The organism is Actinomyces sp. SKVG-SVH-4(1) (genome assembly GCF_048514265.1).
In the GTDB taxonomy this organism is placed as follows: domain Bacteria; phylum Actinomycetota; class Actinomycetes; order Actinomycetales; family Actinomycetaceae; genus Actinomyces; species Actinomyces oris.
This window is the reverse complement of sequence record NZ_JBGEVE010000006.1, coordinates 1-57,671: the sequence shown is the minus strand read 5'-3', so window position 1 is coordinate 57,671 and position 57,671 is coordinate 1. Positions and strand designations below refer to the sequence as shown.

Genomic DNA, 57,671 nt, shown 5'->3' with positions numbered 1-57,671 from the left:
CTGACGCACCCACGCCTCGGGCTCGACCTCGTAGACGGGGATGACGGGCCCGGCCACCGCCTGGCAGCCGGTCGAGGCCCACAGCCCGACGAGGGCGGCGAGCCAGCCGGGCTCGGGCTCCTCGTCGTCGTCGATGAAGACGAGCAGGTCGCGCCCGCCGGTCTCATCCAGGGCACGGTTGCGCACCGCCGCCACACCGGGCTTCTCCTCGACGACGTAGCGCAGGCCCACGGCCTCGGGCTCCTCCGGCGCCTCCGCTGAGGAAAGCACCGGTACCCCGGCGTCGGCCGCTGCGGCGAGGGCGGCCTCACGCCCAGTGCTCTGGGCGTCGTTGTCGATGACGAGGACCTCGACGTCGCTCACGCCCCTCCCGGTTCCCCCGTCCCCGTCGGCCGCACCCGCGGCATCGCCCTCGGGTTCCCAGGCCTCGACGCGCGAGCCACCGACCAGCTCCCCGGCCTGCTCCAGGACCCCACGGACGGCCCGCTTGAGATCCTGGGGACGGCGAAAGGTGGGGATGGCGATCGTCAGCCGGTTCATGCGTTCCTCCTGCCGGGGCGTGCTGTGCTCCTCCGGCGCCGGGGGCGTCCGTACTCGCGCACGTGGACGCCCAGAGCGCCCACGACCATGCCCAGTCCCCCGCGCGAGGAGACCTCGTAGCGGGCCTGGGCGGGCACGTCACCGCGGATGCGGGCCACACCGGCGCGCGCCCCGTCGATTCCGGCCTTGGCCAGTCCCTTGGCGCCATAGCCCAGGCGCAGCCTGAGGCGCGCGAGACTGCCGGAGGCACCGCCGTCGGCGGGCCCGGCCGTGTCGATGCGCACCCGGGCCCAGGACGAGCCCGAACGCAGGGAGCGCTCCAGCACCCAGGTGCGCCGGGCGCGGGCCGCGGGCACGCGCTTGGTGACCACCGCCCCGGCCGCGAAGCGGATGACGCCGCCGGCGCGGGTGAGCTGGCGGGTGAACAGGGAGTCCTCGCCGCCGGTGAGCCCGTAGCGCGGGTCGAAACGCAGCCCCAGGTTTTCGACGACGGCCAGGTCCAGGAGCAGGTTGCCGGTGTCGGCACTGCGGACCTGGGCGCCGTCGGCGGCCTCCCAGGAATCGAAGGCACCTGAAGCGACCACCCACGCTGAGGGGGCGACCTCGAAGGTCGGCGGGGTGGGGCCGGTGACGGCGGCGCAGCCCTGGGCGCGCCAGGTGCTCACGAGGGCCTTGAGCCAGCCCGGTGAGGGGATCTCGTCGTCGTCGATGAAGATGAGGGCGTCAGAGCCGTGGGCCTGGCTCAGGGCCCGGTTGCGGCCGGCCACGATGCCCGGCTCGGGCTCGTGAACGTAGACCAGCCGCGACGCCGCCACCGCGTCCGAGTCAGCTGACCCGGAGGGCCCTGCCTGCCCGGACGATTCCGCCGCCTCCAACTGCCCGCCGGCCAGCGCCGCCCGGGCGGCCTCGACGACGGCCCTCGCCCCGGCCTGCGGGTCGTTGTCCACAATGAGCACGCTCACCGTCGTCTGCGCGTCACAGACGTCGTCGGCCTGCGCCAGCAGCTCGGGGATCACCTGCGCGAGGTAGTCGTTGCGGCAGTAGGTGAGCATCGCGATGGTCAGGTGCACGTCCAGCCCCGTCCTTCCTCCCGCCTGCCGGCGGATCGCGGCGTGATATCAGGGTCTAACGGTACTATCACGAACCGGGTGCGCCCCTCGATGGGAGCACCCGAGCCACGACGTCGCCCCGCACCCGGAAGGCTCCTGCTCCGATGACCTCCACCCCAGACCCCGCCCAGGGCGCCGAGACCGCCGAGACCGCCGATCCGAGCGCCCCCGATGCCGGCGCCCCCGCCCAGGCTGTCGAGATCATCGAGGCCCCCGAGGCTCTCTCCGGCGGCGAGCTGCTCTCGCGCACGGCGGTCATCGTCGTCAGCTACGACTCGGCGGCGCTGCTGGAGCGCACGCTGGCGCGCGTCGCCGAGGACTCCCCAGAGGCCCGCATCATCGTCGTCGACAACTACTCCACGCCCGCCGCCCGCGAGGAGCTGGTGGCGCTGGCCTCCTCACGGGGCTGGGAGACGGTCCTGCCGGAGACGAACACCGGCTTCGGTGGCGGCATGAACCTGGGGGCAGCCAGGGCCCGCGAGCTCGGCGCCGACCTGTTGGTCCTGCTCAATCCCGACGCCGTCATCGCCCGGGCGGACCTCATCCGCCTGGCGGCCAGGGCGCACGCGGACCGGCTCGCCCTGGTGGCGCCGGTGCTCAAGGACTCCAGTGGCCGCATCGTCTCCGACGGGATCGTCGTGTGCCTGGCCGACGGCTCGATGCGCTCGCGCCGCTCACCGCGCCCGATTCCCCCCGGCGGCACCCAGCCGTGGCTCTCGGGGGCCTGCCTGGCGCTGTCGGCGGACCTGTTCAAGGCCGCCGGCGGCCTGGACGCGCGCTACTTCCTGTACTGGGAGGACGTGGACTTCTCGGCCCGGGTGCTGGCGGCCGGGGGCAGCCTGGCCCTGGTGCGCGACGCCGTGGCCGTCCACGATGAGGGCGGCACCCACTCCGAGGACGACCAGTCCGACCGTGCCAAGTCGGACATCTACTACTACTACAACGTGCGCAACCGGCTGCTGTACGCCGGGCTGCACCTGGATCGGGCGACGCAGCGCCGGTGGGTGGCCACGGCGGGCCGGGCCGCTCGCGAGATCGTGCTGCGCGGCGGCAGGCGCCAGCTGCTGAGCACTCGCCGCCCGCTCATCACGGCGGCGCAGGCCACCCGTGACGGGATGAGGCTCCTGCGTGCCGCGCGCCGCGGTGAGCTGCCCGACGTCGACGTCCCCCTCATCCGCGACTGACTCAGCCGGCGCTCCGACATGTCTTGCCTCCCTCACTGTTGAGACGCCGCTCGGGTGGGATGCCAGGGGCGGGCAAGGGAAGCGGTCTGGTGAGGCGCCGGTGTCCATGGCGCTGACATCAAGACTGCGCCGACGCCGCACCCCGCAGAAGAACCGCGGCATTCCAACGATCTTCACTGGGCGCTTCGACGGCGGAATCGTTAATGTCAGCGCTGTGGACACTGGGCTGCCGGCGACAGTCGATTCCGCGGGGTCTTGGCGGCAAGACCGGGCACCCTGACCTCGGGGCCGGCCTCTCCTTCCCCTGCCTTGTCCTGCCGGCTCCCGCGCAGGGGCCCGGAGGCCGTGGCTCGACGTTACCCCTGGCTCACGTCCCAGCCCGAGCCGGTCTACTCCACGAGGGTCGGGAGCCACTGGCCAGGGGTTGTGCGTACTGCACGAAGGCCCCACCTACCCGAAGTTCCCCCAACTCTCCCCCAGTCGCACCCCAGGCTCGTGCAGTGCGCACCAGGCACCTCCCAGGCAACGGGGAATGACCAGGCCCGGCCCGGGCCGTCCGCCCGCCTCACAGGTAGTGGGCGCGCAGCTCCTCAGGGCTCGTGGGAGACAGGTCGGCGAGCGTCACGTCGAAGACGGTGCGCGCACCGGTCTCACCGCGGGCAGCCAGCCTGGCCACCGCTCGCGCCGTGGCGACCAGGACCGAGCCGGTGAACTCCGGGTTGGAGTCGAGCTGGAGCTCGAAGCTCACGGTCTCGGCCACGCCCTCGGAGGTGTGCCCGCGGCGGATGACGGAGCCGCCGTGCGGGATCCCGGCGTGCTCGGCGGCCAGCTCCTCGGCGGTGATGAAGGTGACGGTGGTGTCGTAGTCGGCGAAGTAGTTGGGCATCTCCACGATCTCCCGCTCGATGCGGGCCCGGTCGGCACCCTCCTCGGCCACCACGTAGCAGTCTCGCGTGTGCATGGAACGGGTGGTCAGCTCGACGTCGTCGCCGGCCTTGACGGCGGCGATGGTGGCCTCCACCGGGCGGGTGTACTGCTTGGCGTCGACGACGCCCTCGATGCGGCGCAGGGCATCGGAGTGCCCCTGGGAGACGCCGGGCCCCCAGAAGGTGGTGGTGGCGCCGTCGGGCAGGACGGCCTCGCCCAGGACCCGCAGCATGGAGAACAGGCCCGGGTCCCAGCCGGCGGAGATCAGGGCGACGTGGCCCGAGGCCTTGGCGGCGGCGTCGACAGCGGCGAAGTGCTCGGGGATGCGGGCGTGGGTGTCGAAGGAGTCGACCGTGTTGAACAGGGTGGCGGCGGCCGGGGTCTGCTCGATCAGGTCGGTGGCCGAGCCTCCGCAGTTCAGGCAGACATCGACCTTGTCGGCCCAGGCGGCCATGTCGTCGACGTGGGCGACGGGCGCCCCCTGGGTGGTGACGGTGGCCGGGTCGCGCCGGGTGAAGACGACGGCGACCTCCATGTCCGCGTTCTTGGTGATGGCCTGCTCGACACCGCGGCCGAGGTTGCCGTATCCGTTGATCGCTACCCTGAGCATGGTTCCTCCTAGTGGGTTCTCACTACAAGTGATGATCCTAGGGACGCCCCGTGTTGCCTGCGTGTGACATGTCGGGGAGTGACCGTCTGACCGACAGGGCTACACGTGCCTGTCGGGGTCCATGCGTTGGTGGAGCACACGGATCACGTCAACGCCACCATCACTGATGACGTAGAAGACGACATGGCTTCCGACGGCGCGGCTTCGGTAGCCGGGACGTACCTCGTCTCTGGGATGCCCTCGACGAGGATCGTCTGCGAGTCTTTCCAGACACGTCTGAAGATCACGCAGATAGACCTCGGCCTGCTGCAGCCCCCAGCGCTCTTCGCTGTAGTCCCAGATACGTGACAGATCGCGGCGCGCAGCCGGGGTCAGACGGTAGGTGCTCACGACGTCCTTGCCGCCTTGGCGGCGATGAAGGCGTCGAAGTCGAAGGGCTCCGCCTGTCCGCTCGCCTCACCGGATGCGAGTGCCTCGCGCAGCGCCGACATCTCTGTCTCCTGGTCCTCCAGAAGGCGCAGGCCGGCGCGGATGACCTCGCTCGCGGACCGGTAACGTCCGGACCCGACTTGGCTCGCGATGAATCCGACGAAGTGGTCATCGAGGCTGACGGAGGTGTTCACTGACATGCCCTTAACCTACCAGTTTTTGGTATGACACGAGCGGTATCGCACCTCGGCGACACCCCCTCGCGGCACGCGAGCAGAACGGGGCGGGCCGGGAAGATCAGCTCTTCCCGGCCCGCCCCGTATGCGCGCTGCGCTCGACGGCGTCAGTGCTGCTTGATGGTGACCTTGTCGACTGACAGGGTGACGGTCTCCGGTCCGGCCGAACCGGACATGTAGGTGGTCAGCCCGACGGTTCCGGCCTCGTTGAGGGTCTTGTCGTTGTCGACGGCCTCGATCCCCCACTCGGCGGGCTCGGCGTCTCCGGCCCAGAGCTTGGTCTGGATGTTGGTCGACTCCGCGCCGTCAACCACCATGCGCAGGTGGAGCGGCTGACCGGCCGTGTAGGGCTGCTTCATCACGTAGGAGCCCAGGGAGGTCTCCTTGCCCTTGACCACGCGCGAGACCGTGACCACCGGGTTGCCGGTGCTGCCGATGCGGACCGTGGCCTGGTACTGGCCGGCCTTGGTGGTGCGGGCGGCGTAGGAGATGAAGGCTCCGTTTCCAGTGGGCACCGCGTCCAGGGAGAAGTCCACGACGGCGTCGGTGGAGGTCGACTTGACCGGGTCGGAGATGATGGAGGCCGAGGAGCGCGGACCGGCCATGGCGATCCGGCCGCTGGTGCCGTCGACGGAGAATGCCGCGGCGTTCCAGGTGGTCTTCCACTCACCGCCGGCCTGGGCCTTGCCCCAGCCGCCGTTCACACTGCGCTCGAAGGTGTCGTCCAGCAGGGCCTTGCCCTCGGGCTGCTTGCCCTTGTCCTTACCGTTGTCCTTGTCCTTGCCGGCGTTGTCCTTGTCGGCGTTGTCCTTGCCGTTGTCCTTGCCCTTGTCGTCGCCCTTGTCCGGCTCGACCTGCTTGCCGGTGGCGGCGGTGTAGTGCTCACCGATCTGGCGCGCCGACAGCGGGGTGCTGTAGACGGCGGCCTCGTCGATGTCGGCCTGGATGTTGGTGTTGGAGGGCTGGCCGTTGACACCGCTGAGGGCGTCCCCGCCGATGCGCCAGTAACCGGAGTAGCTCTGCCCCGCAGTCATGGCGCCGTCGAAGGCGGCGAGGTTGCCATCCACGTAGAGCATGGCGCCGGCGGTCGGGCTCAGGGAGGCCACGATGTGGTGCCACTGCCCGTCGTTGTAGCTCTTGGGAGTGGTGATGGTGGTCAGCTTGCCCGGGTAGAGCATGAAGCTGAGCGTGCCGTCATTGCGCATGTACACCATGCGGTCACGGCTCCACGACTGGTTGGCCGCGGAGGAGCCGTAGCCCATGATCTCGCCGCCCGAGGTCGAGGTCGTGCGGACCCAGGCCTCCATGGAGAAGGCGGTGGGGGCCTGGGAGGCGACGCGCGTCGCGGCGTGCGACTTGTTAGCGCTGTCCGAGGTCAGGCCGAGCGAGGCGCCCGAGCCCAGGACGGACCCGGCTCCGCGCTTGTAGGCCTTGCCGCGAATCGTCAGGTTGCGCTGGGCCACGAAGTCCTCGGCCTTGTCTCCGCTGGTCTCGTCGAAGGACCAGTAGTGGGCGGCGCCGTCAGCCAGGACGCGGGCGCCGTACTTGCTCAGGCCCTGGCCCTCAGCGGCCTTGACCGTCACCCAGTCCGAGACCGTGGAGGCCCCCCACTGGTCGGTCACCTGGACCCGGTAGCGGTGCGTGCTTCCAGGCTCGACGACGTCGGTGGCGCTCAGATCGGGGCGCTCCCAGAAGCCGGCGGTCGCGGTCTGACTGGTGACCGGCTGACCGTTCATGGCGTCACGGTAGACGTTGTAGGTCAGGGTCTTGTCGTCCCGGTCCCAGTTGGCCTTGAAGGACAGGGAGACGACCCCGGCGCGCGGCGAGCTGCCGGAGACCTTGAAGGCACCGCCCTTGTCCATGGGCCCCTGCTTGTTCGGAGCGATGTCGCGGCGGGCGAAGCGCACCAGTCCCTGCTGGGCGGTGCCATTGACGGCCAGGAACTCGCCGCCGTAGACGACGTACTTGTCGTTGCCCTCAACGGTCCAGGTCGCCTGGATGGCGCCGGAGATCTTGCCCGGCGTGAAGTCGGGGTAGAAGTTGAGGTTCGTGGTGGCGTTCTGGCCGGCGTAGTTCTTGTAGCCCGCGCCGTGGTTCTCCTCCACCGTTCCGGTGGCGGCGTTCGTATAGGCCACCGCGTTGTGGTAGTGATACGAGACGTCTGGGAAGCCACCGATGTTGGAGCAGTCGTGGGAGTGGCTGGCGGCGTAGACGACGTCGCCGGCGGGCAGGACGTCATAGGAGTCGCCGTGGCAGTCGGCCATGTAGTCGATGTCGCCGGTGACCCAGTTCAGGCGCATGACGCCCTCGAAGGTGCCCAGTCGGGAGTAGCTCGCCGCGTACAGGCCGTGCTCGTCGGCCTTGACGCTCATGACGGAGGCCTCGGCGCCGGCACCGCGAACCACGCTGGAGGCGTTGTTCTTGCGCAGGCTGCCGTCCTTCTCGAAGATGGCGATGCCGTGCCCGGGCTTGTCGCTGCCACCGACGGACTCGAAGGCGCCGCCGATGGCCACGGCCGAGCCGTCCACGGCCTCGACGATGCTGCGCACGTAGTAGTTGTCGATCTTCGGAGCGAAGTTCGTCAGCTGCTGGCTGCCCAGGTTGAGCGCTGCGACGCGCTGACGGGCCGAGGAGTTGATCTGGGTGAAGGCGCCACCGATGTAGAGGGTCTGTCCGTCGGGGGAGACGCTCAGGGCCTTGACGCTGCCGTTGGCCGCGGCGCCCAGCGGGGCGCGCTGACCGTCGGAGGCCCTGACCGCGCCGACGCGCCAGGCGGTCTGGTTGTTCAGCGTGGTGAACTCCCCGCCCAGGTAGAGGGTCTGGCCGTCGGCGGAGGCGGCGATGGAGTTGATGGTGCCGTTGGTGGTGGGCGCCCAGTTGAGGATCTCACCGGTGTTGATGTTGTAGGCCATCGCGTTGCCGCGCGGGGACTCGTTCTGGCCGGCCGGCGATCCTGCCGGCCTGACCGCGGAGAACTTCCCGACGGCGTAGACGATGTCGCCGACCACGACCTGGTCCCAGACGATGCCATTGATCTGGGCGGTGGGCAGGGCATCGGCGGAGACGGTGCTGGGAGTACCGGCGGCGCCGGCTGGGGCAGGGGCCGGGTCCGCGGCGGCTGGGGAGGCCGGAGCGAGCGTGACGGCACCGAGGGGAACGAGAGCCGCGGCCAGCAGGCCGCTCAGGAGTCGGCGGGGGAGCTTCACAGGTATTCCATTCAGAACATACTCAGATCACGGACACGCAACCTTACGAATGGCTGGTATTCCGCGCCCGGCACGGGTCGACGGGCGCGCTCATCGTACACCGTCGACAACTTGCGCGCCCCCGTTTTGGTGCACACCACAGAGCAGAACAAATCCGCCAGACACTGACCCTTCGTTCAAATCCCGCCACACTCCAAGCGTTTCAAGGACTGCGGGGCACTCATAAGTACCCGACATTGGTGCCGCCTTCTATATAGACGCGACTCAGGTTGCCTTCGGCGCCGGCTCGTCTCATGTCACAGCGAAGCAACGACGCCGACCCCCGAGCCGAGCCGCCCGAGCGGATCACCCCGCACGCCAAGGCGCCGTCCGACACTCACTCTCATGAGTACCGGACGGCGCCTGGAACAGACCCGCCGAAGAGGAGTCAAGCCTTGGAAGGCTCGCCCCGGATCAGCCGGCAGACCCCCGGAAGGTGGCGGCCCCACGGCCCGCCCCGAGGTCCACGACGACCTTGACGTTTCCTCGCCCCTCCGCAGGGATGACGAAGGCTCGATTAACAGTCACCGTCTGACCGGCCGCGAGCGTGGCAGGAACCGCGTCCGAGGCCGAGACGATCTCGCTGGCGGGCGTACCAGCACCCTCACCGTAGTTGACAGTGGTGGACAGCACGCTGGCCAGCGGCAGATCCTGGCCGGACTTGTTCGTCACCGTCACCGGAACCAGGACTCCAGCACCCCCCACCTCGCCGGGCCCACTGGCGAAGTCCTTCGCCTGCATCTGGCCCAGGGAGATCACCAGGTCCCCGTCAACGCGGACGGACTTGTCCAGGCCCACCTCGGGGTACTCATCCTTCGACAGATCACCGGTCTCGACGGCCTTGGGGTCGAGCGAGGAGGCGTCCGGAGTGGAGACATCCTCCGAGGGGGACGCAGGCGCAGCCGTCGGCTTCGCGGTCTGGACCGTCGGGGTGGCGACGTTCGAGGGGACGGCCTGAGCGGAGGCCGAGCCACTGGCAGAGGCTGCAGCAGAAGCGGAGGGACTGGCAGTGCTCTGAGACTTTCCGCCTCCACAGGCGGCCAGCCCCAGACCCAGTACCAGGACAGCGGGGAGGATCAGCATTCGAGTTCGTGACACGTGCCGAAGCGTACGACCTCCGTCGCGAGCCGCACCGCCCTCAGCGACCACTGAGTCGGGAAGCACACCACCACTGCCGATAGAACCGGAGGATTCAGGAGATACGCCGCGCAGGTCCGCAGACCGAACGGTTCTCATGGTCATCATCACCACTCGTCGTCCTGGTTGTCCCAGCCGCCCCGGCCCCAGCCATCCTGGCCCCAGCCATCCTGGTTGTCCCAGTCGTCCTGGTTGTCCCAGTCGTCCTGCTTCTTCTTGTTCTTCTTCTTGTTCTTCTTGTCCTTCTTATCCTTGTTCTTCTTGTCCTTGCCGTTGTCGCCGTTGTCCTTGCCGTTGTCGTCATTGTCGTTGCCACCCTCGTCACCGGGCGCAGCGGCGTTGGCGTCGCCCCCGCTAGCGGCGAAGCGCACGAGCCCCTGCTGCTTGGTGCCGTTGACCGCGAGGAACTCACCGCCGTAGACGATGTACTGGCTGTTGCCCTCGACGGTCCACACGGCCTGGCTCAGACCGCTGTACTCGCCGATCTGGAACCCGGGCAGGAAGCCGCTGTACTGCGTGGGGGCGGGCATTCCCGAGTAGTCGCTGTAGCCGCGAGCCGTGTTGGAGCGCACGGTGCCCGTCGCCGTGCTTGAGAAGCCGACGGCGTGATGGTAGGTACCGCTCTGCTCCCCGTCGGAGAAGCCACCGATGTTGCTGCAGTCGTGCGTGTGGCTGGCGATGTAGACGACGTCGTTGGTGGGCAGCACGTCATAGGTGTCGCCGTGGCAGTCGGCCATGAGGTCGATGTCCCCGGTGGTCCAGCTGGCGCGGAACATCCCCTCGAAGGTCCCCTCCTGGGAGTATCCGGTGCCGTAAAGGCCTCGGGAGTCCGACTTGAGGCTCATGATGCCGGAGTTCGTACCCGCGTTGCGGATGACGCTGGAGATGTTGGTGTGCCGCAGCGAACCATCCTTCTCCAGAACGGCGATTCCATAGGCGTCGGACGATCCGTCCACCGAGGTGAAGGACCCGCCGATCGCCACAGCGGAGTTGTCAGCGGCCACCGTGATGGAACGAACCAGGGAGTCGTCGACCTGAGGGGCGAAGCTGGTGACCTTGTTCGTCTTGAGATCCACAGCACCGGCGCGCTGCCTCGCGGAGGAGTTGATCTGGGTGAAGGAACCACCCAGGTACAGGGTGGAGCCGTCCGGAGAGAGCTCCAGATCCATCACCGCGCCGTTGGCCGAGGCCCCCAGCGGCTTGCGCTTGCCTGCGGCGTCCACCGCCGCCACCCGGTAGACGGTCTCATCGTTGACAGAGGTGAAGTTGCCGCCGAGGTAGATGGTGGAGCCGTCGGCCGACGCCTCGACCGCATGGATCTTGCCATTGACCTTGGGGGCCCAGTCCAGCAGCGCACCGGTCGTGATGTCGAAGGCCATGGCGTTGTAACGAGGAGACTCGTTCTCGCCGGCGGCCGCCCCTGCCGGGCGGGCGTTCTTGAACTCCCCGACGACGTAGACGGTATTGCCCACCACCGCCTGGTCCAGAACGATGCCGTCCATCTGAGCAGTGGGCAGAGGCTGTGGGGAGGCGAGAGCGACCTGCCCTGGGGCGGCGGCGGCCGGGGGCGCAACAGTAGGGGCGACGAGCGCACCGAGGGCGAGGGGGAGGGCGGTCAGGACCGCCCCCACACTGGAGGCAGCACGGAAAGGATGCACGAGTGCTCCGTTCTTAAGACGTGAGGGAACGTGGGTAAGTGGCGCGGTATGACGGGACGGCCCTGACTCAGCAAGACCGGCGCCGGTCACGAGAGTATTACAGCGATAACGCTTTGATAACGACCCCAGGGGCCTTTGTTCCAGCTCCCGTTGTGCAATCAATCACTTCTCACGCGACAGGGTGCGCCCCACCCACTTTTCTCACAGATAGACTCTCATTAACCGTCACGCAGTTCCACACCCGATTCTTGGCTGGAATGCTCAGCACTTGCCCAGGTGGTGTGGACCAGTCGAACGCCATCCCTCCACCATAGTTCTGGCACATCACCAGTGCGGCACCCCGAACCCGCGCTCCAGTGCACCGGAGGTATTCACGTGACGCTCCCTTCGGCACATGCCCGCGGTCGACTGCCCCTAGACTGCTGACCGGGTGTACCGGGCAGGCGCGGTACCACGAGCTCGTAGGCGCTCCGAGGGAACCTGCGACCTCAAGGGCAAGAGCCCAAGCCCCCGCCTCCTCGCCCATTGCCTCATCGCCATCGTCACCACCACCATCACCGCTCCCCATCCGCCTCGTCGATGATCCTCCGCCGTCACCGTGACTGGCAGTCGCATCGAAGAGGACCTTTGGTTCCCATCCCTGAGCGGCCCCGCCGCCCTTCGAAAGGACTCCGTTGACTGCTGTGAACCCGGACAGGCTCCGTATCGCCATGATCGGGACGCGAGGCGTCCCCGCCCGCTACGGAGGTTTCGAGACTGCCATCGAGGAGGTCGGCCGGCGCCTGGCCGACCGCGGCCACCAGGTCCTCGTCTACTGCCGCAACCCTGAGCCGGACACCCCGCTGCCCCACACCTACCTGGGGATGCGACTGGTTGAGCTGCCCTCGGTGAAGAACCGCAGCCTGGAGACCCTGTCACACACAGCCCTGTCAGTGGCCCACCTGCTGCGCCGCACCCACCCGGACGCGGCCTTCGTCTTCAACGCCGCCAACTCCCCCTTCCTGCCGGCTCTGCGCGCCGCACGCATTCCGGTGGCCACGCACGTCGACGGCCTGGAGTGGCGTCGCGGAAAGTGGGGTCCCACCGGCAAGCGCTACTACCGCGCCGCCGAGGCCCTGGCCGTGCGCTACTCCGACGCACTCATCGCCGACGCCCAGGGCATCGCCGACTACTACACCGAGGAGTTCAACGCCCCCACCGACCTTCTCGCCTACGGGGCGCCCCGCATCAGCGCCGACACCTCGCGCCTGGCCGAGCTGGACCTGAACCCCAAGGGCTTCCACCTGGTGGTGGCCCGCTTCGAGGTGGAGAACCACGTCGACGTCATCGTGGAGGGCTACGTGCGCTCCGGGGCGACGCTTCCCCTGGTCGTCGTCGGATCGGCACCCTACGCCGACGACTACACCGCCCGCATCGAGTCCCTGGCCGACGGCCGGGTCCGCCTGCTCGGCGGCCTGTGGGACCAGGATCTGCTCGACGCCCTCTACTCCGGCGCCCTGGTCTACTTCCACGGCCACTCCGTGGGCGGTACGAACCCCTCCCTGCTGCGCGCCATCGGTGCCGGGGCGGCGGTGGACGCCTTCGACGTCTCCTTCAACCGGGAGGTCCTGGGCGAGGCCGGCCGCTACTGGACCACGCCCGACGAGGTGGCCGCCCTGGTCGTCTCCGCCGAGTCCGACGTGGAGGCCCAAACCGCGCGCGGCGAGGAGTCCCGCAAGCGTGCGGCCCTCTACGACTGGGACGAGGTGGCCTCCGGCTATGAGGCCCTGGCCCGACGCCTCGCGCTCGAGGGCCCGGTCCGCCGTCGTCCCTCTGGACGGCGCACCGGGAAGGCGGGCTGGTGAGCCGGGGCGGGGCGGCCGGCGCCCGCACCGGTGCCGCCCGAGTCCTCGTGGCCCACCCCTCCCCCGACCTGTACGGCTCGGACTGGCAGCTGGTGGAGACCATTCACGGACTCATCGAGACCGGCCACGAGGTCCTCGTGGCCCTGCCCCAGGACGGCCCCCTGGTGGCGGTGCTGCGCAACGCCGGCGCCCGCGTGGCCGTCATGCCCTTCACGGTCCTGCGTAAGGCCCTGCTCAGCCCCTCCGGCCTGGCGAGGCTCTCCGCTCAGGCCGCCCCGGAGATCGCCCGCCTGCGGTCGGTCATCCGTGCCAGCCGCGCCGACGTGGTTCTCAGCAACACGGTGACCATCCCCTGGTGGCCAGTGGCCGCGAGCGCGGCCGGCATCCCGGTGCTGGCCCACGTGCACGAGGCCGAGGACACCCAGCGCCGGATCATCCGCGCCGGGCTCAACGCCCCACTGCTGGCGGCCTCCCGGATCGTGGCGAACTCCGGGGCCGCCCGCGACGCGCTCCTGGACGCCCAGCCGCGACTGGTCTCACGCACGGAGGTGGTCCACAACGGGGTCGCCGGACCGGACCAGCCCCTGGAGCCCCTGCGCTCCAGGCGGCCCGGGGACTCCTTCCGGATCGCCATGGTGGGGCGACTGTCCCCGCGCAAAGGTGTGGACGTGGCTCTCGACGCCGTCGGGCTGCTGCGCCGCTCAGGGGTGGATGCCTCCTTAAGCGTGTGCGGCTCGGTCTTCCCCGGTTACGAGTGGTACGAGGCCGAGCTGCGTGAGCGCGCAGGTCGAGCGGACCTGGAGGGGCACGTCGAGCTGCTGGGTTACGTGCACCCCACCTGGCCGGTGCTGGAGGCCGCCGACGCCGTCGTCGTGCCCTCCCGGGCCGAGCCCTTCGGGAACACGGCGGTCGAGGCGATGCACGCGGCCCGGCCGCTGGTGGCCTCCCGGGTCCAGGGCCTGGCCGAGGTGGTCACCGATTCGGCCACCGGTCTGCTCGTGCCCGCCGACGACGCACAGGCCCTGGCCGACGCCCTGGGATCCCTGGCGGCCGACCCGGACCTGGCGGCCCGGCTCGCCGCGCAGGGTGAGCGCGAGGCCGCCGAGCGCTTCTCCGTGGCCGGGTATCGCGCCACCATGACCCGCATCATCGACGAGCTCGTTAGGCCCTGAGGCCCCCGCTCCACCGGGTCGGGCGGGAGCACCCCTCCCGCCCGGCCCCGCCGGCAGGCGTCCTGCCGGCTGATCGAGGTGCGGGGCGGCGTCAGCGCTGGGCGGGGCGCAGCGGGTCCTCGGCCAGCCCCAGGGAGAGGCTGAACTCGCCGTCGAGGGGCTGGTCGGGACGTTCGAAGGGGACGACGCCGTCGCACAGGAAGACGGCCATCTCCACGAAGCTGGAGAAGGAGGCCCCGATGAGGTGCTGGGAGCTGGCCAGCAGGTAGAGGTCGACCAGGCCCGAGCGCACACCTTTGACGGTGTTGTAACCACCTTTGTCCGTCAGGAAGACGCAGCCGTCGAACTCCCCGGCCAGCTGCTCCTGGGCCTCGGGGGTGTCGCAGGACAGGAAGAAGGGGACGTCGGGGTGGTCGGCGCGGATCTGGCGCATCCGGTTGGCGAACCACTCCACCGGTGAGGACTCGATGGTCTTGGCGTGGGAGACCGCGTGGGTGCGTACCTGGATGCCGACGTAGGGGCGTCCCCGCAGGTGGGCGTTGTAGAGGGAGCGGACCTCATCGGCGATCTCGTCAACCGGGGTGAGCTCGCGCAGCCGCTCGGTCCAGGGGCGCGGCCCGGCGGGCGCCGTCCCCTCCGCGGCCCTCCCCTTCCAGGCCGGGTCCTCCCAGGTGACGGGCAGGCCGTGGGAGTGGATCTGCCACAGGTGGCGGCGGCGCAGATCGGAGGTGATCCGGACCCCCTTAGGCTGACGGTACCGGGCCACGGGCAGGAGCGCCCGGGAGGTCAGGCGCGATACGGCACTGCCCCCTTCGAATCGCCAGAGCTCATCCATCCGGGGGCCGAAGTACTCGTCGGTGCTCCACACGTAGTAGAGGTCGCGGTCCTCGACCCGAGCGAGTTCCTGGGCGGACAGCAGCGCACGCACACGGTTGCCCAACCCGTCCTTGCGTCCCGTATAGACCAGTAGCGCCTTGCGTCCGGTTAGCAGAGCCATAAGATTCCTTAACAGATATGAGGGGGAATAGAGGGAGATCTCAGCGGGAGTGCCGGTGATCGGTTCGCCGCAGCCCGTCACGGGTCGGCCTCCCCAGGCCCGATGAGGGCCGACGACGAGGGCCTACTGGAGGTCGTTGCGCAGGTCGCGGTACCACTTGGGCAGAGCCAGCGCCACGTAGCCCGCGTAGCCCAGGAGCATGATGCCGTACACCCACAGGAAGACCGTGGGCGCGAAGCGGGTCATGAGCACGAAGCACATGAGCCCGTAGTCCGTGGGAGCCGACAGGACCGACTTGAGGATGCCGGGGCGGGACTCGTCCTTGGCCAAAGGCGTCCCACCGTGATAACGCAGCTGATACGTCAGGATGTAACTGAAGAAGTGAATATTCTGAACCGCTCCGAAAGCCAGCGGAATAAGCAGGACCGGGGACGGTAATTCCGTAAAACGGAACAGCGAGATCGCAATGGCCCCGTGAATTGTCGAGAGCTTGATGACGTCGGCAACGTGATCGAGCCATTCACCGGCTTTGGAACCACCGTTACGCAATCTTGCCAGCTGTCCGTCAGCGGCATCGAGGGCGTAGCCGAACATGAGCAGCAGGGCGGTGGCGACGGCGGACACGACTGTGGGACGCCACAGGGCGATGAGGGCGATGCCGCTGTAGGTGCACAGTGCCGACATGACCGTCACCTGGTCCGGGGTCGCGCCCAGCCGGTGGGCGATCGCGGCCAGGACCCGCCCCGCGGGGCGGTTGATGATGCGGGAGTAGAGGGGGGCGCCGGCCTTGGACTTCTGAGCCCGAGACAGGGCCCTGACGTTCTCGGCGATGGTGGGGGAACCAGCAGGGGAGCTCATGAGGCTTCTCCTTGAGCGGGGCCCGAGGAACCGGGCCGGGTGTTGGACGGATGAGGAACGGCGAGATGAGGGAGTCGGGGGATGTCGGGAAGTGGTCGGGCGTGGGGGCGCGGCGTCGGCTCCCGGGCTGCGCGAGCCGGCTCAGCACCGGCGGCCGACGAGGAGGAGCTCACTGCTGGGCCAGCTCTCGACGACGCCTGGCCACGTCCCGGCGCACCCACCAGGCATACGGGAGGATCTGGCACAGGACCACCGAGATCACCGAGCCCAGGATAGGCCCGGCGGCATCGAAGGGCCCAATGAGGACCCAGGAGATGGCGAGATTCATCGGTACCAGGATGAGCACCGGAATGACCTGGAACTGCAGGCCGCGCGGGTCGGTCATGTACATGCCCAGCGGCTGCTTGCCGGCCTCGACGGCGACATAGGCGGCGAAGGCCCACACGAGCGCGGCCGGCAGGACGATCTTGCCGTGGGACATGACTCGAGCGGCCCAGGGGGTGATGGCCACCAGGGCCAGGGCCAGGAGGAGACCGCCCCCGCTGAAGGCGATGGCCGGCTTGAAGGGGTTCTCGATGCGCTTGTCGGCCCGGGCCCTGGCGAACATGGGCCACATGGCGACGCCGGCCGCCATGACGGTCTGGGTGAGCATGTTGAACAGGTTGTTGGCCAGGTTGTACTCGGCCAGCGCCTGCGACTGCCCCAGGTGGGACAGGAGGAGGCGGTCGGTCTGGAAGGCGATCGGGATGGCCAGGGACTGCAGCAGCTGGGGGCCCGCGGTGTTGACGATGCGCACGCCGCGCACGCTGCGCAGCCGCGGCACGTCCCTCAGGGCGCCCTTGAACAGGGGGCGGGTGGCGCGCCAGGCGACGACGATGCAGATGACCGACACCAGGGCGTTGGCGATGTAGGAGTAGATGGACACGGCGTTGCCGCGCCCCAGCCCGGTGACGATGGCCAGCAGCAGGAAGCAGGACATGGCCGGTGAGACGACCCCCTGACTGATGACCTGGGTGGTCGAGCGCCCCAGCCCGATGATGACCCGCTGCCCCACGGACAGTGGCAGGGCCGCGGCGTAGATGATGAGGCAGACGGTGGCGGTCAGTCCGCCGCCCTCCATGAGCTTGCCCCCCAGCAGCCCGGGCCAGGCGCCCAGCAGCAGGATGACGACGCCGACGGTGCTGATGACCAGGGCGGAGCCGAGCAGCACCCGGACGGCGGTGGTGATCGTGCGCCGCACGGTCGAGTCGTGGGCCGGGTCGTTCGAGCTCGCCACCGTGTTGAGGATGACCGCGCCGATCCCCAGGTCGGTGAAGGGCATGAGGGTGGGGAAGGTGGCCAGCAGGCCGTACTGGGCGAAGGCGTCGGCCCCGAAGTGCCTGATGATGAGGCTGGTGTTGACCAGCCCGAAGACGCCGGACACCCCCATGACCACCACTTTGGCCACGGCTGTGGTTCCCACAGACGACCAGCTGGCGCCTGACGACGACCCCCGCCTGAGGACCCCGCCGAGCCTCCGCAGCGGAGAACGTCGAGAGCCCTGGGACGCGGCCGCTCCATCACTCACCTCAACCGCTGAGAGGCTTGCGGCAACTGAGCTATCGACAGGTCGCCCACACTCAGCGGCACCCGTCGGGGCAGCACCGTCCGCCGACTGCGCCTCGGCCGGCCCGGAAGCCGACCGGGGTGCCGAAGAACTCGACTGGGTCACGTAGCACTCCTGATGTTGTAGGAAGGTCACAATCCGGCATCGGAAAGACACCCGAAGACAGGCACGAGAGTAGACGCATCAAGGCCGGTGACCTGGTATCTTTTGTTTATCGTCTTGTGACATAGACGGTCCCCCACCCACCCCCCTTGGCACAACCCCAGCAAACCGGCTCTGACCTGCAACAACGTCGCCTGCTGGAAGAACCCTGAAAGGTCCCTCAGAGGTGCATTGACACCTCCATATCGTTGCGCACCTGTAACATACAGACATCTCAGAAACCTCTCGACTCCTCATCTTGCCCCTGCGATCTTGGCCACTTCCCACAAATAACGTCCGCAAGACTTAGTAGCATTCTAAAACGCTGCTGTTCACGACGTCCCGTCAGCACTAGCCGACCAGTTATTGCCCACCCACGATCATCCCTGCGGAGTCCACCTTGTCTAGTTCGACCCTGACACTGCCCCAGCGCGAGCAGCACCGGCGTCCCTCGACAGCAGCAGCAGCCGACGCCACCTCCCCCACCGCTCCGCGCAGTCCTTGGGCACGCACGCGCCATGACCTCGTCATCTGGCTCGTCCTGTCCGACCTCTTCGCCGTCGCCGTCCCCTTCTGGCTCGCCCTCCTGGGCGGCCACCTGCCACTGGTCTGGTCCGCGACCACCGTGGGCATCACGATGGTGCTCATCGCCTGGTTCCTGGGAGCGCTCGGTATCGACGCCGTCGAGCAGGCCGGCCCCGGTACGGGCCGCTTCGTCGCCGCGGCCGCCGTGAGCGTCCCGGTGGCCCTGCTGCTGGCCGACCTGTCCGGAGTCGCCCGGACCACCCTGCTCGCCACTCTGGCGGCCCAGCTCCTCCTGGCCGTCACCGGACGCTCCATCGAGGCCGGGTGGCTGCGTCGCCGCCGCCTCGAGGGGCACGCCCTGCGTCGCACCCTCATCGTCATGGGCTCGGGATCCCAGCCCATGCTCACCCAGCTGCGCCGCCATCCCATGGACGGCTTCCTCATCGTGGGCTACCTGTCCTCCGGGCAGGATCGCGCCTTCCACTCGGCTGAGCCCGTGCGCAGCCCCCAGCACATCGCCCAGACCCTGCACGCCGAGCGCATCGACGCCGTCATGACGGTCGGCTCGGTCATCCCCGAGGACCTGGTCACCCTCATGCGCGGCCTGGAGGGCACCCAGGTGCGCCTCGTCGTCGCCCCCGGGCTGCAGGACGTCGTGCCCGGGCGCATGCGGGCCCTGACCGTCACGCACGGCTGGACCGGTCTCATCGCCGTCAAGACCCGCCGCACCCGCGCCGCGGGCAAGGCCCTGTTCGACCGGCTCGCCGGCGCCATCGGGCTGGCCCTCATCTCGCCGCTGCTGGCGGCCACCGCGCTCGCCATCCGCATCGACTCCCCCGGCCCGGTCTTCTACACCCAGACCCGCGTGGGCCAGGACGGCAAGCCCTTCACCATGTGGAAGTTCCGCTCCATGTACATCGACTCCGACGCGCGCCGCGCCTCGGTGGTCAAGGCCGGCGGCGACGCCGGTAACGAGGTCATGTTCAAGGACCGTCAGGACCCGCGCATCACCCGCGTGGGCCGCTGGATCCGCCGCCTGTCGATTGACGAGCTCCCCCAGCTCATCAACGTCGTGCGCGGGGACATGAGCCTGGTGGGGCCCCGCCCCGCACTTCCCGTCGAGGTCGCCAAGTACGACGCCGAGGCGCTGCGTCGTCTCCTGGTCAAGCCCGGGCTGACCGGCCTGTGGCAGATCTCCGGACGCTCGGACCTGTCCTGGGCCTCGACCGTGGCCCTGGACCGTCACTACGTGGAGAACCGGGGCGGAGCCCTGGACGCGAAGATCTTCGCCGGAACGCTGCGCGCGGTCATCGGCGGAAAGGGAGCCTACTGATGATTACCGGCTACGTCCCCGGCGGCTTCGACATGCTGCACGTGGGGCACCTCAACATCCTCACCGAGGCGGCCAAGCGCTGCGACCACCTCATCGCGGGGGTCGCCACCGACGAGTCGCTGGAGCGGATGAAGGGACGCGGTCCCATCGTGCCCCTGGCCGAGCGCATGGCCATGGTGGCCGCCCTGCGCATGGTGGACTCCGTGGTCCCCGACTATGACCAGGACAAGCGCCTGGCCTGGAAGCGCTCCCCCTTCGACGTGCTGTTCAAGGGCACCGACTGGGAGGGCACCGACAAGGGCCGCCGTCTGGAGGCCGAGATGGCCGAGGTCGGGGCCTCGGTGATCTACCTGCCCTACACACCCACCACCTCCTCGACGATGCTGCGCCGCACCCTCGTCCAGGAGGTCGCATCCCGTAGTCCCCAAGGGGCCAAGTGACCACTTCACGTAACGACTTCGAGACGCCCGACACCCCGTCGAGCAGCATCGACTCCGCCGCAACCACCTCCGGTGCCGGTGACGGCGGAAGCAACCGATCCGACTCCGGCGCCGCTCAGACCGAGCCGTCCACCGCGGACCGTCCCGGTCTGCTCACCCGTGCCGCCGGCGCCCTGCGCCCCCGGCGGCGCAGCCGGGCCTCCCGGTCCGACGACATCCAGGACGTCGGCTCGGGCCTGACCTCCGGCACCACCACCTCCCGGCTGGCCGCGACCTTCCGCATCCCCCAGTCGCGCGCCCAGCGCGTACGGCTGCGCAAACGCCTGTCGACCCTGGCCGCCGTCGTCTGCGTCACCGCCCTGGGAACGGCCGCCTGGCTCCACGAGGGCGTGGCCCAGGCCGACCTGCACCTCAATGACGGCGGCGTGTGGGTCACCTCCACCTCCAAGCACCTGGTGGCCCGCCTCAACTACCCCTCCCGCGAGGTCGACGGCGCGATCCGCACCTCCTCGTCCTCCTTCGACGTCACCCAGAACGCCGAGGACGTCCTGGTCCCCGACTCCGGCGACGCCTCCGTCTCCTCGGTCGACCCCTCCCAGGTCGCCTTCTCCGGGCGCACCCAGCTCACCAAGGGCGTGACCATCGCCCAGGGCGGGGACCGGGTCATGGCGGTCGACAAGGTCCAGGGCACCATCCGCGCCGCCAAGGCCAGGGAGGCCGGCTCCCTGACCGCGGCCGCCCCCGTAGTCACCGGCATGCCCGACGTCGTGGCCGCCATCGGCAAGGACGGCGCCATCCACGCAGTCTCGGCCACCAGCAAGTCGCTGGTCTCCCTGGAGACCAGCGACAAGGGCTGGAAGGAGGCCACGAACACCTCCCTGAAGCTGACCGCCGGCACCGATCTGGCCATCACCGCCGTCGGTGACCAGCCCGTGGTCCTGGAGCGCGGCACCGGCATCCTCCACCTGCCCGAGGGCAAGTCCGTCAGCCTGGGGGCCTCCGGCCTGGTGCTCCAGCAGCCCGGCCCCGATGCCGACTCGGTCCTGGTCGCCTCCCGCAACGAGCTCATCTCCGTCCCCCTGGACGGGGGCAAGGTCACCAGGACGCCGTCGGCCAAGGAGGGCTCCGCCCCCGAGGGCGTGCCCGCCCAGCCGGTGCGCCTGGGCAAGTGCGTCTACGCGGCCTGGTCCGGATCGGGCCAGTTCGTGCGCAGCTGCTCGGGGCTGTTCGGCGGCGGCACCGACACCGCCCACGACGACAAGCTCGCCGCCTCCTCCGCCCCGGTCTTCCGGGTCAACCGCGACGCCATCGTGCTCAACGACCTGGACACGGGCTCGGTGTGGCTGCCCAACGAGGACCTCGTCCTCATCGACGACTGGACGGACAAGACCGCCCAGACCGACGACAACGCCGATCAGAAGGACGACTCGGCCAACACCTCGGACTCCCAGACCCCGCCGGAACGCACCGAGGAGAACCATCCCCCCAAGGCGGCCGATGACAGCTTCGGCGTGCGCCCGGGCCGTTCCGCGCTCCTGCCGGTGCTGGCCAACGACTCCGATCCCGACGGCGACGTCCTCACCGCCACCCCCCAGGACAACGGAGGCTCGCTCAAGGCCACCAAGGCCCAGGGCGGACTGGCCCTGCGCATGGACGTTCCGGACAACGCCTCCGGCAGCTTCTCCGTGCCCTACACGGCCGACGACGGCCGCGGGATGAGCGACTCCGCCGTCGCCACCGTTGACGTCCACGGCTGGGACGTCAACGGCGCCCCGAAGCAGATCACCACCCCCACTCTCACCGTCGCCGAGAAGGCCTCCGGCTCCCTGGACGTGCTGGGCCACTGGCTGGACCCCGACGGGGACGACCTCTACCTGGTCTCCGCCCAGGGCGAGGGCCTGGACACCAAGGTCTCCAACGAGGGCACCGTCACGGTGCGCGAGCTGGGCGCCGGCACCGGCACCCGCGACCTGACCGTCACCGTCTCCGACGGCCGGGAGACCACCTCCGGCGTGGTCAAGGTCGACGTGCAGCCGGCCCAGTCGGCCAAGCCGATCGCCAACGCCGACCACGTGCGCGTCGTCGCCGGCTCCAAGGCCGTCGTCTCGCCCCTGGACAACGACACCTCCCCCTCCGGGGGGACCCTGCGCCTGGCCGCGGTGCAGGAGGCCCCGGCCGGGACCTCGATCAGCGTCGACCAGCAGGCCGGTGTCTTCACCTTCTCCACCGAGCCCAACGCCCAGGCCCAGACCTACTACCTCACCTACGACGTCATGGACGGCGCCAACACGGCCCAGGGCATCGTGCGCGTGGACGTCACGCCCAAGGCCGACGCCACCGTGCCCCCCGAGGTCGAGAACGACACCGCCCTGCTGCGCAACGGCGGCTCGACGACCATCGCCCCGCTCACCAACGACTTCGACCCCTCCGGGGGGATCCTGGTCCTGCAGTCGGTCAAGACCCCGCCGGACTCCGGGGTCACCGTCACGGTCGTGGACCACTCCCTGCTGCAGATCAGTGCGGCCAGCACCGTGCCGGCCAACCTGACGGTGGAGTACACGGTCACCAACGGCACCTCCAGCGCCACGGGGAAGGTCGCCATCGTCCCGGTGACCCAGTCCCAGCCCCAGCCGCCGGTGGTCACCAATGACACCGCCGTCGTGCGAGCCGGCGACGTCGTCACCGCCTCCGTCCTGGACAACGACTCCTCCCCCGCCGGTCTCAACCTGTCGGTGGACTCCCAGCTCAGCCTGGTGGGCGACGAGCTGGGCACCGCCTGGGTCAGCGAGAACACCGTGCGCTTCCGCGCCGGCAACCAGCCCGGCCGCACCTCCTACGCCTACACGGCCAAGGACGACCAGGGCCAGACCGCCTCGGGGGTCCTCACCGTGGAGGTGCGCGCCCAGGACGCCGAGCACAACTCCGCTCCCTCACCGCGCAACCTGGAGGCCCGCACCCTGGCCGGCTCGACCACGAACATCACCGTGCCGCTGGACGGCATCGACCCCGACGGCGACTCGGTGAGCCTCGTGGGCCTCAACCAGGCCCCCTCCCTGGGCTCGGTGGAGATCAACTCCTCGTGGCTGACCTACACGCCCTCCGAAGGGGCCACCGGCACCGACACCTTCACCTACGTCGTCGAGGACCGCTTCGGGGCCCAGGCCACCGGCACGGTCCGGGTGGGCGTGGCCCAGGCCTCACCGCTCAACGTGGCCCCGGTGGCCACTGACGACCTGGTCGTGGCCAAGCCCGGGCGCACCGTGGCCGTGGACGTGCTGTCCAACGACCTGGACACCGACGGCGACAGCCTGTCCCTGGAGGGCGACCCGGTCTCCTCCGACCCCTCCCTGGGCGTGTCCACCCGCGCCGGCCGCCTGGTGCTCGACCTGCCGGAGAAGGAGGGCAACCACTCGGTCACCTACACCGTCTCCGATGGACGCGGCGGCACCGACACCGGCACCGTCACCGTCCAGGTCTCGAGCAACGCCCCCCTGGCCAACCCGGTGGGCGTGGACGACTACGTCACCGTCGACCAGGTCGACGCCAACGGCAAGGTCACCGTCCCGGTCCTGGACAACGACAAGGACACCGACGGCTCGCCGTGGGACCTCAAGCTGTCCTCCTCCGACCCCGACGTCGAGGTGGGCAAGGACTCGCTGAGCCTGACGGTCGGCGAGACCCAGCGGCTCGTGCTCTACACGATCACCGACGCCGACGGGCTGACCGGCCACGCCGTCGTCGTGGTGCCGGCCCGCTCGGCCCTGCGGCCCCGCATCAACCCCTCGGCCGTGCCCGCCCGGGTGCTGGCGGACAAGACCACGGACATCAACCTGTCCTCCTACATCCTCACCCGTGAGGGCACCAAGCCCGTCATCACGGACACCTCCTCCATCCACATGGCCAAGGGCACCAAGGACGCCAAGGTCGCCTCGGGCGGGTCGGCGCTGTCCTTCACCCCCGACTCGGGCTTCACCGGGCAGACCTCGGTGACCTTCACCGTGGCCGACGGCACCGGCTCCGACGCCCTGAGCTCGACACTCACGCTGCCGATCATCGTGGAGTCCTCGACGAACCGGCCGCCGACCTTCACCCCCACCGAGATGACGGTGGCCCCCGGCGAGGGGGCCGTGACGGCCAACCTGGCGGCCATGGCCACCGACCCCGACCCGAATGACAAGCTCTCCTTCCAGGCCGGTCCCGCCCCCGCGGGATTCGAGATCTCCCTGAGCGGCTCGACGCTGTCGGTCAAGGCCTCCGACAAGACCGCCGAGGGCACCACGGGCTCCATCCCGATCACGGTCTCCGACGGCGTCAACCCGCCGGTGAGCGCCTCCCTGCCCGTGCGGGTCAGCGCCTCCAACAAGCCCCTCATGACCACGGCTCCGATCAACCTGGAGTCCCGCAACGGCGAGGCGGTCAGCACCGACGTGTCCAAGGCGGTGAGCAACCCCTTCCCGGACAAGCCGATCACCCTGTCCGGCACCCCGACGATCACCTCCGGCCAGGGCTCGATCAGCGCCTCGGGAACGACTGTGACGATCACGCCCAACAACGGGTTCCACGGCACCATCACCGCGCAGTACAAGGTGCTGGACTCCACCGGCTCGGAGTCCCGGGCCGTCACCGGCACCATCACCGTCCAGGTCGGTGGGGTGGCGCCCGCAGCCCCCTCCGGGGTGAGCGTGGCCCCCGTGGACGCCGACTCGGCGCGCGTGTCCTGGACCGACGGCTCCGCCAACGGCTCCCCCATCACCGGCTACAAGGTCAGTGTCAACGGCTCCGAGCAGTCCTGCTCGACCTCGAACTGCCTCATCAGTGGTCTGGCGCCCGGTCAGAGCTACAGCATCCAGGTCGTGTCCACCAACAAGTACGGCGACTCCGAGGCCGCGACGGTGTCCTACCAGCACAACGCCACCGCCAAGACCCCGGCCGCGCCCACGCTGACGGCCGGCTCGGGCAAGGTCACCGCCGCCTGGACCCAGGTGGACGACCCCTTCGGGGGCACGGCGACCTATGACGTGCGCCTGTCCGACGGCACCGTGCAGTCGGGCATCTCCGGGGACTCGGCCTCCTTCGACGTCTCCCCGGGACGCGCCTACACCGCTCAGGTGCGCGCCAGGTCCAGCCAGGGGACGGTCTCGGAGTGGTCCTCCTCTTCCAACTCGGTGACGCCCTACGGCGAGCCCGGCACCCCCGGGACCCCCGTCATCACCCCCAACGGGGACACGGTCACCATCGGCTGGCAAGCCGCCAACGGCAACGGCAGCCCCGTGAGCTACACGCTGCACTACTCCAACGGGCACACCAGCGACTCCAAGAACGTGGGAGGGGCCACCTCCGCCACGGTCTCGGTCTCGCGCGGAACCTGGACCTTCTGGGTCGAGGCCGAAAACGGTCACGGCTCCAAGACCTCGGGCCAGGCCAGCTACACCTACAAGCCGACCCCGCTGACGCCGTCGACCCCCGCCGTCAAGGCCACCGGCAACAGCGGCGAGCTGTCCGTGAGCTCCTCGCCCCGGGCCGGCAACGGCTGGAGCGTGGGCGAGCTGACGGTGGAGTACTCCGTGGACCAGGTCACCTGGACCAGCTCCTCGACCATCCGGGGACTGAACGACGGGCAGGCCTACACCGTCTACGCCCGCGCCAACGGCGGCGGGCAGTACTCCGACGTCGTCGCCTCCTCACCGGTGGCGCCCTACGGTCCGCCGTCGGCCCCCTCGGTCAGCTGCGAGCTCACCGGCAAGAAGCAGAAGAAGGTCTCCTGCTCCTGGAGCCCCGGTGCCAACAACGGCGCCGGCGCCGAGTACGAGCAGACCGACGACGGCGGCAAGTCCGTCGAGGACATCGAGATCGGTGACACCTATGACGGCAAGCTCAAGCGCGGCGAGTCGCTCACCTGGTGCGTGCGGGCCAGGACCAACGCCGGCACCTCCGAGTGGGGCTGCGACACCGTCACCCGGCCGTCCAAGCACGACAACGATGACGACGATGACGATGACAAGAAGCAGGCCTACCCGGTCGGCACCGAGCAGCAGTTCTACGTGGACTACACGCAGAGGTGCCACCCCTTCGGCCCCTGGGGCACCTGCTACCAGATGGTCTTCGACATCACCGGAAACCCCAACAGCACCGTGTCCTGCGGCTACTGGTACTGGGACACCTGGAACTGGCAGCCCGCCTGGAACGAGGAGGAGATCGCCCTGGATAAGAACGGCTACGCCCGGCACAAGTTCCCCCACCGGACACCGAACTGGGACCAGACCATCACCTGCACCCAGCAATAACCGGTTCATTAACCGGATCGATGCCCAGTACGCAACAAGTCACACACCCACCTCTCTCCACCCGAAGGATCATTGATTCCATGCCGATGACTCCCGAGAACGCGACATGGTTCGCTGACGCCTTCTCCACCATTGTCAACAACGTCAGTCAGGCGCTGCTCGACAAGGAGGACGTAATCAAGCTGGCCCTGACCACCATGCTCTCCGAGGGCCACCTCCTGCTCGAGGACGCCCCCGGCACCGGCAAGACCGCCCTGGCCCGGGCCCTGGCGGCCTCGGTGCAGGGGACGCACTCGCGCATCCAGTTCACCCCCGACCTGCTGCCCAGCGACATCACGGGCGTGACGATCTACGACCAGAAGACCGGCACCTGGGACTTCCACGCCGGCCCGATCTTCTCCTCCATCGTTCTGGCCGACGAGATCAACCGGGCCAGCCCCAAGACCCAGTCGGCCCTCCTGGAGGTCATGGAGGAGTCCCAGGTGACGGTCGACGGCGTGCGCCACACGACCGAGCGTCCCTTCATGGTCATCGCCACCCAGAACCCCATCGAGCAGGCCGGCACCTACCGCCTGCCCGAGGCCCAGCTCGACCGCTTCCTGATGAAGACCTCCGTGGGCTACCCCAACCGGGAGGCGCTCACCCGGATCCTGTCGAGCTCGGCCCACCCGGACCGCTCCAAGAGCCTGTCCGCGGTCGTGGCTTCCTCCGTGGTGGCCTCCATGGCCGACCTGGCCGCGGAGAACCACATCGAGAACTCGGTGCTGGACTACATCGGGGCGCTGGTGGAGGCCACGCGTGCAGCCGACGAGACCCGCATGGGCGTGTCCACCCGTGGCGCCATCGGCATGGCTCGGGCCGCCCGGGTGTGGGCGGCCTCCCAGGGCCGCAGCTACGTCCTGCCCGACGACGTCAAGGACCTCGCCGAGGTCGTGTGGGCCCACCGCCTGGTCATGGACCCCGACGCCGAGTTCACCGGCGCCACCGCCTCCGGCGTCATCACCGCCGCGCTGGCCCAGGTCCCCGCCCCCACGACGCGCGACTGAGCCGCATGACGCCTCAGACGACGTCGCAGAAACCTGCCCGCCAGGCCCGTCCGGGCTCGGCGGGCGGGTCCGGCGCATCCGCCTCTTCCGCCGCAGCCCCCACGTCCTCGGGGGCTCCGGCCTCCGCGCAGCCCGCGGCATCGGCTGCGTCGTCGACCTCCACGAACGAGTCCCTGACCGCCAGGCCCTCGCAGTCCCGACTGGCCGCAGCGGCCGCGGTGGCGCTGCGGCCGCTGCGCTGGCTGCTGCACACCGTGACCCCGATCGGATGGGGAAGCCTGGTGCTGCTGGCGGCCTGCGGACTGACCGGGGCCGTCATGGGCTGGCAGGAGGCGTGGAGCGCCGCGGCCGCCGTCGGCATCGTCGCGGTGAGCGCCTGGCTGTGGCTCATCCCCCGCCGCGGCTACTCGGTCAACCACAACCTGCTCGAGTCCCGCGTCACCGTGGGCGACCACGCCCTCATCCGCCTGACCGTCACCAACCCCCGTACCCGGCCGCTGCTGCCCTCGCGCATGGAGATGCCGGTGGGGCCGGGGCGCGCCGTCTTCGTCGTCCCCACCCTGACCCCCGGGGCCGTCCACGAGCGCGGCTTCGTCCTGCCCACGCAGCGCCGCGGCATCGTCACCGTCGGTCCGGTCCTGGCGGTCCAGCGCGACCCGGTGGGGCTGCTCCAGCGCGAGCGCTCCCTGAGCACCCCGCAGCACATCCACATCCACCCGCGCACCGTGCGCCTGGGCACAGTCCTGCACGGTGTCCTGCGGGACATCGAGGGCGCCGTCACCCAGGACCTGTCCAGCTCCGACGTCGCCTTCCACGCCCTGCGCGAGTACGTCCCCGGCGATGACCGGCGCAACGTCCACTGGCGCACCACGGCCCGCACCGGCCGGCTCATGGTGCGGCAGTTCGAGGAGACCCGCCGCTCCAGCCTGCTCGTCCTGCTGTCCACCCGCCACGACGACTACGCCGGTGAGGAGGACTTCGAGACCGCGGTGTCCATCGCCTGCTCGCTGGCCATGGACGCGATCCAGGACGGGCGCGAGGTCCGCTTCATCACCCAGATCGGGGCCCTGCCCACCTCCTCCGCCCTGCGGATGCTGGACACGTCCTGCCTGCTGAGCACCGGTGAGGACGACTACGGCTGCGACCTGCTGGTGCGACACGCCTGCACGGCGCACCCCGATGCCTCTATCGTCGTCCTCGTCACCGGCCAGCAGGTCGACCGCGCCGTGCTGGCCCGGGCCCGCGGCTTCGCCCCGCTGCCCATGGTGACCGTTGCCCTGCGCGCCGGCCAGCGCGGCCTGTCGCGCCACCACGCCGGAACGATGCCGGTCGTGGACATGGACCGTCTTGAGCAGCTTCCCACCGCCCTGAGGCGAGCACTATGACCCCCACGACAACCCTCACCACCGCATCCCCCCGCACCGCGGGCTCCCCGATCTCGGGCGCCTCGCCGGCCGGGGCGCCCTCTCCGGCCGAGGCCCCCTCGCAGGTCACCGCCGCACCCTCCGGAGGCTCGGACGGGTCGCCCTCCCCCTGGTCGACGGCGACGTCGTCGCGCACGCGCAGTCTCTACAGCAACGAGACGACTCGTCAGGCCCGCTCGATCACCGGCGCCGGACCGCTCCTGTCGCGTCCCTCCCGGCCGGCGCTCTCCGCCCGCCGCTTCCTGCCTCCCCGGCGCGGTGCCAAGCCGCCCACGCCGGCCGCCGCCGCCCTCGAGCTGGTCCTCATGGCCGGGATCCTCGCCATCGGCGCGGTCCCCTTCCTGCCGATCTTCGCCTCCGTGGTGGGTTGCCTCGCCGTCGGCTACGGCGCGCTCATCGGCGCCCTGACCTCCATGCTCTGCTCGCGCCTGCGCCTGTCGGTGCTGCCGAGCATGGCGGCCCTGGCGCTGGTCCACGTCCTGGTGGCCCCATGGCTGCTGACCGACGTCGGCTCCGGGACCGCGGCGATCAAGACGGTGCTGGGCTCCACGATCACCGTGTGGCGCGACGCCTTGACCGTGCCGATGCCGCTGAGCTCCTTCAGCGGCATGACGGTGCTGCCCTGGATGACCGGGCTGGTGGTCTCGGCGCTGGCGACCCGCCTCATCCTGGCGGGCCGTGAGGTCCTGGCCGGCCTGACCCTGACCTGCCTGCCCGCCGTCGGTATCGGCTGGGGCGGGCAGGAGACCGTGCGCCCCACCGTGCTGGGCGTCCTGTTCGTCGTCGGGATCCTGGCCCTGTGGACCTGCGGCTCCCTGCGTCAGCGGCGCAGCCACGTCGTCGAGGCCCTGGACCTGAGCTCCTTCTCGACGACCTCGGGCGCCACGAGCGCCCGCTCCACCGGGGACCTGGGGCGGGCGGCCCTGCGCGGAACGGTCATCGCCGCCGTGCTGCTGCTGGTCACCTCCCTGGCCGCCATGGTCCTCACCCCCGCCGCCCCCGCCTCCCGGACGGTGGTGCGCGACCTGTTCCAGCCGCCGCTGGACGTGACCGAGTACGCCAGCCCCCTGTCCCTGGTGCGCACCCTGGAGACGGACAAGGCCCACACCCGGCTCATGAAGCCGATCAACCTGCCCTCGGGCGGGCGCATCCGCATCGCCGCCCTGGACTCCTACGACGGCCTGTCGGCCCACATCGGTCAGAACGAGAACGGCCAGTCGCGCTTCGAGCGCATCGGCGACAAGACCCAGCTGACGGCCAACCGGCTCGACGGGCGCAAGCAGACCTCCTCCCTGACCATCGAGGACTACAGCTTCCCCTGGGTGCCCACGATGCCCGAGACGATCCGCATCGAGTCCTCCGGGCCGCGTCAGTCGGCCCTGCGCGAGGGCATGTACTACGACAAGTTCTCCTCCACCGGGATCGCCACCAGCGGCCTGGCCTCGGGTGACGTCCTCACCGAGCGGGTCGCCCCCTACACCGCGCCCTCCGAGGCCGCCCTCAACAAGGCCTCCCTGGCGCAGACCTCGCTGGGACCGGTCGAGCAGGTACCGTCATCGGTGGCCTCCCTGGCCAAGGAGATCGTCGGGGCCGAGTCCAACCCCATCGCGCAGGTCCGGGCGCTTCAGCAGCGCCTGCGCACGAGCTACTACTCCGACGGCACCAAGAGCCCCTCCCAGCCCGGGCACGGGGCCGCCCGCATCGCCTCCATGGTGGAGGCCGACTCCCTCATCGGCGACGACGAGCAGTACTCGGTGCTCATGATGCTCATGTGCCGCTCGCTCAACATCCCGGCCCGCGTCGTCATGGGCTTCGACCCGGCCACTGACGGCGACGCCAAGACCGTCACCGGTGAGGACGTCAAGGCCTGGGTGGAGATCCCCTTCGAGGGGCTGGGCTGGGTGTCCTTCGACGTCACGCCGGACCGCGACCAGGTTCCCCAGCAGCAGACCACCCAGAAGGTCTCCAACCCTGAGCCCAACGTCCTCCAGCCCCCGCTGCCCAATGAGGACCCGGCCCAGCTGCCCCCCAACTACGAGGACCCGCAGCGCGACGACCCCCAGGACAAGGACAAGGGAGGTCTGCCGACGGCGGTCATCGCCGTCGGAGGCTCCGTCCTGGCGATCGCGATGATCGTGGGCTCGGTCCTGGGGTGGAAGGCCTGGCGGCGCCGACGCCGGCGCGCACGCACCGGCGTGGGCAAGGCCCTGGGAGCCTGGGAGGAGATCCTTGACCGGGCCCGCGACCTGGGGCGCTACCCCGGGTGGGGGGCCACTCGGAGGGAGGCGGCCGCGCAGCTGGCTCCTCACTTCCCGCAGGTCGATCTGCCTCGATTCGCCGGAGCAGTTGACACTCAGGTCTTCAGCTCCGGGGAGCCGCCATCGTACGCTCTAGGGGAGTTGTGGGAATCCTCAGATGCGATCGTCCGCTGCATGGGGGCGGACCGCTCGCGCCTGGGACGGGTATGGGCCCGTTTGTCCCCGCGCTCCCTCGTCCATCCCGCCGACAGGCGGTCACGTCGACCCAGGAGGTTGCGGTCATGACGATCACTGCTGACGCCCGTAGCAGCGCCTCGACCGCTGCGGGCCGACCGACGTCCTCCCGTCCGTCCGATGACGCGCCGCGCACCGACGTCGTCAGTCCGTACGGCACGGCGCCGAGCGCCCCCGGTGATCCGCACGGCGGAGCGCAGACGGCAGGCGCCCGGAGCCCGGAGCCCAACGCTGCCCGGGCCGGCGCGCACACGCCCTCAGCCGCGCATCGCCGCCTCCCCCCGGCCCCGGTGCGGGCACGCGTGGTTGCCGGGGTCATCGACCTCGTCATCGGCTCGCTTCTGGTCGGGGGCCTGACCACGGTCATCTGGCAGGTGGGCGGCCGCCCGGCCCTGACCAGCGGGCTCATCGCCTTCGGTCTGGTCGTCGGGGCACGCTGGCTGGCCATCGCCGCCACCGGCTGGTCCCTGGGAGGGCGCCTGCTCAGGATCCGCATGCTGGGGGCCCGCAACCAGACCCCCTCACCACTGGGCTCGTTCCTCCACGCCGATCTCATCCTGGCCGTCAGCATCACCACGCTCGGCCTGGGCACCATCGCGCTCATGCGCACGGCGGCCGCCGACCCCGAGGGGCGCGGATGGCACGACAAGCTCTCCGGGATGGCGCTGCTCAACGCCCGCAGGCCGAGGCGTCCCGCACGACCTGCTCCCTCAGAGGCCGGGTCGGCACACCGCCCAGTCACCGAGCCCGCTTCCCTCGGCCCCCGGGCCGACGCAGGTGCCGTGGCACCGGAGGAGCCCGAGGCGTCCTCCGCTCAGGACATCGGTGAGGCCTGGGACGCCGCCAGGCGCGCGTCTGTCTCCTCCCCCGCCGAGCGCAGCGCCGCGGGCCAGGAACCAGCCACGGAACTGTCCACTCAGGCCACCGAGGAGTCAGGCGAGTCCGCCCCCCGCACTCGGCCCTCCGAGCGAGCCGTGCGCAAGACCGAGAAGAAGGCGGGCAAGACGGCACGGGGCAAGAAGCCCAGGAAACGCGGCCCCCGTCCGGGCTCGACGCGCGCCAGGGCCGGCCAGGAAACGGCACAGGAGACCCAGCAGGCCGCCACCGCGGGCGCCCAGAGCGCCACCGAGGCCGGCATCACCGACTCCTCCGGCAGGAACGCGCACCCGACGACGTCGGATCCGGTCTCCTCCTCGATCCGTCGGCCCCGTCCGGCCCGACCCACGCGCCATGCCGGTCGCGCCCTGAAGGCCGGTTCCTCGGACGGCTACGCGCCTGCGGTCTCAGGAGGCTCCGCCGCGAGCCAGGCCGCGAGCACGGATGCCGCACCGATCGCAGCCGCGCCTCAGGTCACCGTCAAGGCCACCAAGGCGGCGACCGTGTCATCGTCCGCCTCCGCGAAGTCGGCGGCGGAGGCCGGTCCGGCCATTGTGGACACCGACGCCGAGGCCGTCGCCGTCGCTTCGGCCACCCCCATGGATCCTCAGGCATCCGCTGCCATGGCCGCGGCCCGGGCCGACTCCCGGCCGGCCGTGGCGGGAGCATCGAAGTCCTCGACGGGGCCGGCCGACGAGGACACCGTCGCAACCGCCCCCGAGGCCGCGGAGGACGCCGCTCCCCCGGCTCACCAGGATACGGAGCCGGCACCGGCCGCCCCCGCCGGGGCCACCGAGCCGGAGGCGGACGACGACGCCCCGGCCGCATCATCGCAGCCGGCCGTCCCTGAGCCGACCGAGGAGACGGCCGAAGAAACGGCAGGGGAAGCTGAGGAGGCGGTTGACGAGCACGTCGAGGAATCGGTCGAGGAACCGGCTGCGGACGTCGAGGAACCGGCTGCGGACGTCGAGGAACCGTCCGACGAGCCGTCCGAGGCGGACGCCGAGGAGTTGCCGGCGGCCGCATCGTCCGACTCCGACGACGCCCCGACACAGCAGCCCTCGCAGACGGATTCCGAAACCGCTACGCTCGACGTCGTGGAGGACGCGCCGTCTCAGTCCACGGATGCCGCCGACGGCCAGGGTGACGAGGGAGAGAAGCCCTCGTCCCACGCACCGCCCTCACCTGAGCACCCGGCCGATCAGCAGCAGTCCGAAGCGACGACGCCCTCAGCGGAATCCTCCAAAACTGCTGCCGATTCCGAGGCAACGGAGTCCTCCACGTCGCACGATGCGACTTCCACACCACAAGTCCCGCGCTCGAAAGCCACAAAACCCGTAACATCACAAACGATGGAACCACGACACGCCCACGCCCAGCGCTGGAGGATTCAGCCCGGTCACACCGGCAAGAAGACCTCCGGCTCGTCTGCTGCACCTGCCGAGGATCAGCGAGAGTCGGTGTCACAGCCCGGCGTTCCTCGTCGCGAGAGCCTCTTCGCCTCCGATCGGCAGCGCTTCGCTGCCGGAGCAGGCCCCGTCCCGGAGGTGGCGCACACCTTCGACACCTCCAGCATCCTGCCCTCAGGGGACCGCAACACGCAGGCCCTCATCGACTCGGTGCCCTGGTCCTCGGTTCCCACCTCGGTCGATGCCGCCACGGTGGACTCCCTGCCGGAAGGAGCCATCGTCTCCGACGACGGCCTGCCGCAGCAGCCGAAGACGGTTTCGGCGCCTGCGCAGCACGCGTCCCCGATGGATCTGACCAACCCGGCCACCGTGCCCGGTGGTGTGCCGGCCTCCTCTGAGGGGAACACGCACCCGACCGTGCGCAGTCACCGCAGCCACGCGCGGACCTCCGCCGGCAGCGCGGCGAGCACGGCCGCTGCCGAGGCGAGCTCCGCGCGCCGGTCCCACGCCTCGCACCGCTTCTCGGGGCCGGGTATCCCCTCGCCCGCGGATGAGCACGCCGTCCCCGGCGAGTCCCGCAGCGATGCCCCCGCCGCGGAAGCCGGCGCCGCTCGTCACGAGCGCTCCGCCTCCGTCCAGGCGTCGGCGCAGCCCCAGTCCGGAGTGTCCAGGCACGGTGCCGGCAGCATGCCGGAGGCGGCCGCGCCTGCCTCCGCCCCCGCTGCAGGCGTCTCTCTGCCCCCGCTCACCCCGGTGCCCGCCGCAAGCGCCCAGACCGCCACACCGTCGCTGCCGTCGGCCTCCTCAGCCGCCCCGGCCCTGTCGGTGCGTCTTGTTCCACTGCTGGGCGGCAACCCGATCGTCATCCATGAGCCCACGGTGGTGGGCCGCGACCCCGACAACATCTCTGCCTACCCCGGGGCGGAGCGCGTGGCTCTCGACGATCCCACGCGCTCGGTGTCCAAGACGCACGCGGCGATCTTCCCGCTGCTGGACGGGGTGTGGGTCACCGACCTGCACTCCACCAACGGGACGCGGGTGGAGTACCGCGACGGGCGCACCGTCGAGGCCGTACCGGACAAGGCCCTGTCCGCCCTGGAGGGCAGCACGATCTTCTTCGGCCGCATCGCCTTCAAGGTGGAGGTCGTCTGAGTTCCGCACCGGTTCCCTCAAGCACTGGGGCCCGCACTCCTGTCCGGGAGTGCGGGCCCCGGTGTCTGTGGGCTTCGACGGCGTTCGCTCGGGGATCCCGAGGTCGTGGTTCACGTTCGGTTCCGGCCCGAATCCCCGCCCGGAGTCCGGCTACTCCACGAAGGTCGGGGGCGACTGGAGGAGGGTCGGGTGCACTTCGGGTAGGTGGGGCCTTCGTGCAGTACGCACAACCCTTGGTTAGTAGATCCCCAACCTCGTGCAGTACTCGGCGGGCCCATTGCCACTGCGACTGGCTGCTCCCGGGAGGCGACCTCAGGGAGTGTCGACGCAGGCGGTCTTGGCCGGCGAGGCCTTACCGTCCGCGCGCACCGCGGTGACCTCAAGGCAGGTGCGCGCCGGCTGGGCGTTGACGGTGACCTCGTTGGTGCGGGTGGAGTCCAGCTCGGTCTCCTCATCGGGCAGCTTGACCCGGTAGAGGTAGCTGCCGGACCAGTTCGTCTCCGGCTCACCCCAGGTGAACTTCACCGTGCCGTCACCCTGTGCCTCGCCGACGATATCGCCCACCATGGGCACTGAGGCCTGTAGGGGGTTGGCGTCGGGCTGCGGGGCGATTGTGGCAATGGGGTTGTTGGGCTTCTTCTGCTTGTCCTGGTGCTGGGAGACGACGATCGCGGCGATGACGGCGGCGACCATGGCCACGACCAGCAGACCGGTCAGTACGGCCCGCATGCGGTTGGGGCGGCTCGACTCAGCGGCCTCCGAGTCCGACGACGAGCCCTTGTCCTCACTGTCGGGCTCCACCCGCATGGCGATGTGCTCGCTGGTGACGTCGACCTGGTTGAAGACCCCCATCTTCGTGGCGGTGTCGGCCTCGTCGGGGTTGGGGCGCCGGGCGGACTTCGCGGCCTTGTCCGGCTCCTGGAACAGGTCGACCGTCGTGATGGGCAGGTCGAGCTCGGCCTGGACCTGCTGGAGCGCCCGGGCGAAGGCCAGCGCCGTCGGGTAGCGCGAGTCCGGGTTCTTGTCCATCGCCACCGACAGCACGCGGTGCAACGACGGCGGGGCGTCCTGACGCCCCAGCGGCGGCAGGGGGTCCTTGACGATACGGCGGGAGAGCTCGTAGACGTCCGGGATGCCGTCGGTCTCGAAGGGGCTGCGCCCCGTGAGCATCGCGAAGGTGGTCGCGCCCAGGGAGTAGATGTCGGAGGCCGGATTGGCCGAGCGCATCCCCACCAGCTGCTCGGGGGGAGCCCAGGGCACGCTCATCCCCCGCAGCTCCTCGGCCCCCTCCGGGCCACTCATGGCGGAGATGCCGAAGTCGGAGAGCACCGGGCGGCGGTAGGTGGTGAACAGAATGTTGGCGGGCTTGATGTCCCGGTGGACGATGCCGGCCCGGTGAGCGGTCTCCACCGCTCCGGCGATCTGAATCGCCGTCGACAGGGTCTCAGCGACATTGAGGGGACCCTGGCGCAAGATGGCGCCCAGCTGCGGCGGCGGGCAGTACTCCATGACCAGGAAGGGGTGGCCGTCGGCGGAGACGCCCGCGCCGTAGATGGACAGGATGGCCGGGTGGGAGGAGACCCGCGCCATGAGATTCGCCTCCGACTCGAAGCGGGAGGCGGTCTTGTCCTCCACGTCAGCGTTCATGACCTTGACCGCGACCTCGCGGCGGGGCATGTGCTGCTCGAAGAGGTAGACCGTGGAGTAGCCTCCCGCTCCGAGTCTCTCCAGGTACGTGAACCCGGAGATGACCGGAGGCGGTCCCTTGTGATCCAGCATCAGGGGAGGTTCTCAAAGGCGAGGGTCTGACCATCGCCGAGGTCGAGGACGTCTCCACTGCGCAGGAGCACCGGATTCGCCGAGGACAGGCGCACGGGCGCCTCGTTCTGGCGGTTGAGAACGGTGCCATTGCAGTTGCCCAGGTCCTGGGCCAGAACGCTCCACGCATCCAGGTCGATGAGGATGTGGTTGCGGGAGACGAGCTGGTTGGGGCTGGCGACTGTCAGCGGACGGAGGGGGACCTCCGCGACGCTGCTGATGTCGTCGGCCACAGGGTTGCGACCCACCAGGAGGGGACGGTTGAGCTCGATGCTCTCGCCGCCGGAGGTGACCACGCGCCCCAGAGGGGGGCAGGCCACCGACTTGGCCGGACGGTTGAGCTCAGCTCCGCAGACGCGGCACACGGTGTAGTTCGTGGGGTTGGGGTGGCCCTGGGGGCACACCGCCGACAGCACGATCCGGATGGCGTCGGGTTCACTGGGAGAGCTCGCCGAGACCGGGGACGCCGGGCTGGAGGGCCCGGTTCCCACGAGGGAGACGAGCTCGCCGACCAGGTCCTCGGGCAGACCGTTAATGGTCTGTCCGTCGTGGTCCCCGCGACCGAGCTCGGCAGTCGCCGGCTCACCGACGGGGGGCTGCACGAGCTCGACCATTGCGGCATCCACAGCCGCGGATCCGGGCGACTCGACGACCTCCGCCGACTGGCTCGGCTCCAGGGGACCGAGCCCCTGGTTGAGCAGCTCGGCGCGCAGCTCCTGGGAGAGGTCCTCGGGCAGACTGTTGATGGTCTGTCCGTCGTGGTCCCCGGAGCGTACGGGCTCTTCCTCGGCGTGCACCTGCGCGGCGGCCTCGGCAACAGCAGTGGCCTCCGCGACCACGGCGGCCTCGGCGGCCTCAACGGGCACGAAGTCGGCCGGGGTCTGGGTGACCTCGGTGACCTCGGCGGCAGCGTCCTTGATACCAGCAGCCTCAAGATCCTCGCTCGACGGGGGCGGAGGGGGCGGGATCATGGCCTCTGCCTCCTGAGCGGAGGGGATCGGCAGGGCCGGGATATCGAAGACGGGGGCGATCAGCAGATCCTCATCGGAGGTCTCCGGTGAGGACTCAGTGGCGGCCTCGGCGGCCTCAGGGGTCTGGGCTTCCGGGGTCTCGTCGGGAGTCTCTGAGGACTCGGGCAGCTCTGGCGACGGCGTCACCTCAGTCGTCTCAGCGGCCTCGGAGACGCCGGCCACGACGGCCAGCAGGTCAGCGGGTCCCTCGGAGTCGGCGATCAGGGCCGACTCCTCAGCAGCGTCGGAGTCCTCAGCGGAGTCCTCCGACTGACCGGCGGCTTCAGCGGCCTCAGCGCTCTCGAGGGACGCGGCGAGCTCAGCACCATCGAGGGCCTGCTGCTCGGCGTTGTCCTGCGCGATCTCGATGAGGTCGTCGACGACGTCGGCGGATTCGGCGGTCTCGGCAGGCGCCCCTTCAGACGAGTCGTCCTGCTCCGAGTGGTCCGACGAGGCGGACTGACGGCGCGAGGCGCGACGCGATGCCCGACGGGAGGACCGAGAGGTCCTCACGGCAGCAGCAGGGGTTCCGGCGGAGCCGGCAGAAGCGGTGGAGTAGTCAGGACCAGCCGGGTCAGGGTCATCGTCGTCGGAGTCACCGGACCCCTTCGACGATGCACGGCTGGGGGACGGGGTCCCGCTCGACTTCTCCGATCCGCGCAGCACCAGGTGGCCGGTGCTCACGACGGCGTCAACCGCCGGGCGGCGCACCTGTCCGGCGCCGTCGGGCGCGCTGACGATGACCGAGTTGGGGGCGGTCACCGTCGTCTCGAACCAGGTGGTGACCGCGGAGGCGTCCAGCGCCTTGCCGTCGACCTCCATCTGCGGGGCACCGCGCAGCGCCACGTGGAAGACGTCCTCGGGCGCCGAGACGGCGAGCACGAAGTCCGGGATCGCACCCAGACGTCCGCCCATCCCCATCACCAGCTCATCCAGGGCCCGCGTCAGCGAGGCCTCCTCACTGCGCAGCAGCCGCCACAGGCGCTCGGTGAGGTCCTGCGGCACCGACGGGGGCAGGATCATCACAGCACGTGGCGTGACCACGCCTGTCCACGAACCCTCGGTCCACCAGACCTCGTTGTTCGCGCTGCTGTTCGGGCTGTTTGTCATCATTTTTCTCCTCAACGGACGATACAGACACCGTCACCCAAGTATGCCTGCCGTCCCCGGTGCACGTACTCCGGTCGGCCGGGTGAGAGTCGGTGAACGCCCTCCTCGTCCTCGATGTGGGTTCCGTTCGTCGAACCCAGATCTGTGACGAGTACCCCATCCGAAGCGGGTACGAACAGGGCGTGCGTCTTAGACACGGAGTCCTCCGAACGGAGCACCGCGACGAGCTGCGCATCGGGGTGGGACTCGATCGGGGCCGGCCGGCGCCCGAGAACAATCGGCCCCAGAACTGGGATTACTGAGCCCTCAACCACCAGGGAACAGGCCGACACCGAGGTCGGCCTGGCGCTGAGAAGAACTGTTCCAGCCAGTCGGTCGAACCAGGTGCGCTGTTCAGCACGCCATAGTGAGAGGATCCACAACACCAGGGGGGCCAGACCTGCGGTTGCCACCAAAGAGAGGCCCAAAAATGCGACGTAAATCACCGCAGAGCGCCCAGGGGGACTGCTTGTGTCCGCCACCCTCCGCAGCCGGACCCCCGTCACCAGCCCGCCGGGTGTGGCGCCTGTCATCGCCATCATGGCAGTCATCACAGCAATAAGCAGCACAACCGCCCCGACAGCGAATAAGATTCCACAGCAGCGCTCCGTGACGGCACACAGTGCGATGATGAGCCCCGCATCCACCAGCACGCGGACCACACGTCGGCGTGCGGATGCAGGCATAATTGTCGTATGTCGCTCTCGGGTCCTCATAGGACAGACATGGTAGGCGCCCAGCCCACTGCCTCGCAGTCGGACGAGGTCTCGGAAGGAACACACAGTGCAGATCGCGGTCACTCCTGATCCCCAGCGATGGGTGATCATCCCGCCCTTCCCACCGCCGGGATGGGCGCGGGAGGAGGCCAGGCACCGCAGCGCCCACCTGGGAGTGACCGGGCCGCAGTGGCGCTCCGAGCTGGAGTCCCTGCTCAACGAGCTGCAGGCCATGGAGCGCCAGGGCCGCTTCGCCCGCCTCATGCATATCGACGACGTCGCCCACCCGCCCTTCGTCATCGACCTCAGCCTGGAGATCGCCAAGGATGACGGCTCCAAGGAGGGACGCCGCGCCACCCAGCGCCAGATCGTCGCCGCGCTCCTGCCCGAGGCCGAGCTGGTGCGCCTGCGGCCGGGCCCGGACATGGTGGGGTTCTCCGCCTTCTACGAGTCCAACGGCCCCACCCAGGGCGTCGTCGTCCTGAGGTTGGCGGGACTGCCCACGGTCCCGGTGGACCTGGTCATGCGCCTGTGGGGCGCCGCCGCTGAGGACATCGCCCCCAACCTGGATCATCTCGTCGAGCTGGCCCGCCAGGTCGCCCCCGTCGTCTGATCGGCGCAGACGGCCCGGGTGTCCGTGAGCAGCGACGTCGCCACTGACCTCCCCGATCCCTCTCCCCGAGCCCCGTTCCCTCCCCACCGCTTCCAGCGACGAGGCCCCGCCAGGGCGCAGAGGCACCGCCCCTCAGGCCTCCAGCGCCTCCGCCGCCTCGAGCCACTGCTCCTCCAGATCGGCGTGGGTCGCCTCAGCGGCCACGAGCTCACGGCCGAGCTCGGCCAGCTCCCCCACCCGGTTCGGATCGGCCGAGACCTCCTCCATGCGCGCGTGCAGAGCGGCAAGCGACTGAGCCGCCCGCTCCATCTTCCGCTCAATGCGCCCCAGGGCCTTGCGGGCCTCGTGCCGACGGGCCCCGCTGGAAGCACTGCGCTCAGAAGAGGCCTCCGCTGCCGCCCGCGTCGCCGCAGATGCCGCAGCGCCCGCTGAGGCTCGAGGGCTCCCGGCGCCGCCCATGGCCTCGCGGCGCATCTGGAGATACTGCTCGACCCCGCCGGGCAGATCACGCACACTGCCGTCGCCCAGCAGCGCCACCTGGTGGTCGGTCACCCGTTCCAGGAGGTAGCGGTCGTGGGAGACGACCACGAGGGTGCCGGGGAAGGAGTCGAGGATGTCCTCAACGGCGGCCAGGGTGTCGGTGTCCAGGTCGTTAGTGGGCTCGTCGAGCAGGAGCACATTGGGCTCGGTCATGAGCAGGCGCAGAAGCTGGAGCCGACGGCGCTCCCCGCCGCTGACCTCCCCCACCCGGGTCCAGGCCCGCTGACGGGTGAAGCCCAGGCGCTCCACGAGCTGGGCCGCGGTCATCTCCTTGTCCCCGACGACGACCCTCTCCCCCACCATGGCCACGGCCTCGACGACGCGCAGGTCCGCGAGCGCGTCGAGCTCGTGGGTGGACTGTGACAGGGTGGCCACCTGGACGGTCTTGCCGCGGGCGACACGGCCCTCAGTGGGCTCCTGGACGCCTTCGAGCAGGCGCAGCAGGGTGGTCTTGCCGGCGCCGTTGACGCCGACGACGCCGACGCGCTCACCGGGGGCGAGCCGCCAGGTAACCCGGCGCAGGACCTCCCGCTGGGTCGCCTCGCCGGAGTCGGTAGGCGGCCCGGGGTAGCGCACGGTGACGTCCTCCAGGTCGAGGACCTTCTTGCCCAGGCGGGCCGTGGCCATGGCGGTCAGGGCCACGGTGTCGCGCGGGGGCGGCACGTCGGCGATGAGGGCCTCGGCGGCATCGATGCGGAAGCGGGGCTTGGAGGTGCGGGCGGGGGCGCCGCGGCGCAGCCAGGCCAGCTCCTTGCGCAGGAGGTTCTCCCGCTTAACGGCGGCCACGGCGGCCTGGCGGGCGCGCTCGGCCCGGGCCAGGACGTAGGCGGCGTACCCGCCGTCGTAGGTCTCGATGCGGCCGGCCACCTGGGGGCGCCCGCCGCCGGGGTCGATGCCGGGGACGACCTCCCAGACGTCGGTGCAGATGGCGTCCAGGAACCAGCGGTCGTGGGTGACGGTGACCAGGGCGCCGGAGGCCCGGCCGCCCGGGCCGTTGAAGCGGGCCCGCAGGTGACGGGCGAGCCAGTCCACGCCCTCGACGTCGAGGTGGTTGGTGGGCTCGTCGAGGATGACGACGTCGGCGCGGCGGGTGAGGACCGCGGCCAGGGCGACGCGGCGGCGCTGGCCCCCGGAGAGGGTGGCGACGTCGGCGGACAGGTCAAGGTCGGCGATGAGGCCGGCGTGGATGTCACGCACGGCCGGGTCGGAGGCCCACTCGTGCTCGGGGGCCCGGCCGTGGATGGCGGTGCGCACGGTGGCGCCCGGCGGCAGGTCGTCGGCCTGGCTCAGGACCGCCACGCTCACCCCGCCGGTGCGGGTGACGCGGCCGCCGTCGGGCTCGCGCCGACCGGCCAGGGCCGCCAGGAAGGTGGACTTGCCGGCACCGTTTGGGCCCAGGACGCCGACGCGGGTGCCGTCCTCCAGTCCCAGGGTGACCTCGTCCAGGAGCAGGCGGGAGCCGACCGTCAGGCGCAGGTTCTCCACGCCGAGCAGGTGCGCCATCAGCCCACCACCCGGGCGCCGGCCACGGGGGCGTCGGCGCGCAGGACCTCGGCGACCAGGCCCGAGGCCTTCAGCGCGCGCGAGACCCGTTGGGCGCTGCCGGGGTCCTCGACGAGAGCGGCGATGGTGGGGCCGGAGCCGGAGACGATGGCGCGCAGGGCCCCGGCCTCCTCGGCCACCGCGATGACCTCGGCCAGCTCGGGGCGCAGGTCGAGGGCGGCGGCCTGGAGGTCGTTGTGGAGGGAGCCGGCCAGGGCGCGGGCATCGCCGGCGCGCAGGGCGGCGGTGAGGGCCTCGGGCACGTCGCGCACGGCGGGCCGCCCGCCACCGGTCAGCTCATCGAAGCGCCGGAAGACCGCCGGGGTGGACAGGCCCTCCTCAGACAGGGCGAAGACCCAGTGGTAGGCGCCCCGGGTCATGATCGGGGTGACCAGGTCGCCGCGGCCGCTCCCGACGGCGGTGGCCCCGGTCAGGGGGAAGGGGACGTCGGCCCCCAGGCGCGCGGCCAGGGCGGAGAGCTCGGGCAGGGACAGGCCCGTGCCCCACAGGGCGTTGCAGGCCACGAGGGCGGCGGCGGCGTCGGCGGATCCTCCGGCCATCCCGCCGGCGACGGGGACGCGCTTGCGCAGCAGGAGGTCGACGCCCTCGCTCACGCCGGTGGTCTGCGCCAGGAGCGTGGCGGCCCGCACGGCCAGGTTGGACTCGTCCACCGGCACGTCGGCGTCGGGCTCCTCGAGGGTGAGGGTGACGGTGCCGTGGTCCTGGGCGGACTGCCTGCGGGCGGTGACGGTCTCGATGAGGCGGACCGCCTGGAAGACCGTGGTGAGCGGGTGGTAGCCGTCGGGGCCGGGGGCGCCGACGGACAGGAAGAGGTTGACCTTGCCGGGGGCCTCGACGCGCACCGAGCTGGCCGAGCCGCTGCGGGGCGGCACGGTGGACTCGCGCGGACCGGTGGGGCCGTCGGGGACGGCACGCAGATGGCTCATGACTGCTCCTGTGAGGTGGGAGGCGTTGGCGCAGCGGTCTCATCAGCGACGACGGGCTGCAGCACCTCGGCCAGGGCGGCGAAGGCGGTGATGTCGAGGGTCTCGCCGCGCCGGGTCGGGTCGATGCCGGCGGCGCGCAGGGCGGACTCGGCGGCGTCGGCCCCTCCGGCGAGCCTGGCCAGGGCCTTGCGCAGGGTCTTGCGGCGCTGGGCGAAGGCGGCGTCGACCACGGCGAAGACCTGCCCGCGGGTGGCGCGCGTGGTGGGGGGACGACGGCGCACGAGCTCGACGAGGGCGGAGTCGACGTTGGGCACGGGCCAGAAGACGTGGCGGGAGATGGTCAGGGTGCGGCGGGCCGCGGCGTACCAGGCGGCCTTGACGCTGGGGACCCCGTAGGTCCGCGAACCGGGTTCGGCGGCGAGGCGGTCGGCGACCTCGGCCTGGACCATGACGGTGACGCTCTCCAGGCTGGGCAGGGCCTCCAGCGCGGTGAGCAGGACGGGGACGGCCACGTTGTAGGGCAGGTTCGCCACGAGGCGGGTGGGAGGGGGCCCGGCCTCGCCCAGCGAGTCCGGGCCGGTAATGCTCAGCGCGTCGGCCTGGATGAGGGTGAGGCGGCCGGCGGCATGCGGCATGCGGTCGGCGACGGTGACGGGCAGTGCCCGGGCCAGGGCGGGGTCGATCTCGACGGCGATCACTCGCGCCCCGGTCTCCAGGAGGGCCAGGGTCAGGGAGCCCAGGCCCGGCCCGATCTCCAGGACCGTGTCCTGGGGGCGCACGCCCGCGCTCTTGACGATGCGGCGCACCGTGCCGGCGTCGTGGACGAAGTTCTGCCCCAGCGTCTTGGTGGGGCGGATGCCCAGCGCCTGGGACAGGCCGCGGACCTCCGTGGGGCCCAGGAGGCCGGCGGCACGGGAGCCCGGAGATGCGCCATGATCCTCAGGATCCCGGGGGCCCGGGTGGGGGTGCTCCGCGAGGGCGGCATCGGCGGGGGTCTCGGAGGTGGCCTCACAGGCTCCTGCAGGGTCGTGCCCGTCAGTGGGGGCGGCTCCTGCCGGGGGCACCTGTGAATCGGGGGCCGGCAACGTCATGGGGACACAGTAACCGGCGCCCGCCTTTTATCACTGTGAGATGTCTGGGAACATGCCGCATGCTCTCTGCATGATCGGGATGATCGAGCCCCGGAGCGTGCGCGACGCCCCGGACGCGGCTCGGGCCGCTCAGCGCAGGCCGAGCTTGTCGGCGCAGCCGGGCCACTGGCCCCAGCCGGCCTGGGCCTGGAGCTTCTTGGCCATGGCGGTCTGGGTGGCGGCGTCGGCCTCGTGGGGGTAGCCGGTTCCGCCCAGTGACTGCCAGGTCTCCAGGGTGAACTGGTACATGCCGTAGAAGCCGTTGCCGGTGTTGGTGGCCGGGTTGCCGCCGGACTCGCACTGGGCGAGCTGGGCCCAGACGTCGTCGCCGACCTCGCCTCCGGTCGTGCCGGCACTGCCGCCGGACGCCGAACCACCAGAGCCTCCGGAGGACTCCGAGGGTGCCTGAGTCTGACCCTGCCCCTGGGACTGACCCTGCCCCTGGGACTGACCCTGCCCCTGAGACTGGGGCTGTCCCTGAGACTGATCCGGCTTGCTCTCCTGCTTCTTGGCCGCGCCGGTGCCCACCAGGACGACCTCATCAACCTTCTGGGTGACGACGACCTGAGCGACGGGAGTACGGGAGACCTCCTTGCCGCCCACGGTGGTGACCTCGTAGGTGGTGCGCACGACGCCGTCGACGCCGGCCGTGGTCACCTTGGTCTCGCCTTCGGACAGGTCGCCGCTCTCCTGCTGGACAGTTCCGTGGGGGTCGGTGGCGTCGACCGTCTCGGTAGTCACCTTCTGGGTGCTCGGCGTGACCGAGACCCTGCTGCGTCCACCTTCAGCGCCCAGGCCATCGGTGCCCTTCGCGGCCGCCTCGACACCGGAGGTGCGTGAGGGCTCCCCCGCGCGGACAGCGGCGTACGCGGCCCCGGAGACCGCGACCGACAGGGCCAGGGCCGCCAGACCGGCGCGCAGCGCGATAGCGCGCATGCTGTGCTGCCCGTGTTCCCCATGGGCCGTCTCCTGCGGGACCGGCGCCTGCGGCTCCTCCGGCAGGGCGTGGGCGTGGGAACGGGCGAGGGGAGTCATGGGGAGACGTCCTTCCAGTTGACGGCGAGTGCCACGGTAGTGGAAGCGTTACGGTGGCGACAATAAAGCACCTCACTCCCCTGTGACATACATCTCGTAACAATGACGACGGCGCCCGCCTCGCACAGGAGACGGGCGCCGTCGACGACGTTCCGGGCGACTGCTTCGGCTCAGTACCAGCCGACGGACTCGGAGTGGGCCCAGGCCGAGCAGGGGGTGCCGTAGCGGCCGGAGATGTAGTTCAGGCCCCAGGTGATCTGGGTGGTGGGGTTGGTGGCCCAGTCGTCGGCGACCTCGCTCATCTTGGTGCCGGGCAGCGCCTGGGGGATGCCGTAGGCGCCCGAGGAGGCGTTCTCGGCCTGGTAGTTCCAGCTGGACTCACGGGTCCACAGGCTCTCCAGGCAGGAGAACTCCGAGTCCCCCCAGCCGTGGCTGGCCATCATGGAGCGGGCAATGGCTTTGGCGCTGTCGGGGTCGGTCCCCGCGCCGGGGTTGGCCGCGGGAGCCGGAGTGCTGCTGTTCGAGCCCTCACTGCCCCCGTTGGCCTGGGCGGCCTGCCCGTCACCGGCGGACTGGGCCTGCTGGGCGGCCTGCTGCTGAGCCTGCTGCGCCTGCTGATCCTGCTGCTCTCCGGTACCCACCAGGACGACCTCGTCCACCTTCTTGGTGACGACGACCTGGGCGACGGGGGTGCGGGAGACCTCCTTGCCGTCCTGGGTGGTGACCTCGTAGGTGGTGCGCACGAGACCGTCAACGCCGGCGGTCTCAACCTTGGTCTCGCCCTTGGGCAGGGAGTCGGTCTCCTTCTTCACCGTGCTGTGAACCTGCGGCTCGTCGACGGTGGTGGTGGAGGTCTGGGCGCTGGCGATCTTGCCGGCGCCGGCCTTCGGGGTGGCAGCAGCCTTGGCCTGTCCGTCCGACTCGCCACCGATCAGCCCGAAGGAACCGCCCGAGGAGGAACGCCCCTCGTCATCCCCCGCGGAGATGGCCGCGTAGGCGGCACCGGAGACCGCCAGGGAGAAGGCAGCAGCAGCACCCCCCGCCTTGAAGAGCATGGGGGTCAGGGAGGTCTTGGCAGGCCCCTCGGCGCGACGACGGCCGTGGCTTGCGGAGGCGGCCCGCTTCTTGGAGGCCAAGGACCCGAGGCCGGCGAGTGTAGTACTCAGGGAGCTGGTCTGGGAGTGACGACCCACGATAGAACTTCCTTCGTTTTGACGACTGCATGTCACCGTAACCGATGACCCAGGGGCGTGCCAATGCACCTGCTCACACCCTGTGGGCTTGTGATGGAACCGTGCAGACAGGCCCTGATTCCAACCTGTCTTCCACCTGGGACACTCCTGAACGAACGGTGGCAACCTGGGAGGCAACGTCCGGACAAAATCGGCCGTACCGGGACGGTCGCGGGGTCTTTTCCTTTCCCTCTGATGGCAGGCTTCCTCCCCGCAGGACGTCAGGGTCCATAGGTCGGAGTCTCAGACGGATCCCGTCGCCCGTCGGCGGCCGACGGCGATCACCAGGTCCCGTAGACCGTCTCGGTGGTGGACTGCAGACGCCGGCAGAGGTCTTCCTCACTCAGGCCCCGCTGCCCGGCCAGGAAGCGGACCGTGTCGCCCAGCAGGTAGGACGCGTTGGGACGGCCGCGCCAGCGCTTGGGCGGGAGGTAGGGGGCGTCGGTCTCCACCAGGAGCAGCGACTCGGGCAGGGCGGCGACCGCCTCCCGCAGGGTGTCGTTGGCCGGGTAGGTGAGCGGGCCGGCGATGGAGGCGTACCAGCCGTGCTCGGCGCAGGCGGCGGCCAGCTGCGGCCCGCCTGAGAAGCAGTGGAAGACGGTGCGAGCGGGGGCGCCGTCGGCCTTGAGAACCTCCACACAGGCGGCGTGCGCGTCACGGTCGTGGATCTGCAGGGGCAGGTCGAGGTCCTTGGCCAGGGCGATGTGCGCCCGGAAGGCCTCGCGCTGGGCGACGGCCCCCTTTTCACCGGTGCGGAAGAAATCCAGGCCGCTCTCCCCGACGGCGACGACGACGTCGGCGTTCGCCCTGAGCGTCTCCTCCAGGCGGACCATGACCTCCTCGAGCGGCTCGGCATGGTGCTCCTGAGCCCGGGGCTCGAGCCCGTCGGGGCCGGTCTCGCGCACCCCGGCGTGGAGGACGGCCTCGTTGGGGTGCACGGCCAGGGCCACGCGCACGCCGGGCAGCTGGCGGGCCAGGGCCAGGCTCTCCTGCCAAGTGGTGACCTCGCAGGCGGAGGTCACCACGCGGGTCACACCCACGGCGGCGGCGCGCTCAACCAGCTCAGCGGCGCTCAGCGGCGCCTCGGAGCCGGGGCCGCCGGCGTCCGCCGCGACCGGCAAGTGCGTGTGGTTGTCGGTGACCGGGGCCGCCAGGGGGGCGACGGCGTCGGCCGGCGGCCAGGAGCGGTCTCGCTTCCTCGATCCCATGCGCCCTCAGGAGCCGGTGACGTCGTCGGGCACGGAGCCGGCGTAACGGGCCAGCTCGGCCTCGACGATCGACTCGTCCAGCTTGGTGAACACCGGGGTCGGCTTGGCCACGGGAGTGCCGACGGTCACCGGGTGGCGTCCCCAGGTGGGGGCGTCCTGGTAGTCGCCGGTGATGATCGGGTAGCCGGTGCGGCCGTCGAAGGCCTCGGGCAGGTGCTCGGGGTCGAGCTCGGCGACCTCCTCGATGCGGGGCATCGGGGCGATCCGGCCGGACCCGCCCAGGACCCGGTCGACGTCGTTGGCGGCGTGCGGCAGGAAGGGCGAGAGCATGAGGTTGAGGTCGGTGACCGCCTGGGCCAGTGTGTGCAGGGCCGTGGCCAGGCGGGCCTGGGTGGCGGGGTCCTCGCCCTTGAGCTTGAAGGGCTGGGTGTCGGCGACGTACTTGTTGGCCTCGCCGACCAGGCGCATCGCCTCCCCCAGGGCGGCTTTCTGGCGGTGCTGGGAGATGAGGTCGCCCACGGAGGCGAAGCCGGCCTCAACGGCGTCGAGCAGGGCCCGGTCGATGTCCTCCAGCTCGGCGGGCTCGGGGATCTGCCCGAAGCGCTTGTGGATCATGGAGGCGGTGCGGTTGACCAGGTTGCCCCAGCCGGCCACGAGCTCGCCGTTGGTGCGCCTCACGAACTCCGCCCAGGTGAAGTCCGCGTCCGCGGTCTCCGGGCCGGCCGCGCAGATGAAGTAGCGCAGGGCGTCGGCCTGGTAGCGCTCGAGGAAGTCGCGCACGTAGATGACGATGCCGTGGGAGGAGGAGAACTTCTTGCCCTCCATGGTGAGGAACTCGCTGGAGACGACCTCGGTGGGCAGGTTGAGCACGCCCAGGCGCCCGGGCTCTCCGCCGGCCGCGCCCTGACCGTTGTAGCCCAGGAGCTCGGCGGGCCAGATCTGGGAGTGGAAGACGATGTTGTCCTTGCCCATGAAGTAGTAGGACAGGGCCTGGGGGTCGTTCCACCAGGCGCGCCACGCCTCGGGGTCGCCGCTGCGGCGCGCCCACTCCACGGAGGCGGACAGGTAGCCGATGACGGCGTCGAACCAGACGTAGAGGCGCTTGGTGGGCTGGTCCTCCCAGCCGGGCACCGGGATGCCCCAGTCGATGTCCCGGGTCATGGCGCGCGGGCGGATGTCCCCCAGGAGGTTCTGGGAGAACTTGATGACGTTGGGCCGCCAGGTGCCGGAGGCCTCGCGCTCGTCGAGCCAGGCACCCAGGGCCTGAGCCAGGGCGGGCAGGTCGAGGAACCAGTGGGTGGTCTCCACGAACTCGGGGGTCTCACCGTTGATCCGCGAGCGTGGGCTGATGAGGTCGGTGGGGTCGAGCTGGTTGCCGCAGGTGTCGCACTGGTCCCCGCGGGCGCCCTCGGCGCCGCAGATCGGGCAGGTGCCCTCGATGTAGCGGTCGGGCAGGGTGCGCCCGGTGGAGGGGGAGATCGCCGAGCGGGTCACCTGCTGGACCATGTAGCCGTTGTCCCGCACGGTGGTGAACATGTCCTGGACCACGTGGTAGTGGTTGCCGGCGGTGGTGCGGGTGAACAGGTCGTAGGACAGCCCCAGGGCCACGAGGTCCTCGACAATGAGCCGGTTGTTGCGGTCGGCGAGCTCCCGGGCGCTGAGACCCTCCTCGTCGGCGGCGACGAGGATCGGGGTGCCGTGCTCATCGGTGCCCGAGACCATGAGGACGTCATGACCGGCCATGCGCATGTAGCGTGAGAAGACGTCAGAGGGAACACCGAAGCCGGCGACGTGGCCGATGTGACGCGGGCCGTTGGCGTACGGCCAGGCGACTGCGGACAGGATGTGGGTCATGGAGGTCAGCCTATCGGGTTCCGCGGCCGCTTCAGTCCAGGGCCACGGATCTGGTCCACGGCCTGCGGGGGTGCACCGCCACCCGGTAGTCTGTCCGAGTCGTGCGGCTCCCGCCCGGTGATTGTTCCGACATATCGACACCTCCTGTGAGGTCTCGGGTGCGCTGCGGGCTTCCGGCATCACCATGCTGCCGTGCACGCCGTCATGACGTGTTCCCACGCGCCTCTCACACGGACACGATGGACCAGAAAGGCCAGTTATGTCCCAGTACCCCGGCTCCCAGTACCCAGCGAGCCCAGCCGGCTGGTCGGCCAACGGCTACGACCCGGCTCTCGCCGGCGCTCAGTCTTCGCAGTACCCGCCGGCCGCACCATTCCAGACGCCTCAGGGCGGTTACTCAGGTGCCGCGAGCCAGCCGGCGACGTCCAAGAGCCTGGCCGCCCCGACAGCCTTGGCGGTGGCCGGCCTGGCCATCCTCCTGATCGCCATCATCGGCGGAATCGGCTCGGCGGTCACCCGCGGCCAGTTCAACGCCACCGTCACCAACCTGCCGGATGACCAGGCCGCCACGGTGGAGCTGGACAAGGGCAGCACCTACGGGCTGTTCTACAGCGACGGCGACGACGCGCCGGACTGCTCGGTGACCTCTCCTGATGGCGACGACGTCGACACGAAGTCCAGCTCGTCGTCCACGAAGGTCAAGGGCGGCAAGCTCTTCTCGACCTTCTCCTCCAAGAAGTCGGGCGCCTACACCGTTGACTGCAACAGCACTGCGGGGGTCTCCGTCGGTGAGATCATCGCCCCCTCGTCGGCGACGGCCACCCTGCTGTCACTGTTCGGGGCCGTCGGCGCGATCATCATGGCGGTCGTAGGGCTGGCGATGGGCGCCGGCGGCATGGCCTGGCGCTCCAAGCTGGCCGCCGCCGGCACGGCCCCGGCTGCGGCAGGTGAGGCCTTCAGCACAACGGCCGGTGCGACGCCCGGGACTCCGACCGTCTACACCCAGGGGGCCTGGCAGTCCGACCAGCAGCCGCAGGCGGCGCAGTACGCCCAGCAGCCCCAGTACCAGCAGCCGGAGCCGGCCCCCCAGCAGGCCCCTTACGCGGCTTCGGCTGCGGGGGCGGGAGCCCAGCCCCAGTACTCGCAGGTGGCCCCGACCGCCCAGTTCGGGTGGACGGGTCAGCAATCGGCTCAGCAACCTGCGCAGCAGGCTCAGCCCGTACAGCCCTCGGTGTTCACCCAGCCCGTGCAGCAGGGGCAGCAGCAGGCTCAGCCCGGGCAGCCGGGCCCGTACCAGCAGCCCGGCGGCTGGCCGGCCCAGTAGCCCACCTCTGGCAACGCATGGGTGCCCTCACCGAGACAATCGGTGAGGGCACCCATGGTGTTCGGGGCGATTCGGGGCCCGACCCCGGCGACCGGCCCCGGTGGCCGGTGCGGGCAGTCCTTCAGTGGGAGGGCACCAGCTCGATGCCGGCAGCACTCATGTCGGCGCGGGCGTCGCGCCCCAGCTCGGGGCTGACCGGTTCGGTCAGATCGGTCAGGACCCGCACCCGGTAGCCCTGCCGGACCGCGTCCAGGGCGGTGTCCTTGACGCAGTGGGACTCGGCCAGGCCGACGACGTCGACGGCCTCGATACCGGCGGCGCTGAGGATGTCGGCCAGGGTGCGCCCGTCCTCGTCAACGCCCTCGAAGCCGGAGTAGGCGGCGGCGTACTGGCCCTTCTTCACGGCGGCGTCGGCCTCCAGGCCGCTCAGGGCGGGGTGGAGCTGGGCCTCGGCGGAGTCGGCCACGCCGTGAACGGGCCAGGTGTCGATGAAGTCGGGTTCGCTGGAGAAGTGCTCACCGGGGTCGATGTGCCAGTCCTGGGTGGTGACCACCAGGTCATAGTCCCCCCGGTGGGAGGACAGGTGGGCGGCTATGCGCTCGGCGACGGCGTTACCGCCGGTCACCGGCAGGGCGCCTCCTTCGCAGAAGGTGGGCTGGACGTCGACGATGATGAGGGCCCGTCGAGCGGGGGCCTGGGAACCGGTGCGGTGCTCGGTGTTCATGACACGACCATAGCGGGATCGGCCCCGACAGGAGCCCGGTCGGCTCAGTCTGCGGTGTCACGCAGCGCCAGGGACGCGCGGTAGACCTCGTTGGGGCGCAGACCGGCCTCACCGGCCGCCTGGGCCGCGGCCGCCTTGAGGCGCATGCCGGCCTCGGCCAGCGCCAGGGCCTTGTGCGCGGCGGCCTCGGGGCTGGCGGCGACAGGCTCGGCTCCGGCGACCACGAGGACCACCTCCCCCAGGACGCCGTCGGCCGTGGCCCGGGCCAGCTCGGACAAGGGGGCCCGCAGCACCTGCTCATGGGTCTTGGTCAGCTCCCGGCACAGTGCCGCAGGACGTTCGGCGCCGAGAGCCTCGGCCATGGCGACCAGGGAGTCGTGGACGCGGCGGGGGGACTCCAGGAAGATCATGGTGCGCTCCTGGGTGGCCAGGGACTCCAGGGCCCGGCGCCGCTCCCCCGGCCTGCGCGGCAGGAACCCCTCGAAGCAGAAGCGGTCGGAGGCCAGTCCGGACAGGGCCAGGGCGGTCAGCACCGCTGAGGGTCCCGGTGCGACCGTGACGGGCACCTGCTCGCGCACCGCCGCCTGGACGAGCCGGTACCCGGGGTCGGAGACCGAGGGCATGCCGGCATCGGAGACGACCAGGACGCGCAGGCCGGCGCGGGCGGCCTCGAGCAGCTCGGCGGCGCGCTCGCGCTCGTTGTGCTCGTGGAAGGCGATGACGCGCCCTCGGGGCTCGATGTCGAGGCGCTGGGCCAGGGACCGCAGCCGGCGGGTGTCCTCGGCGGCGATGAGGTCGGCCTGCTCCAGGGCGCGACGCAGACGCAGTGAGGCGTCAGAGACATTGCCGATCGGGGTGGCAGCCAGGGTGATCGTCCCGCCGCGCAGGTCCGGGCTGTGGGCGGCGGGAGCATCGACGGGATCAACGTCGTCGGCGGCGGCGGCAGGTGGGGGCGGGCTGCTCTCAGTCATAGGACACAGTATGTCGGTGCGCCCTCGATGTAGCCTCCGCCTACACTCGGGGTGTGACGACTCCGAGCGCGCTGTCTCCCGAACAGTCCCCCGAGCAGTCCCGCGACGGTTCCCCCGGCCCGGACGCGGAGCAGGAACGAGCACAGGAAGCCGCCCCGGCGCGGGACGAGGCCACGAGCCCCGCGCCGGTCGAGGTCGCCGTCGCCGAGCCGGTCATCGCCGAGCGCGACACCGAGCCCGCCGCCGAGCGCACCGAGGCCGAGCTGCGCACCATGCTCGGGCTGGGCCCGGTCGACCATGAGATGGTCATCGCCACGAGATTCGTCAACTCTTTCGTGAGCGGTAAGGAGGGCCCTCCTCGAGTCTCAAGGCTCCGCCGGTTGCTCACCTCCGTCATCACGAGGATCCTTGCCGGGTTGATACGCCTACCGGGGCTGTTTTGGGACATGCCCCTCGGCGTGAGGGCCCGCGGGTGGATCGTCACCGGCGTCGTCGGCGTCATCGCCGCCCTGCTGCGCCTCATCGGACTGAACCACCCCAAGACGCTCATGTTCGATGAGATCTACTACGTCAAGGACGCCTACTCCCTGTGGCACCTGGGCTATGAGGCCACTTGGAATGACAAGGCCGTCTCGATCGGCTCGACCGACCCGACCGTCACGACCGACACGGCCTTCGCCATGGGGGACTTCTCCAGGCTGACCGACACCGCCTCCTACGTCGTCCACCCCCAGCTGGGCAAGTGGCTCATCGGCGCCGGCATGGAGATCTTCGGGCCGGAGTCGCCCTTCGGTTGGCGGTTCATGCCGGCCGTCGCCGGGATCCTCACGGTGATACTGCTGGCGCGCCTGACGATGCGCCTGACGCGCTCACCGTTGCTGGCGGGCCTGGCCGGACTGCTCCTGGCGATCGACGGCGTGGCCTTGACCGAGTCCCGCATCGGGCTGCTGGACGTGTTCATCGGTTTCTTCGCCACCTTGTCCCTGTACTGCCTGGTCCGCGACCGGGAGTGGTCGCGGACGAGACTGGCCCGCAGGATGGCGGGGACCACGCCCGGGGCGCGCGCCCCGCACGCCACCATCCGTCCCTGGCTGCTGGCCGCGGGCATCGCACTGGGGCTGACCTGCTCCATCAAGTGGTCAGGGCTCTACCTCGTCGCGGTGTGCGGCATCGCCGTCGTCACCTGGGACACTCTGGCGCTACGGCGAGTGCGCGCACGGGCCTGGTTCCTGGAGGGGACGGTCGCCCAGGGCGTGAGCGACTTCCTGCAGGCGATTCCGGTGGTCATCGTGGTCTACGTCGGCTGCTGGTGGTCCTGGTTCACCCACCTGGGTGCCTTCAAGCACGGCTGGACGGCCGAGCAGATCAAGCAGGGGCTGCCGGTTCCCGTCCCCTGGCTGTCCGGTTACGTCGACAACTCGGTGTTCGAGAAGATCAACGACTTCATCGCATACCACCAGCAGATGTACGAGTTCCACGTGGGCCTGGACGCCCCGCACACGTACCAGTCGAAGCCCTCGGGCTGGCTGCTGCAGACCCGCCCGACCTCCTTCTTCTGGGAGGACAAGGCTCAGGTGCCGCAGACCTGCGGGGGTGGGGACTGCATTCAGGCCATCACCTCGATCGGGAACATCGTCATCTGGTGGTCGGCCGTGGTGGCGCTGGTGGCCGTGGTCATCATCGGGGTCAAGAACCGCGACTGGCGGGCCTGGGTGCCGCTCATCGGCTACCTGGGCCTGTACGTGCCCTGGTTCCAGTACCGGGATCGCACCATCTTCACCTTCTACACGGTGGCCTTCGTGCCCTGCGTTGTGCTCGTCCTCGTGCTGGCGCTGGGCATGGCCTCCGGGCTGCTGCCACCGCTGCCGGGCTCGGCGAGCGCCGACACCCAGATGGAGGCTCTCCTCAGGCGGCAGATCGGCCCGGGCATCCGGCCGTGGCGCGGCATGGGCGCCAGATTCCTGGGATTCGGTCCCCAGTTCGCGCGCACACCCGTGTGGACGCCGCCGGTGGAGGAGACCGACCCCGGCATCTACCGCATCAATCCGGGCCTGGTCGACGTCGACGACGACCTCGAGCCCGGCGTCCCCTTCAGCGACCCGCGGACCGATGCGGCCCTGGCGCGCAGCTACGACGAGCTGACCGGCTACCCGGCCCCATCGACATCGTGGGACGCCACCAAGCCGGCGTGGTCCGACGGCGGGGTGCCACGGCTGGCTGGCCGCCGCAGCCCGTGGGCCTCCTTGGCAAAGTGGACGATGGCCCCCACGTGGCAGATCCGCACCGAGGGCATCGGCCTCATCATCGTGGTCACGCTCCTGGCCTGTGCGGCGGCAGCCTTCTGGTGGCCGATCTGGACCGGGCAGACGGTCTCACGCTCCTTCTGGGTCTCGCACATGTTCCTGTCTTCCTGGATCTAAGTCCCCTGCCTCCGCGGCGACGACGGTGATGTGCTGCTCGCCGCCGGGATGCTCCAACTCGTCAACGACGGCGAGAGCCAGGTCCTCAGGGCTGATGCGGGACTCACCATGGGCGTCCCGCAGAAGCGTGGTAGTTCCGCGGCGGTAGGAGCCGGTGGCATCTCCTGGAGCGAAGATCGCCGGAGGGCTGAGATAGACCCAGCCCTTGTAGCTGTGCGCCTGGCACGCCCGGAACTGATCGAGGCTTGCCTGGGCCACGTCTCTCCATGCCGGCGGCACAATGGTGGGGTCGTCAATGGCGAGGGTGCTGGGATCCGTGGGCGAGCTCAGCGGAGCCGCGCCCCCGATGATGAGCAGGGGCGTTCGGTTCCTGGAGGCGGCGTCCAGGACGGCCGTCGTCAGTCGGGCCAGGTCGCTCTCATGACCGGCGGGCGGGCGCAGGGCGACCACAGCGGCGTCACTGTCTTTCAGGAGACCGGCCACGCCCTCGACGTCGGCGACATCCAGCAGGCGCGAGGTGAGGCGGGCGCCAGCCCGATGGCGCCGCCGCCGGGATACGGCGGTCACCTCGTGACCGCGGCTGAGCGCTTCGTTGACGACGGCGGTCCCGGCCATGCCGGTGGCACCAAGGACGGTGATTCTCATGAGGGGTCCTTTCAAGAGGAGGATCGGGAGGAGTGCGGGGCGAGCTGTCCTGCGCTCATCGCAGTGAGAGCGAGCGCGAACCCCAGGAACTGGAAGGGCGTGAGTGCCTCATCGGCGACGACGTGTCCGAGGAGCACCGCGTTCAGAGGTGAGAGCAGGCCCAGCAGTGCCGTCGGCGTGACCGGCAGCCTGCGGATACCCTCGAACCACAGGACGTAGGCGGCAAGCCCTCCTACGAGCCCGAGCCAGGCGTATCCCGCCACAGCCGCCGTATCGATTCCGGTCGGAACGCCGTCGATGATGAGGGCGGGCACGATGAGCAGAAGGCCGCCTCCGGTGAGCTGCCATCCGGCCAGGGCAAGGGCGCTGACGCCGTCGGGCCTGCCCCACCGTTTGGTGAGCACGACTCCCAGGCCCATCGAGGCGGCTCCGCCCAAGCCGGCCGCCACCCCGAGAGTGTTGAGCTGAGCCTGCGGCCCCAGGACGACGAGAGCGATACCGACAACGCCGGCCACGCCCCACATCAGGCTCCATGCCGACAAGCGCTCACCAAGGACGGCGACGGCGAGGCCCGCGATGATGATCGGTTGCGCAGCCCCGAGTGTCGCGGCCACACCTGACTCGTGACACCTTAGTGCCCTGGGGACTGTAGGGATTTGAGGATGCTGGCTGCGGTTGGGGTGATTTGGGGTTGGGCAGTGATGTTATGGCCGTTGAGGTTGATGGTGACGTCCTGGAGGGGCTTGAGGGCGCGGATGATGCGTTTGATGCTGATCCCGGTGGTCTCCTGGAGGTGCCGGGCGACGGCCAGGGCGGCCATGACCACGGTCAGGTGCGCCTCGATGGCATCGCGGGTGTGGTGGAAGACGGGGCGGGCTCTCAGGTCGTGCTTGCTCATCGGCGAAGGACTGCTCGACGTGCCACAGCTCGTGGTAGGAGGAGACGACCTCACCGGCGCCCATCAGGCAGGACGGGATGTTGGTGACGTAGCCCTTGAGGCCCACCAGGGAGCGGGCCCGGGCCAGGGAGGCCTCATCGAGCACCTGATCGCCTTGATGGACGGTGACAAAACGCGTGCCCTTGGGACGTCTCTCGCCGGCGATGACGGCCCTAGCGCGGTTGGCCTGGGCGGTCAGGGTCTGGTTGTCCCTGGCGGCGCGCTTCTTGGAGTAGGACCATACCGCCCTCCACGACCCCGGATACTCGACCGGGTCCCAGACGGGCTCAGCCCTGACAGCCTTGTCCCGCTCGCTCCTGGAGCCTTTCTTGGGGGTGATGGTGTCAATGACCTGGCCGTCGGTGAAGGCGTCCCCGTGCCAGTGGAAGTGGGCCTCCAGATCCCCTGGGGCCCGGGTGGTGCGGGCCCCGACGATGAACCGCAACCGGGCGTCGTCCAGGGCCGTGAGGTTGGCAGCTGAGAGCATGCCGGCATCAGCGACGACCACGAGCTCCTCAATGCCGTGGGCGGCCTGGAAGGCCTCCACGATGGGGATGATCGTGGTGGTCTCAGCCTGGTTGCCCTCCCAGCACCCGATTCTCAGGGGGAAACCACGGCGGTCGACCAGCAGGCCCACGATGACCTGAGGATCGACCCTCCTCTCCTTGGAGTAACCCACCCGCCGCAGGTCGTCCTCACGCTCGGCCTCGAAATAGAGGGTGGTGACGTCGTACAGGCACAGGGCCAGACCCCCACCAGTGTTGGTGACGTGCTCGAACAAGGCCCCAGAGATGCTCTCGCGGTAGCCCCGCTCCTGGGCTCGGGCCAGGGAGCGGAACAAGGTCCGCACGGTAACGGCCTCCAGGCCCAGGTCACTCAGCACCCGGGGGACCTGGGCCTTGGAGGACGGCTCGACCAGACGAGCCAGAACCATCTGCTCAAAGGCCCGATCACCCCCAGTGGCGTCCCCCAGGCCCAGACGCTGGTAGGCGCCGTGCAGGACCTCCCACAACAACCTGGAGTGCTTGGACTCCACCGTGGTAGTAGCCAGGCCGGTGCGTCCCGGTGCCGGCTCCAGGGACTCCAGGTCCAGCAGCCCCTGGCTCTGCCAGGCGGCGATCTTCTGCCGACCGGCCTCCAGCAGGACCTCCAGCTCCGTCTCGTCGTGGGCTGAGCCCAGGT

39 protein-coding genes (1 of these 39 running past the window's edge) are annotated in these 57,671 nt (G+C 70.3%); 13 read left to right on the top strand and 26 right to left on the bottom strand.

The genetic code is table 11. From position 1 onward, the window contains the following. On the bottom strand, positions 1–540 hold the 5' portion of the coding sequence (locus AB7V09_RS06780; RefSeq protein WP_419143302.1) for a glycosyltransferase family 2 protein. The gene continues 513 nt to the left of window position 1, outside the view; the window shows 540 of its 1,053 coding nt (coding positions 1–540); its start codon is at positions 538–540; its stop codon lies off the left edge, out of view. Next, positions 537–1,610, bottom strand: a complete 1,074-nt coding sequence (locus AB7V09_RS06775; RefSeq protein WP_419143301.1) for a glycosyltransferase family 2 protein — start codon at positions 1,608–1,610, stop codon at positions 537–539. Before AB7V09_RS06775 ends, AB7V09_RS06780 begins: the two co-directional genes overlap by 4 nt. A 143-nt stretch (positions 1,611–1,753) precedes the next feature. Between AB7V09_RS06775 and AB7V09_RS06770 the strand changes: the two genes are divergently transcribed. Further along, complete coding sequence (locus AB7V09_RS06770; protein WP_419143300.1) at positions 1,754–2,833, top strand: glycosyltransferase family 2 protein; 1,080 nt, start codon at positions 1,754–1,756, stop codon at positions 2,831–2,833. A gap of 565 nt (positions 2,834–3,398) precedes the next feature. Here AB7V09_RS06770 and AB7V09_RS06765 read toward each other — a convergent pair. The 6 genes from AB7V09_RS06765 to AB7V09_RS06740 form a co-directional block, all read right to left on the bottom strand. After that, a complete protein-coding gene (locus AB7V09_RS06765; protein ID WP_419143299.1) occupies positions 3,399–4,370 on the bottom strand; it encodes a diaminopimelate dehydrogenase in 972 nt (323 codons plus the stop codon). A gap of 99 nt (positions 4,371–4,469) precedes the next feature. After that, positions 4,470–4,760 carry a type II toxin-antitoxin system RelE/ParE family toxin gene (locus AB7V09_RS06760; protein WP_003787556.1) on the bottom strand — a complete coding sequence of 97 codons (291 nt, stop codon included), beginning with the start codon at positions 4,758–4,760 and terminating at the stop codon, positions 4,470–4,472. Continuing rightward, entirely contained in the window at positions 4,757–4,999 is a 243-nt protein-coding gene (locus tag AB7V09_RS06755) for a type II toxin-antitoxin system ParD family antitoxin (RefSeq protein ID WP_075379422.1), read from the bottom strand. Before AB7V09_RS06755 ends, AB7V09_RS06760 begins: the two co-directional genes overlap by 4 nt. A 143-nt stretch (positions 5,000–5,142) precedes the next feature. Beyond that, the gene (locus AB7V09_RS06750; protein ID WP_419143298.1) at positions 5,143–8,241 is read right to left on the bottom strand and encodes a LamG-like jellyroll fold domain-containing protein; all 3,099 of its coding nucleotides are present in this window, start codon (positions 8,239–8,241) and stop codon (positions 5,143–5,145) included. A gap of 453 nt (positions 8,242–8,694) precedes the next feature. Then, the gene (locus AB7V09_RS06745; RefSeq protein WP_419143297.1) at positions 8,695–9,378 is read right to left on the bottom strand and encodes a hypothetical protein; all 684 of its coding nucleotides are present in this window, start codon (positions 9,376–9,378) and stop codon (positions 8,695–8,697) included. Positions 9,379–9,524: 146 nt separating this feature from the next. Continuing rightward, positions 9,525–11,075: a hypothetical protein gene (locus AB7V09_RS06740; protein WP_419143296.1), complete on the bottom strand. Its 1,551-nt coding sequence runs from the start codon at positions 11,073–11,075 to the stop codon at positions 9,525–9,527. Positions 11,076–11,785: 710 nt separating this feature from the next. Between AB7V09_RS06740 and AB7V09_RS06735 the strand changes: the two genes are divergently transcribed. After that, positions 11,786–12,919, top strand: coding sequence for a DUF1972 domain-containing protein (locus AB7V09_RS06735; protein WP_075414198.1), 1,134 nt, complete (start codon positions 11,786–11,788; stop codon positions 12,917–12,919). Then, positions 12,916–14,091 (top strand): glycosyltransferase family 4 protein, encoded by a 1,176-nt coding sequence (locus AB7V09_RS06730; protein ID WP_419143295.1) that lies wholly within the window; start codon positions 12,916–12,918, stop codon positions 14,089–14,091. Before AB7V09_RS06735 ends, AB7V09_RS06730 begins: the two co-directional genes overlap by 4 nt. Positions 14,092–14,182: 91 nt before the next feature. Here AB7V09_RS06730 and AB7V09_RS06725 read toward each other — a convergent pair whose 3' ends face one another. The 3 genes from AB7V09_RS06725 to AB7V09_RS06715 form a co-directional block, all read right to left on the bottom strand. Further along, positions 14,183–15,088, bottom strand: a complete 906-nt coding sequence (locus AB7V09_RS06725; RefSeq protein ID WP_419143294.1) for a NodZ family protein — start codon at positions 15,086–15,088, stop codon at positions 14,183–14,185. A 123-nt stretch (positions 15,089–15,211) separates the two neighbouring features. Further along, on the bottom strand, positions 15,212–15,946 hold the full coding sequence (locus AB7V09_RS06720) for a CDP-alcohol phosphatidyltransferase family protein (RefSeq protein WP_279015369.1): 735 nt from the start codon (positions 15,944–15,946) through the stop codon (positions 15,212–15,214). A gap of 169 nt (positions 15,947–16,115) precedes the next feature. Then, a complete protein-coding gene (locus tag AB7V09_RS06715; protein ID WP_419143356.1) occupies positions 16,116–17,375 on the bottom strand; it encodes an oligosaccharide flippase family protein in 1,260 nt (419 codons plus the stop codon). 718 nt (positions 17,376–18,093) lie between these two features. Here AB7V09_RS06715 and AB7V09_RS06710 point away from each other — a divergent pair. The 7 genes from AB7V09_RS06710 (at position 18,094) to AB7V09_RS06680 (ending at position 34,674) form a co-directional block, all read left to right on the top strand. Further along, positions 18,094–19,551, top strand: a complete 1,458-nt coding sequence (locus tag AB7V09_RS06710) for a sugar transferase (RefSeq protein ID WP_308680512.1) — start codon at positions 18,094–18,096, stop codon at positions 19,549–19,551. After that, the gene (locus AB7V09_RS06705; RefSeq protein WP_009407724.1) at positions 19,551–19,991 is read left to right on the top strand and encodes an adenylyltransferase/cytidyltransferase family protein; all 441 of its coding nucleotides are present in this window, start codon (positions 19,551–19,553) and stop codon (positions 19,989–19,991) included. The genes AB7V09_RS06710 and AB7V09_RS06705 overlap by 1 nt, the downstream gene beginning before the upstream one ends. Continuing rightward, a complete protein-coding gene (locus AB7V09_RS06700) occupies positions 19,988–26,275 on the top strand; it encodes an Ig-like domain-containing protein (RefSeq protein WP_419143293.1) in 6,288 nt (2,095 codons plus the stop codon). Before AB7V09_RS06705 ends, AB7V09_RS06700 begins: the two co-directional genes overlap by 4 nt. Before the next feature lie 80 nt (positions 26,276–26,355). Then, positions 26,356–27,321 carry an AAA family ATPase gene (locus AB7V09_RS06695; RefSeq protein ID WP_075254965.1) on the top strand — a complete coding sequence of 322 codons (966 nt, stop codon included), beginning with the start codon at positions 26,356–26,358 and terminating at the stop codon, positions 27,319–27,321. A 5-nt stretch (positions 27,322–27,326) separates the two neighbouring features. Next, positions 27,327–28,706, top strand: a complete 1,380-nt coding sequence (locus AB7V09_RS06690; RefSeq protein ID WP_419143292.1) for a DUF58 domain-containing protein — start codon at positions 27,327–27,329, stop codon at positions 28,704–28,706. Then, positions 28,703–31,288: a transglutaminase-like domain-containing protein gene (locus tag AB7V09_RS06685; RefSeq protein WP_419143291.1), complete on the top strand. Its 2,586-nt coding sequence runs from the start codon at positions 28,703–28,705 to the stop codon at positions 31,286–31,288. The genes AB7V09_RS06690 and AB7V09_RS06685 overlap by 4 nt, the downstream gene beginning before the upstream one ends. Then, entirely contained in the window at positions 31,285–34,674 is a 3,390-nt protein-coding gene (locus tag AB7V09_RS06680) for an RDD family protein (RefSeq protein WP_419143290.1), read from the top strand. The genes AB7V09_RS06685 and AB7V09_RS06680 overlap by 4 nt, the downstream gene beginning before the upstream one ends. 312 nt (positions 34,675–34,986) lie before the next feature. On the opposite strand, the gene AB7V09_RS06675 is transcribed toward AB7V09_RS06680, so the two are convergent. From AB7V09_RS06675 to AB7V09_RS06665, 3 genes are read right to left on the bottom strand one after another with little or no spacing between them, the layout of a single operon-like run. After that, complete coding sequence (locus AB7V09_RS06675; protein WP_314920069.1) at positions 34,987–36,453, bottom strand: serine/threonine-protein kinase; 1,467 nt, start codon at positions 36,451–36,453, stop codon at positions 34,987–34,989. Next, a complete protein-coding gene (locus AB7V09_RS06670) occupies positions 36,453–38,615 on the bottom strand; it encodes an FHA domain-containing protein (protein ID WP_419143289.1) in 2,163 nt (720 codons plus the stop codon). Before AB7V09_RS06670 ends, AB7V09_RS06675 begins: the two co-directional genes overlap by 1 nt. An 8-nt stretch (positions 38,616–38,623) precedes the next feature. After that, a complete protein-coding gene (locus tag AB7V09_RS06665; protein ID WP_175284731.1) occupies positions 38,624–39,337 on the bottom strand; it encodes an FHA domain-containing protein in 714 nt (237 codons plus the stop codon). Between the two features lie 97 nt (positions 39,338–39,434). Between AB7V09_RS06665 and AB7V09_RS06660 the strand changes: the two genes are divergently transcribed. Next, complete coding sequence (locus tag AB7V09_RS06660) at positions 39,435–39,980, top strand: hypothetical protein (protein WP_003780678.1); 546 nt, start codon at positions 39,435–39,437, stop codon at positions 39,978–39,980. Positions 39,981–40,112: 132 nt separating this feature from the next. On the opposite strand, the gene AB7V09_RS06655 is transcribed toward AB7V09_RS06660, so the two are convergent. From AB7V09_RS06655 to metG, 7 genes are all read right to left on the bottom strand, one after another. Next, complete coding sequence (locus AB7V09_RS06655; RefSeq protein ID WP_309342315.1) at positions 40,113–42,023, bottom strand: ABC-F family ATP-binding cassette domain-containing protein; 1,911 nt, start codon at positions 42,021–42,023, stop codon at positions 40,113–40,115. Then, the gene (locus AB7V09_RS06650) at positions 42,023–43,009 is read right to left on the bottom strand and encodes a 4-(cytidine 5'-diphospho)-2-C-methyl-D-erythritol kinase (RefSeq protein WP_419143288.1); all 987 of its coding nucleotides are present in this window, start codon (positions 43,007–43,009) and stop codon (positions 42,023–42,025) included. Before AB7V09_RS06650 ends, AB7V09_RS06655 begins: the two co-directional genes overlap by 1 nt. Continuing rightward, complete coding sequence (gene rsmA, locus AB7V09_RS06645) at positions 43,006–44,100, bottom strand: 16S rRNA (adenine(1518)-N(6)/adenine(1519)-N(6))-dimethyltransferase RsmA (RefSeq protein WP_419143287.1); 1,095 nt, start codon at positions 44,098–44,100, stop codon at positions 43,006–43,008. The genes AB7V09_RS06650 and rsmA overlap by 4 nt, the downstream gene beginning before the upstream one ends. 129 nt (positions 44,101–44,229) lie before the next feature. Continuing rightward, positions 44,230–45,174 carry a resuscitation-promoting factor gene (locus AB7V09_RS06640; RefSeq protein ID WP_419143286.1) on the bottom strand — a complete coding sequence of 315 codons (945 nt, stop codon included), beginning with the start codon at positions 45,172–45,174 and terminating at the stop codon, positions 44,230–44,232. A 170-nt stretch (positions 45,175–45,344) separates the two neighbouring features. Next, positions 45,345–46,367, bottom strand: coding sequence for a G5 domain-containing protein (locus AB7V09_RS06635; RefSeq protein ID WP_101559751.1), 1,023 nt, complete (start codon positions 46,365–46,367; stop codon positions 45,345–45,347). Between the two features lie 320 nt (positions 46,368–46,687). Beyond that, positions 46,688–47,614 (bottom strand): TatD family hydrolase, encoded by a 927-nt coding sequence (locus AB7V09_RS06630; protein ID WP_419143285.1) that lies wholly within the window; start codon positions 47,612–47,614, stop codon positions 46,688–46,690. A gap of 6 nt (positions 47,615–47,620) precedes the next feature. Further along, on the bottom strand, positions 47,621–49,468 hold the full coding sequence (gene metG, locus AB7V09_RS06625) for a methionine--tRNA ligase (RefSeq protein ID WP_419143284.1): 1,848 nt from the start codon (positions 49,466–49,468) through the stop codon (positions 47,621–47,623). A 259-nt stretch (positions 49,469–49,727) separates the two neighbouring features. Between metG and AB7V09_RS06620 the strand changes: the two genes are divergently transcribed. Further along, complete coding sequence (locus tag AB7V09_RS06620; protein WP_419143283.1) at positions 49,728–50,792, top strand: hypothetical protein; 1,065 nt, start codon at positions 49,728–49,730, stop codon at positions 50,790–50,792. Between the two features lie 121 nt (positions 50,793–50,913). Here AB7V09_RS06620 and AB7V09_RS06615 read toward each other — a convergent pair whose 3' ends face one another. Beyond that, positions 50,914–51,516 (bottom strand): isochorismatase family protein, encoded by a 603-nt coding sequence (locus AB7V09_RS06615; protein WP_009407490.1) that lies wholly within the window; start codon positions 51,514–51,516, stop codon positions 50,914–50,916. A 44-nt stretch (positions 51,517–51,560) separates the two neighbouring features. Beyond that, positions 51,561–52,487 (bottom strand): 16S rRNA (cytidine(1402)-2'-O)-methyltransferase, encoded by a 927-nt coding sequence (gene rsmI / locus AB7V09_RS06610; protein ID WP_419143282.1) that lies wholly within the window; start codon positions 52,485–52,487, stop codon positions 51,561–51,563. Between the two features lie 53 nt (positions 52,488–52,540). On the opposite strand from rsmI, the gene AB7V09_RS06605 reads away from it, so the two are divergent. Continuing rightward, on the top strand, positions 52,541–54,907 hold the full coding sequence (locus tag AB7V09_RS06605) for a dolichyl-phosphate-mannose--protein mannosyltransferase (RefSeq protein ID WP_419143281.1): 2,367 nt from the start codon (positions 52,541–52,543) through the stop codon (positions 54,905–54,907). Here AB7V09_RS06605 and AB7V09_RS06600 read toward each other — a convergent pair. From AB7V09_RS06600 to AB7V09_RS06590, 3 genes are all read right to left on the bottom strand, one after another. Then, the gene (locus tag AB7V09_RS06600) at positions 54,860–55,552 is read right to left on the bottom strand and encodes an NAD(P)-dependent oxidoreductase (RefSeq protein WP_075414180.1); all 693 of its coding nucleotides are present in this window, start codon (positions 55,550–55,552) and stop codon (positions 54,860–54,862) included. The genes AB7V09_RS06605 and AB7V09_RS06600 overlap by 48 nt on opposite strands. An 11-nt stretch (positions 55,553–55,563) precedes the next feature. Further along, entirely contained in the window at positions 55,564–56,166 is a 603-nt protein-coding gene (locus tag AB7V09_RS06595; protein WP_419143280.1) for an EamA family transporter, read from the bottom strand. Positions 56,167–56,256: 90 nt separating this feature from the next. Next, a partial coding sequence (locus AB7V09_RS06590; protein WP_419143279.1) for an IS1634 family transposase occupies positions 56,257–57,671 on the bottom strand: 1,415 nt, incomplete at its 5' end.

What these genes read in the sequence shown, in the direction of transcription:
- AB7V09_RS06630 (WP_419143285.1), bottom strand. Translation starts at nt 47,614, where the DNA reads ATGGGATCGAGGAAGCGAGACCGCTCCTGGCCGCCGGCCGACGCCGTC.
- rsmA (WP_419143287.1), bottom strand. Translation starts at nt 44,100, where the DNA reads ATGACGTTGCCGGCCCCCGATTCACAGGTGCCCCCGGCAGGAGCCGCC.
- AB7V09_RS06720 (WP_279015369.1), bottom strand. Translation starts at nt 15,946, where the DNA reads ATGAGCTCCCCTGCTGGTTCCCCCACCATCGCCGAGAACGTCAGGGCC.
- rsmI (WP_419143282.1), bottom strand. Translation starts at nt 52,487, where the DNA reads ATGACTGAGAGCAGCCCGCCCCCACCTGCCGCCGCCGCCGACGACGTT.
- AB7V09_RS06715 (WP_419143356.1), bottom strand. Translation starts at nt 17,375, where the DNA reads ATGGGGGTGTCCGGCGTCTTCGGGCTGGTCAACACCAGCCTCATCATC.
- AB7V09_RS06670 (WP_419143289.1), bottom strand. Translation starts at nt 38,615, where the DNA reads ATGATGACAAACAGCCCGAACAGCAGCGCGAACAACGAGGTCTGGTGG.
- AB7V09_RS06755 (WP_075379422.1), bottom strand. Translation starts at nt 4,999, where the DNA reads ATGTCAGTGAACACCTCCGTCAGCCTCGATGACCACTTCGTCGGATTC.
- AB7V09_RS06735 (WP_075414198.1), top strand. Translation starts at nt 11,786, where the DNA reads ATGATCGGGACGCGAGGCGTCCCCGCCCGCTACGGAGGTTTCGAGACT.
- AB7V09_RS06650 (WP_419143288.1), bottom strand. Translation starts at nt 43,009, where the DNA reads ATGAGCCATCTGCGTGCCGTCCCCGACGGCCCCACCGGTCCGCGCGAG.
- AB7V09_RS06765 (WP_419143299.1), bottom strand. Translation starts at nt 4,370, where the DNA reads ATGCTCAGGGTAGCGATCAACGGATACGGCAACCTCGGCCGCGGTGTC.
- AB7V09_RS06725 (WP_419143294.1), bottom strand. Translation starts at nt 15,088, where the DNA reads ATGGCTCTGCTAACCGGACGCAAGGCGCTACTGGTCTATACGGGACGC.
- AB7V09_RS06655 (WP_309342315.1), bottom strand. Translation starts at nt 42,023, where the DNA reads ATGGCGCACCTGCTCGGCGTGGAGAACCTGCGCCTGACGGTCGGCTCC.
- AB7V09_RS06600 (WP_075414180.1), bottom strand. Translation starts at nt 55,552, where the DNA reads ATGAGAATCACCGTCCTTGGTGCCACCGGCATGGCCGGGACCGCCGTC.
- AB7V09_RS06640 (WP_419143286.1), bottom strand. Translation starts at nt 45,174, where the DNA reads ATGACTCCCCTCGCCCGTTCCCACGCCCACGCCCTGCCGGAGGAGCCG.
- AB7V09_RS06685 (WP_419143291.1), top strand. Translation starts at nt 28,703, where the DNA reads ATGACCCCCACGACAACCCTCACCACCGCATCCCCCCGCACCGCGGGC.
- AB7V09_RS06680 (WP_419143290.1), top strand. Translation starts at nt 31,285, where the DNA reads ATGACGATCACTGCTGACGCCCGTAGCAGCGCCTCGACCGCTGCGGGC.
- AB7V09_RS06770 (WP_419143300.1), top strand. Translation starts at nt 1,754, where the DNA reads ATGACCTCCACCCCAGACCCCGCCCAGGGCGCCGAGACCGCCGAGACC.
- AB7V09_RS06695 (WP_075254965.1), top strand. Translation starts at nt 26,356, where the DNA reads ATGCCGATGACTCCCGAGAACGCGACATGGTTCGCTGACGCCTTCTCC.
- AB7V09_RS06675 (WP_314920069.1), bottom strand. Translation starts at nt 36,453, where the DNA reads ATGCTGGATCACAAGGGACCGCCTCCGGTCATCTCCGGGTTCACGTAC.
- AB7V09_RS06620 (WP_419143283.1), top strand. Translation starts at nt 49,728, where the DNA reads ATGTCCCAGTACCCCGGCTCCCAGTACCCAGCGAGCCCAGCCGGCTGG.
- AB7V09_RS06690 (WP_419143292.1), top strand. Translation starts at nt 27,327, where the DNA reads ATGACGCCTCAGACGACGTCGCAGAAACCTGCCCGCCAGGCCCGTCCG.
- AB7V09_RS06705 (WP_009407724.1), top strand. Translation starts at nt 19,551, where the DNA reads ATGATTACCGGCTACGTCCCCGGCGGCTTCGACATGCTGCACGTGGGG.
- AB7V09_RS06615 (WP_009407490.1), bottom strand. Translation starts at nt 51,516, where the DNA reads ATGAACACCGAGCACCGCACCGGTTCCCAGGCCCCCGCTCGACGGGCC.
- metG (WP_419143284.1), bottom strand. Translation starts at nt 49,468, where the DNA reads ATGACCCACATCCTGTCCGCAGTCGCCTGGCCGTACGCCAACGGCCCG.
- AB7V09_RS06665 (WP_175284731.1), bottom strand. Translation starts at nt 39,337, where the DNA reads ATGCCTGCATCCGCACGCCGACGTGTGGTCCGCGTGCTGGTGGATGCG.